Here is a 56007-nt window from a genome sequence, read left to right as displayed (position 1 = left end):
CGAAGACACCTTCGTCGGCCACTTCCTGCGGCGTCAGCTGCGGACAATAGTCCGCGGGCACCGCCGCGGCGTCGACCACATCGAAATCCGTACCCCAGTGATGGCGCGAGGCGCCCGGCAGTGCCGACCAGCGCAATATAGCGAATGCGATCTGTTCCGGCGACAACCGCGCCAGATCCAGCGGGGCGCCGGCGCTGTCGAGCACCGGGCGCAGGCCCGCGGCCTTGCGGTTCCAGATGACCCGCTGGCGCTCGAAGCTGCGGAAGCCGGACACCAGGCGCGGGTCGAAGCCGGCGTCGCGCGCGTCGGCACAGAGACGCTCGAAGGCGACCAGCGCCTCCGGGTGCAGCAGCTGCCCCGAGCGCGGCTCGACAACGACGTGCTCATCGGTGAGACCGAACAGCATGCGCTCCAGCGGCGCGGCCAATGTTGTGCTCATGACGCTCTCACCAACAGGAAAAAAGTACAAAGCAGACTAAAGTGAAGGAACCAAAAAACTCTACTCTATCAAAAAAGGTCGAGTGACAAGGAGGCCCCGAAATCATCGAAAACCTTCCAATACCGAACTCGATACGCCACCTCTCTTTAGCACCATTGCTGATGAAAGTTTGGCCCTTTATTGTTTTATGCTATGTTCAATCGCGCGGTCAACGGATTGAGCCGCAACGATTTAGAGCTCAACCAAGTTAGAGCAAGTTAGGGACAACCACATGCACCCGAGTCAATCAGAGCTGTTACAACTGAAAAACCTGGGCCTCGCCTCTGTCAACATACTGCACTCCATCGGTATCCGCTCCTGTGAGGACCTGCGCCGGGTCGGCCCGGTGGGAGCCTTTATCAGCATTCGCAGCCGCGGCATCAACGCCTCCAGAGTAATGCTCTACGCCCTGCAGGGCGCGCTGCTCGACGTGCACTGGAACGACCTGGATCCCGACCTGAAACAGCGCCTGGCCAGCGAGGCCGACCGCCTGCTCGCCGCGCAGAGTTCCGAGTGAGCCCCCTCGTCTGTCGGCCGCGCCGCGGATCTTGAAAGCGGCGCCGCCGCCCCTATCTAAACTTCCTCTTAAGAAATTCAACTTGGAGAACACCGATGTTGCGCATTGGTCTCTTTCTGCTGACCAACCTGGCCGTTCTGGTCCTGGTTGGCATTATTTTCAACCTCTTGGGGATCGAGGGCATCCTCCAGGCCAACGGTGTCGACCTGAACCTGGGCGGCCTGCTGACGATGTGTGCCATCTTCGGCTTCGGCGGTGCCTTTATCTCGCTGCTGATGTCCAAGACCATCGCCCGCATCAGCACCCGCACCCAGGTCATCGACCAGCCCCGCACCGCCGACGAGCAGTGGCTGGTGGAAACGGTGCGCGAGCTGTCGCAAAAGGCCGGTATCGGCATGCCGGACGTGGGTATATTCCCGATGCCCCAGGCCAACGCCTTCGCCACCGGCTGGAACCGCAACAGCGCCCTGGTGGCCGTCAGCTCGGGCCTGCTGGAGCGCTTCAACCGCGACGAGGTGCGCGCCGTGATCGGCCACGAAATAGGCCACGTCGCCAACGGCGACATGGTCACCCTGACGCTGATACAGGGGGTTGTGAACACCTTCGTGATGTTCTTCGCCCGCCTGGTCGGCTTCTTCGTCGACCGGGTGCTGCTGAGAAACGAGCAGGGCCTGGGGATCGGCTACTATGTGACCTCGATCATCATGGATATCATCTTCGGTATCTTCGCGATGATGGTGGTGGCCTGGTTCAGCCGCCGGCGCGAGTTCCGCGCGGATGCGGCCGGTGCCAGCCTGGCCAGCCCCCAGTCGATGATCGCCGCCCTGCAGCGCATCAAGGCGGAGTCCGAAGCCGGCCACGAAGCGGCCCTGCCCAGCAACATGAAGGCCTTCGGCATCTTCGGCAACATGGGCGCGCTGATGGCCAGCCACCCGCCGCTGGAAGACCGCATCCTGGCGCTGCAGAGCCCCCGCTAACGGGAGGCCCAGGGCGCTTTCAGTCCGCGGCTGTTAACCCGGCGACTCTGCCGGGTTAACATGCCCAAATCACTTCGAAACTGCATACCGCCGACCATGAACAAGCTCAAGACCTTGCTGCTGGCCGCGCCACTGCTGTTGCTCTCCGGCTTCGCCCCGGCGACGCCCCAGATTCCAACCTTCTCCACCGACGACGAAATCAACACCATGCAGGTGTTCAACTTCGCCAGTCCCTCGGTGGTCTATGTCACCAACGAAACCCTGGTGCGCGACCGCTGGACCCTGCGCCTGCACACGGTGCCCAAGGGCGCCGGCAGCGGCTTTATCTGGGATGACCGGGGTCATGTGGTGACCAACTTCCATGTGATCGAGGGCGCGCGCAAGGTCACCATCACCCTGCAGGACCGCAGCGAGTGGCCCGCGGAGCTGGTGGGCTCGGCGCCGGAGAAGGATCTGGCGGTACTGAAGATAGACGCGCCGCGAGAGCTGCTGAAACCGCTGGTGGTCGGCACCTCGAAGAACCTCGCCGTGGGGCGCAAGGTACTCGCCATCGGCAACCCCTTCGGCCTCGACACGACCCTGACCACCGGCGTCGTCAGCGCTCTGGGACGGGAGATACAGGCGGCCAATAACCGCACCATCCGCAATGTGATCCAGACGGATGCGGCCATCAACCCGGGCAACTCCGGCGGCCCGCTGCTGGACTCCAGCGGCCGCCTGATCGGCGTCAACACCGCCATCTACAGCCCCAGCGGCGCCAGCGTCGGTATCGGCTTCGCGATCCCGGTGGACACGGTCAAGAAGATAGTGCCGGAGCTGATCGCCCACGGCCGCCTGGTGCGCCCGGTGCTGGGCATAGAATCGGCACCGGACCAGTGGGCCAGTCGCTACGGCTTCGAGGGCGTGGCCGTGCTGCGCACCGCGCCGGGCATGCCCGCCGAGGAGGCCGGCCTGCGCGGCATCTACCGCACCCGCGGCGGCGGCTGGCAGCTGGGCGATGTGATCGTGGAAGTGGACCGGCAGCCGGTGCGCAGCTACGACGACCTGCTGAACGTACTGGAAAACCACCGCGCCGGCGACGAGGTCAGCCTCGGCTTTGTGCGCGACGGGCAAAAGTACGAGACATCCGTTACACTCGCCGCCCCTGAATAAATGGCCGGCGATGGGTGGAGAGCCCCGAGCAGTATGCAGAAATATTTTCTTTGCCGTTACGATGAATTGACCGAGGGGCAGTCCAAGGGCTTCTCCGTTGGCGACACCGCAGCCGGAACCGACAATGTGTTCGCGGTGATGAAAGACGGCGAGGTCTACGCCTACAAGAACAGCTGCCCACACCGCGGCATCAACCTCGACTGGCAGGAAGACCAGTTCCTCGACCCGGACGGCGCGCTGATTCAGTGCGCCTCCCACGGCGCCCTGTTCCTGATAGAAACCGGCGAGTGTATCGCCGGCCCCTGCGCCGGCGATTCGCTGACGCCGGTTCCGATCGAGCACACCCGGGAGGGGCTCTACGTACTGCTCGCGGACTAATTCCTCAGGCCCATGTAGGGGCGAACCCTGTGTTCGCCCTGTCCCGGGCGACGCCCGGGCCCAGCAGTGATCCCGTGGCGGCCCTGCTGCCCCTACGAGCCCCGTTTGACAAAGGGGACAGCCTCCGCGAGCGCAATCTCCCCGGCGCCGATACGCGCCCGGTAAGCGAGCACTTCCACTCCCGCCTCAACCGCCGCATCCAGGGCCGCCGCGTAATCGGGATCTATTTCCCGCGCCGCCTCCACCGTCTCGATTCCAGTGTGCTGCACACAGTAGAAAAGCACCGCGCGCACGCCGTTTTGCGCCAGCTTCTGCAGTTCGCGCAGATGCTTGGCGCCGCGGCTACTGACCGCATCCGGAAAGAGGCCGCGGCTTCCCTCGGCCAGGGTCACGTTCTTGACCTCCACATAGCAGTCGCCGGCGGAACCGGACAGCAGCAGGTCGATACGGCTCTTCTCGTCGCCGTAGCGCACCTCGCGGCGCAGTGTCTCGTAGCCCTGCAGCTCCGCAACCACACCGCCGGCGATCGCCTCCTCAACCAGCGCGTTGGCGCGGCCGGTATTCACCCCGGCCAGGGCGCCCTCCGGCGTGGTGGTGACCTCCAGGGTGTGGCGGTACTTGCGCTTGGGATTGCCGGAATCGGAATACCAGCAGGGCGTGTTTTCGCTCCAGCAGTTTTTCATCGAGCCGGTATTCGGGCAGTGGATGGTGATCACCTCGCCGGACGACATCTCTATATCGGCGAGGAAACGCTTGTAGCGGCGCAGCAGAGTGGCCCGCTGCAACGGGGGATCGAGCTTCACGGTACGACCTAAACTGACTATTTGAACGCCACAACATAGCAAACAACATTTTGTGGCGCGAACCGGAGAGATTTGATAGCTTCTTCGCCCTCGGCCGCCGGGGCCCCGATCATCTGGGGTTGGGGCGGTGAGGAAGGAATAGCCTGCTATCGCACTCCCATTGTGCGGGTCAAAAATGCATCGCTCCGGTTAAAACCGGACTAGGCTAGATTGAATTTGGTGGTATCGCCCCCATAAACGGGGGCCCGTATAGAAAGAGAGGCAACGACTATGCCCAAAACTGCTGCGAGCACCGAATCTCTGCACGGCTTTGAGCCCTACAAGGAGAAAAAGGGCGAAGAGTACATGAATGAGAAGCAGCAGGAGCATTTCCGCAACTTGCTGTTGGCCTGGAAGGCCGAACTGATGGCGGAAGTGGACCGCACCGTTTCCCATATGAAAGACGAGGCCGCCAACTTCCCGGACCCGGCCGACCGCGCCAGCCAGGAGGAGGAATTCAGCCTGGAACTGCGCACCCGCGACCGCGAGCGCAAGCTGATCAAGAAGATCGACGCCACCTTGGAGCTGATCGACCAGGACGACTACGGCTACTGCGAGGCCTGCGGCGTGGAAATCGGCATCCGCCGCCTGGAAGCGCGCCCCACCGCAACCCTGTGCGTGGACTGCAAGACCCTGGCGGAGATCAAGGAAAAGCAGATTTCCGGGTGAAGCCGCGCGCTTAGCGAGCACCGCTCGCTGCGCGGGTTCACGCCCGGCCAGGGACGGCCGGGCCGGGCGATGCCCCAGGGACGGTTTCTCGCGACTCACTTTCCCAGGGGCGGCGCATGCTCACCGCCAGCAAAGCCACCACTGTGCTATCCAAGAACCCGCCGTTGAACACCCACAGATACATCGGCCGCTTCGCCCCCTCCCCCACAGGCCCGCTGCACTTCGGCTCCCTGGTCTGCGCTCTGGGCAGTTATCTGGACGCCACAGCCCACGGGGGACACTGGCTGGTGCGCATGGAGGATCTGGACCCGCCGCGGGAGGAGCCCGGCGCCGCCGAGCGCATTCTGAAATCCCTGGAGGCCCACGGCCTGCACTGGCACGGCCCGCTCGAGTGGCAGAGCCGCCGCCACGCCCTCTACGAGGACACCCTCGCCGATCTGGCGGCGCGGCAACTCATCTACCCCTGCCACTGCTCCCGCAGCCAGATACGCCGCAACGGCGGCCACGACAATGCCGCCTGCCACGCACGCGGCGAGAGCCAGGGCCCCAGCGCCCTGCGCCTGAAGTGCGCCGGCGGCGAGGAACACTTCACCGACCTGTGGCGCGGCGAACAGTGCCAACAGATCCGCGAAGACACCATCCTCAAGCGCCGCGACGGCCTCTACGCCTACCAACTCGCGGTGGTCGTGGACGATATCGACCAGGGCATCACCCACATAGTGCGCGGCGCCGACCTGCTCGATACCAGCGGCGCGCAGCTGCGGCTGTTCCGCCTGCTCGGCGCAACGCCGCCCCGGTTTGGCCACCTGCCGCTGGTGATGGGCCCCGGCGGCCACCAGAAGCTCAGCAAACAGAACCACGCCCCGGCCATAGACGATCGCAGAGCGCCGGAAAACCTGTGCACGGCACTGCGCTTTCTCGGCTTTCACCCGCCCGCGGAACTGGCGCGGGAGGCACCGGAACATATCCTCAAATGGGCCGCGGCGCGCTGGCAGCGCCACCAGGTGGATCTGCGGAACAGGCAGCTGGGATGACGCCACAGCGGCTGCGCCGAACAGGCCGCGCGGCGCCAGCTACTGAATTTCCCTGTTGATCCCGGCATACTTGGCGCCTGCAACAAAGAGCGCGTCGAATATTCACAGTGACAAAGCCGATGTTTTCACCCGAATCCCGAGCCCCGCATCCCGAGTCCCGGCTTCCATGAGCAACCGCACCCTGTTAATCCTGCTGGTACTGGTGGGCTACGTCTTCTCGCCGACCATCTTCACCTGGATGATCAACCCCGCGGGCGCCTGGTACCGGCCGTTTATTCTCTGGTTCGTCCTGATACTGCTGGCGGTGTTTGTGCAGATGAGGCGCAAGTCCGATGAGCTTTGAGATAGCGCACATCGCCCTGATCGGCGTGGCCTATATCGCCGCGCTTTTTTTCGTCGCCTTCGCCACCTCCAAGGGCTGGCTGCCGGCGCGCTGGGTGCGCCACCCGGTGATCTATGTACTGTCACTCGGCGTCTCGCTGTCCGCCTGGACCTTCTACGGCATCGTCGATCTGGCCTGGCAGTACGGCTACGGCGTGCTCGCCTACTACCTCGGCACCGGCGCCATGTTCCTGTTCGCGCCGGTGGCACTGGAACCGCTGGCGCGGCTGGCACAGCGCTACCAGCTGACGTCACCGGCGGATCTGCTGGTGTTCCGCTACCACAGCCGCGAGGCCGGCACCCTCGCCACCCTGTTTATGCTGTTGGCGCTGCTGCCGCTGATCGCGCTGCAGATACAGGCGGTTTCGGAGACGCTGGCGCTGCTGTCCCGGGACAGCGTCGCCGCTCTGGCGCTGGCGGAGAGCGGCGTCACCAGCAAGAACCTGATCGCCTTCCTCTACTGCGTGCTGCTCGCGGTCTTCACCAGCATGTACGGCGCCACCCGCGAACGCCGCGCCGGCCTCGCCAGCGCCATGGCGCTGGAGTCGGTGGTCAAACTGATCGCGCTGCTGGCCGTGGGCGCCTACGCGATTTACGGCGTCTTCGGCGGCTTCACCGGCCTGGACGAATGGCTGGCGCAGAACAGCGACATGCAGCAACTGCTGTACACGCCGATCAAGCAGGGCTCGTCGCACACACTGCTGCTGGTGTTTATCGCCACCGCCGTGGCCATGCCGCACATCTTCTATTTGAGTGTCGCCGAGCGCCCGGCGGAGCGCACACTGCGTATCGCCAGTTGGGGCTTCCCGCTGTTCCTGCTGCTGATGGCGCTGCCGATCTTCCCGATCATGTGGGCCGGTTTCGCACTGGACGTGGCGGAACCGGTGCAGTACTTCTCGCTGGCGGTGCCGCGGGCCAGCGGTTCGGCCCTGCTGACTGCGCTGGCATTTATCGGTGGCCTGTCCGCAGCCACCGGCGCGCTGGTGATGATGACCCTGGCGCTGTCCACTATGGTCATGAACCACTGGCTGCTGCCCGGTACCCGCTGGCACTCGGAAGACAATATGTACCGCCAGTTGGTGTGGCTGCGCCGCGCGCTGGTGGCGGCGCTGTTTCTGGCCGGTTTCGCGTTCTACCTGCTATTGAACAACCGCCTGTCCCTGTCCGACCTGGCGCTGCTGGCCTTTATCGCGTCGCTGCAGTTCCTGCCCGGCATCTTCGCCGTGATCCACTGGCCGCGCGGCAACCGCCGCGGCTTTATCGGCGGCCTGCTGGCGGGCATGCTGGTGTGGGCCTGCGGCCTGCTGCTACCGGCGGTGTTCGGCCTCAGCGGCGTCCCCCTGCCCGGCACCGATATACAGGTGCCGCTCGGTATGAGCATCTGGACTCAGATCACCACCCTGTCCCTGGCGGTGAACGTGCTGCTGTTTATCGGCCTGTCGGTGTTCACCCAAAGCAGCAGCCTGGAGCAGTATGCAGCCGACCTCTGCAGCGACGACACCCTGAGCCAGGCCCTGCGCCTGGAGCTGGACGTGGAGTCAGCGGCGGACTTCCGTCTGCGCCTGGCCGAAAGCCTCGGCGCCGCGACCGCCACCCACGAGGTCAACCGCGCCCTGCGCCAGTTGGGCCTGCCGGACGACGAGCGGCGCCCCTACGCGCTGCGCCAGCTGCGCAACAAGCTGGAAGCCAACCTGTCCGGACTCTTGGGGCGGGTACTGGCGGGCCAGATCATCGACCGCCACTTCCCGTTCAAGGACAGCGACCAACCGGCCAACAAAGACATCCACCTGATAGAGACGCGCCTGTCCCGCTACAAGAACCAGCTCACCGGCCTGGCGGCGGAGCTGAACAACCTGCGCCTCTACCACCGGCAGATGCTCGAGGAGCTGCCGCTGGCCGCCTGCTCCCTGGGGCGCGACGGCGAGATACTGCTGTGGAACTACGCCATGCACGACCTGACCGGCATCGCCGCCGGCGAGGTGATCGGCTCCAAGCTGGAATACCTGCCGGAGCCCTGGCGCACCCTGCTGATCGAGTTCGCCGATTCCGCCGACGACAGCCGCTTCAAGCAGCAGGTCAGCCTCGGCGGCAACAGCCACTGGCTCAATCTGCACAAGACGCGCCTGCGGAGCAGCCGCGGCGAGCGGGCGCGCAACCCGCGCGGCGACGCGCAGATGCTGCTGCTGGAAGACATCACCGAGACCCAGGTACTGGAGCAGGAACTGATCCACAGCGAGCGCCTGGCCTCGGTCGGCCGCCTGGCCGCCGGGGTCGCCCACGAGGTGGGCAATCCGGTCACCGGCATCGCCTGCCTGGCACAGAACCTGCACTTCGAGTCCGACAGCCCCGAGGTGCGCGACACCGCCGACCAGATCCTCAGCCAGACCCAGCGCATCAGCCGCATAGTCCACTCGCTGGTGAACTTCTCCCACAGCGGCAGTCACGACGGTGACAGCGAGCGCGCGCCGGTGGACCTCCACGCCTGTGTGCAGGAGGCAGTGCAGCTGCTGTCGCTGCAGCGGGACAAGACCCAGGTCACCTTCGACAACGCGGTGCCGGAGGACCTGATAGCCCCGGGCGACAACCAGCGCCTGATCCAGGTGTTCATCAATCTGCTCAGCAACGCCCGCGACGCCAGCCCCGACGGCGGTCATATCCAGATAGACGGCTATATCGACAAGGGCTGTGCCTGCGTCTCGGTCACCGACGACGGCCCGGGCATATCCCCGCAACACCGCGATCGCATCCTCGAACCCTTCTTCACCACCAAGGAGCCCGGCGAGGGCACCGGCCTCGGCCTGGCGATGGTGTACAGCATCGTCGAGGAGCACGACGGACAGCTGGAGCTGGTGAGTCCCGCCAATCCGGAGACTGGGCGGGGGGCACGGTTTATCGTGCAGCTGCCACTCGGCGTGGCGGGCGATGAGTGATGAAAAATGCGTGACTGATTGTTCACCACCCGTCTATGGGTTGCATCGAAACGCCCAGCGGGTAAAACTAGGGTCCTCCTGAGCGTTTTGTAACCAGGCGTAACACATGAGCCACATCCTGATCGTCGAAGACGAAGCCATCATTCGCACTGCACTGCGCAAACTGCTGGAGCGGCACAAGTACAAGGTCAGCGAGGCGGGCTCGGTGCGCGAGGCGACCACCAAGTACCGCCTCAGCGATGTGGACCTGATCATCTCCGACCTGCGCCTGCCCGGCGCCCCGGGTACCGACCTGCTGAAGCTGGCCGGCGACGTGCCGGTGCTGATCATGACCAGCTACGCCAGCCTCAGATCCGCGGTGGACTCGATGCGCATGGGCGCCGCCGACTATATCGCCAAGCCCTTCGACCACGACGAGATGATCGCCACGGTGCGCCGCGTGATCGGCAAGGCGGAGCAGAGCCGCGCCCGGGCACCGGCGGGCAAGGAGCCCGGCCGCGCCATCGCCGGCATGATCGGCGACAGCCCGGTCATGCGCGAGCTCTACAGCCGTATCCACAAGGTCGCCCCCACCGATGCCACGGTACTGGTACACGGCGAGACGGGTACCGGCAAGGAGCTGGTGGCGCGCGCCATCCACGAGGAGAGTCGCCGCGCCGGCAAACCGCTGATCTCGGTCAACTGCGCGGCGATTCCGGAAACCCTGATCGAGGCCGAACTCTTCGGTCACGAAAAGGGCGCCTTCACCGGCGCCCAGACCGCCCGCGAGGGCCTGGTGGCCGCCGCCGACGGCGGCACCCTCTTCCTGGACGAAATCGGCGAGCTGCCGCTGGAGGCCCAGGCGCGCCTGCTGCGGGTATTGCAGGAGGGCGAGGTGCGCCCGATCGGCGCGGTGGAATCCCGCAAGGTGGACGTGCGCCTGGTGGCGGCCACCCACCGCAACCTGCGCCAGCTGGCCGCCGAGCGCAAGTTCCGCGAGGACCTCTACTACCGCATCAACGTCGTGCAGATGACCCTGGCGCCACTGCGTGAGCGCGGCAAGGATGTGCTGGCGATCGCCGAGCACCTGCTGGAGAAGTTCTGCGCCAAGGTGGACCGCCCGACCCTGAAGCTGTCGCCGGAGGCGATCCAGGCGGTGACCACCTATACCTGGCCGGGCAATGTGCGCGAGCTGGAAAACGCGATTCAGCGCGCGGTGATCCTGACCGACGACAAGAGCGCGGAAATCGACCACAGCACCCTGGATATCGATCTGGATCTGGTGCCGATAGAGGAGGCGGACCCGGAGCGGCGCCCGCGCAGCCTGCACACGGACCCGCGCGAGGATCTGTCCCTGGAGGACTACTTCGCCCGCTTCGTGATCGAGCACCAGGACACCATGAGCGAAACAGAGCTGGCGAAGAAGCTGGGTGTGAGCCGCAAATGCCTGTGGGAGCGCCGCCAGAAACTGGGTATTCCGCGCAAGAAGACCCGCCGCGCGGCCAGCGCCGAGGCCTGATCCCCCGCGCCCTCCCCACCCGACCCCGACCGGGGCGAACCCCGTACTCGCCCCCCGGTTGCCCCCTCGAGCCCACTCGGCGGCGGCACCCCCGCGGCCCGATTGTTACCCGGCAGCCCAACCTTGGTAACAACTGAAAGTGTTACCCCAGTCTCACCGGCAGTAACAACTGCCGCGACATCCGTAACGCAAAATCCCTCCCCCGCGGCGTGCAAATTTTTGTAAATTTTCTAAGTTATTGATTTTTAAGGATTTTCTAAAGTTGGCACGCTAAATGCTTTCTATCTAGTACAAACAAGAAGAACAGCCAAGAATAAAAATAAATGACTGTTTAAGCCCTAATAACAACTCACAATAAGCGGGCGGCACACAATAACAATAACGGGGCGGTCGACAATAAAAGCAAACAGGGACCAAAACCGAAAAAATAACAACAAAAAGAACAATAACAATAAACAATAAAAATAAAGCAGAAGACAACAAAAATAACGACAAGCGCGTTACAAACTGACTGATTGTACCTGGGAGAGGGTGTTTGCTAGACAGCAAATTGATAGCGCAAGGAAGCCGCTGCCTTCATACTCAATAAGAATAATTCCCATCTTTCCTTTCTTTTCCCCTCGCGCACAGGGTTTCCGGCCACCGCCGGCCCCGGCGTTGCGGGCGCTCGCCTGCGCCTGTGGTAGAATGCGCCCCGCACCAGTCCCTGCCGACACTCACTGAACAGCAACCGCGGCGGGACCTTCCCAAGCCAATCCGTTGGCAGCAGTCAAGACAGACAGCCGTATGTTCAACACCCTGATCAGTAGTATCAAACGCTGGCGCAAGCCGGCCAATCCGGGCCCCAGGGTCATAGCCCGCAACGACCACAATATCTCCCGCCGCGATATCAGCCGCGCCGCGCTGACGGTGATGAAGCGCCTGCAGGAGGCCGGATTCCAGGCCTATATCGTCGGCGGCGGTGTGCGCGACCTGCTGCTGGGCGGCCACCCGAAGGACTTCGATGTGGCCACAGACGCCACCCCGGAACAGGCCAAACAGCTGTTCCGCGGCTCGCGTATCGTCGGCCGCCGCTTCCGCATACTGCACGCGCGCATCGGCCGCGAGGTCATCGAGGTCACCACCTTCCGCGGCCACCACAGCGAGGGCGAGGAGCACGAGGCGCAGCAGTCCGAACACGGCATGCTGCTGCGCGACAACGTCTACGGCGACCTGGAGAGCGACGCAATGCGCCGCGACTTCACCGTCAACGCCCTCTATTACACCACCGACGGCTTCGCGATCCACGACTACACCGGCGGCATGCGCGATATCGAACAGCGCCTGATCCGCATGATCGGCGATCCGGCCACCCGCTACAAAGAGGATCCGGTCAGGATGCTGCGCGCGGCGCGCTTCGCCGCCAAGCTGGACTTCACCATCGAGGACAAGACCGCCGCACCGCTGCAGGAACTGGCGCCGCTGCTGCGCAATATCGCCCCCGCGCGCCTGTTCGACGAAGTGCTCAAGCTGCTGATGAACGGGCATGGCGAACGCACCTTCGAGCTGCTGCGCCAGTACCAACTCTGGCACCACCTGTTCCCCGACAACGCCGCCCTGCTCGAAAACCCGGAAGCCCTGGCGCTGACCCGCCTGGCACTGCGCAATACCGACCAGCGTATCCGCGCCGATATGCGCGTAACACCGGCCTTCCTCTACGCCGCCCTGCTTTGGCCGGCGGTCAACGCCGAGCAGCAGCGCCTGGTCGAACGGGGTACGCCGCCGGTGCCGGCGCTGGCCCAGGCGGCGCAGAAAATCACCAGCTCGCAGCTGGCGCACACGGCGATCCCGAAGCGCTTCTCGATACCGATGCGCGAAATCTGGGATCTGCAGCTGCGCCTGCCGCAGCGCAGTGGCAGCCGCGCCCAGCGCCTGATGGAACACCCGCGCTTCCGCGCCGCCTACGATTTCCTGCTGCTGCGCGAAGAGAGCGGCGAAATCCAGGCGGGCCTCGGCCAGTGGTGGACCGAGTATCAGCAGGCGGACGAAGAGACGCGCCTGCAGATGGTGCGCAAACTACAGAACAGCGGCGGCGGCCGCCGCGGCCGCGGATCCCGCGGGGGCCGCCGCCGGCGTCCGAGAGCGGCGGAATAAATGGCGAAGGCGTATATCGGCCTCGGCAGCAACCTCGCCGAACCGCAGCGGCAGCTGCGCAGTGCCCTGGCATCGATGGCGGAAATTCCGCAGACACGCCTGCTGCGCTGCTCCAGCTTCTATCGCAGTGCACCGGTGGGACCGGGCGAGCAGCCGGACTACATCAACGCGGTGGCAGAGCTGGAGACCGGGCTGGCGCCGCTGCAACTGCTCGATCGGCTGCAATCGATCGAAAATGCCCACGGCCGCGAGCGCTCTGTACGCTGGGGAGCCCGCACCCTCGATTTGGATATACTGCTGTTCGATCAGATGCGGATAGACGAGCCGCGCCTGCAGGTGCCGCATCCGCGCATGGCCGAGCGCAATTTCGTGCTGCTGCCGCTGGCGGAACTGGAACCCGAGCTGTGCCTGCCCGGAGGGGAGCCGATTCGGGCACTGCTGCGGCGCTGCCCCGAGAACCGCCTGGAAAAAATCTGAAACGACAAAACGAAAAAAACGATGCGAAGGCTCTGCCGCTAGCAGGGCCGCCCGCAGGCCCCGGCGAAGTATCGGTCCGGGGGCCCCAAATACTTGAAGGAGCAAGTTCAGTGGTAATCGATACCGGCGAAACCCATCTCCGTGAACCGGATCTCTCCGGCGCGACCCTGCCGAGATTCATCGCCGTGGAAGGCAATATCGGCGTGGGCAAGACCACCCTGGCGAAAAAACTCGCCGCCACCTTCAACTACGACACCCTGCTGGAACAACCGGAAGAAAACCCCTTTCTGGAGCGCTTTTACCAGGACCCGAAAAGCGCCGCACTGCCGACTCAGCTGCACTTTTTACTGCAGCGCTCGCAGCAGATACAGGCGCTGCGCCAGGACGATCTGTTCAAGCCGGTGCGCGTGTCCGACTTTCTGATCGAAAAAGACCAGCTGTTTGCCGAGGTCACCCTGGACGCCGACGAACTGGCCCTGTATCAGCAGGTCTACCAGCACCTGACCCTGCAGGCCCCCAAACCCGATCTGGTCATCTACCTGCAGGCGCCGCTGAATGTGCTGCAGGAGCGTATCCGCACCCGGGGCATCGCCGCCGAACGGGCCATCAGCAACGAATACCTGGCGACCCTGAACGATGCCTACACCAACTTTTTCCACTACTACGACGAGGCTCCGCTGCTGATCGTCAACAGCGAGGATATCGACATCGTCGATCGACCGCAGGACTACCGCCAGCTGGTGGAGTATATGCTCACCATCAACAGCGGCCGCCACTACTACAACCCGGGGAACTGAACTCATGCCTTATGCACCCACCGAACTGGAAAAGCCGGTCACCGTCCAGACACTGCGCAAAATGAAGGAGGAGGGGGAAAAGTTTATTACCGTCGCCCTCTACGATGCGCCCATGGCAGCCATGGCGCAGAGAACCGGTGTCGAGGCGGTGCTGGTGGGCGACTCCCTGGGCATGACGGTACTGGGCTACGACAGCACCATTCCCGTCACCATGGAGCAGATGATCTACCACGTGGAAGCGGTGGCGCGGGGCAACAAGAAATCCCTGATCATGGGCGACATGCCGTTTATGACCTACGCGACGCCCGAGCAGGCGCTGGCCAACGCCACCCGCATCATGCAGGCGGGCGCGCATATGGTGAAAATCGAGGGCGGCGCCTGGCTCGCGGAGACGGTGAAAATGCTCACCGACCGCGGCATTCCGGTGTGCGCGCACCTGGGCCTGACGCCGCAATCGGTGCACAAGCTGGGTGGCTTCCGCGTCCAGGGCCGCGACGAGAGCCAGGCGGGGCAGATTCTCGACGACGCCGCAATTCTGGATGAGGCCGGCGCGGACCTGTTGGTCCTCGAGTGTGTGCCCAGCGCCCTGGCCAGGCGCATCACCGACTCCGTCTCCATGCCGACCATCGGCATCGGCGCCGGGCGCGATACCGACGCCCAGGTGCTGGTGATCAACGATATCCTCGGCCTCACCGAACAGCCGCCCAAGTTCTCGAAAAACTTTCTGCAGGAGGCGGGCAATATTCCCGGCGCGCTGCGCAAATACGCCGAGGACGTCAAGAACGGCGTTTTCCCCGGCACCGAACACACCTTCGACTAAGCCCGCATAGATCCATGACTTTCGATCAGCTGCTGCAGAAATGGCGCGCGCACGGGGGCGCAACCAGGGTGCCCGGGGGCTGGTCCCAGGGGCGCGCCACATTCGGCGGCCTGGTGGCCGCCATGCTCTACGAACAAATGGCCACACGGGTCGCCCCGGGCGCGACCCTGCGCTCACTGACCATTTCCTTCGTCGCCCCGGTGGCGGCGGAAACTATCGATGTCTCCGCGACTGTATTGCGCGCGGGGCGCTCGGTCACTCAGGTGGAAGGGCATATCCGCCAGGCGGGCTCGGTAGTGCTCGCCGGCCTCGCCAGCTTCGGTCGCGCCCGGCGGTCAAGCATCCGCGTCACCGCGGGAGCCGCGCCGGCGCTCAAGGGCCCGGACGAAAGCGAAGCGCTGCCCTATATTCCCGGCGTGGTGCCGGAATTCACGCGCAAATTCGCTTACCGCATCGCGCGGGGCCAGCTGCCGTTCAGCGGCAGCAGCGACACGCAACTGGGCGGCTGGGTGCGCTTCGAAGATGGCAGCGACGGCCCCGTGACCATCGGCCACCTGCTGGCGCTGATCGACGCCTGGCCGCCGGCGCTGCTGCCGATGCTGAAACAGCCGGCGCCGGCCAGTTCGCTGACCTGGACGGTGGAGTTTATCGAGCCGCTGCCGGCGCTCAGTGGCAGCGACTGGTGGCAGTACCTGGCCGAGGTGGAACACGCGGAAGATGGGTACGGAGTGGTACAGGCGCGACTGTGGGACAGAGAGGGCCATCTGGCCGCCACCAGCCGGCAGACGGTCACCGTGTTTGACGGCTCCGGATAAACGATACTCGGTGTCAGCGCTGTTTGCCGACCACATGGCTCAACAGCAGCAGCACACCCGCCACCAGGGCGATAGAAGCGCCCTCGTAGAGCTGCTGCAGCGCCGGGTAGTCGCCCAGCACATATTCCAGAAACTGGATCGCCATCACCATGATGATGACGCCGCTGAGCTGCATCTTCATCTCCCCCAGGTCTTTCGCCACCGGCAGTGACAGGCCGCCGATAAAGAGCTGGTAGATACTGACCGCAAACAGGTACAGGACGATCGAAATCAGGAAGGCGTCGACCACCCGGATCAGGTAGACCTCGATATCGTGGCTCTCACCCCGGCTGCTCAGGATCAGTTCGATAGCGTGAACGGCCTTGATGCCGCCCCAGAGCATGGCAAAGAAAGACACGATCAGCAGTACCACCGTCGCAGCCGTCATCAGGTGGCGGGTCGCCTCAATCCATGACTTCAGTTGTCGCAATTGTCTACTCTCGGCCGGCTATCGCTGTTGTCTCTGTATAGCACAGAGCCCGCGAATGCAACGGCGGGGCGAGGGGCTCCGGTCAGGCGGGCTGCGCCGCCGGGGCAGGATAAGGCCTGGCGAAGGTAAAGGCCTCCGCGCTGGGCCCGCGCGTGCGCAGGGTCTGCAGCGCCCGCTTGGCATCGTCGCTGGACGGCAGCACACCGGCGGGGATCCACCACAGCGCCAGCGCCGGGCCGGACAGCTTGTCGAACCAGCGCTTCTTGTTTTTCAGTACCTCCAGGTGCTCGCCGGAATACACATAATCTTTCAGCGCCTGCAGCGAGTCCCACACCGACATATTGACGATAATGCGCTCGTCCTCGAACAGCTGCAGCGACGTCGCATCCCCCTCCTCCGTCTGCAGGCGCCACACGAAACCCGGGCTGCGATCCGCGAGCGCGTTGATCCTGTCCAGTTGATCCACGAACCCCTGCATGACGGGGCTGTCCATCGGGCCCTTGGCCAGCGCTATATTGACCTGCGCCAGGTGGTATTCACGCGACATATCCGTGTCCTCAAAGCCAGTTTTTCCAGCGGAAAATTACAATCTGCAACACCACTGCAACCGACAGCAGCGCACAAAAAATCACAAACGCCATGGGCTCGTCCGCGCCGGGAATGCCGCCCACATTGATCCCCAGCAGCCCGGTCAGAAAACCCAGCGGAAGGAAGATGGCGGCGACCACAGACAACACATACATGCGGCTGTTGAGCTGTTCCGAATTGCGGCTGAGCAGCTCCTCCTGGGTGACCGCCGCGCGCTCGCGCACCGCGTCTATGTCTTCGATATGGCGCTGCAGGCGGTCGCTGACTTCGCGCAGACGGATGCGGCTCGCTTCGTCGAACCAGGGGACCTTCTCCGCCAGCATACGTGACAGCGCCTCGCGCTCCGGTGCCAGATAGCGGCGCAATGTGATGGTCTGCTTGCGCAGCTGCGCCAGCTCCGAGCGCAGCGCACCACCGCCGGCCTCGAGCAGGCGATCCTCGAGTTCATCAATCTTGTCCTCGAACGACTCCACCGTATCACCCATGCGCCACACGAGCAGGTCCGTCAGCGCCACCACCAGCGCCGCGGCCCCGGCCGGCCCACGGCCGGCGCGCAGGGTCTGCAACAGGTCATCGACCGACAGCAGGCGCCGCCTGCGGGTGCTGATCACGCGGTTTTCCTCGACCCACAGGCGGATGGAAACCATGTCTTCCGGCTGCGACTCCGGGTTCAGGTTGACACCGCGCAGCGCGATCAGCAGGCCGTCGCCGATCGAGGTGGTGCGCGGGCGCGTCTCCTCCGTCAGCAGGGCCTCCGCCACCAGCGGATCCAGGCCGCTACCGCCGCGCAGCCACGCCTGAGCCCCGGCGTCGGTATAGTCGAAGTGCAGCCACAGCAGCCCCCGCTCCGGCCGCCAGTCCCGCGCCTGTTGCCAGGAAAGGTCCCTGCCGCCGCCGCGGCGATCCAGCAGGAAAGCGTGAATCAGCCCCGGGGCCCGCGCGCGCCCGTCTGCGGATATTTCCATTGCCGCTCCCCGCTGCTTCACCGGTGCAGAAACAGCGCCGCTTCGGCCCGCTCGCCCGGCCCCAGTTTCCAGCTGTTGGCAAAGGCGTTGCCGTGTTCGATACAGACATACTCCCGGTAGTGCTCGCCGACATCCGCCAGTGTCGCCGCCAGTTCGGCGCCGGGATTCCAGGCGATGACGCTGTGGCAGTTGTCGCTGCTGGCGCTGATCGGGTTGCGGGTCTGGATCCGCTGGTGCGCGGGAGCGTTTTCAAAGACCCTGTCCACCTCGACGGGGAAAGTCAGCGGCCCCTGCTGGCGGAAGCGCGCCAGGCCGCGGGTCTTGTCCAGGTATTCGGTATTCTCCAGTCCGTGCACTTCGATCTCGCGCACATTGGCCACCGGGAAATAGGTGTGCCAGGCCCAGCTGTATTCCTCCGCCTCCGCAGCCAGGTTTTGCAGCCGCAGCCGCAACTGCAGCTCGCGCCCCAAGCGCATGGTGACTTCACAACTGAAGGGTGCGCGGAAGTACTCGTCGCCGCCGTGCCGGTAAGTGAACACCAGCTCCACGGCACCTTCCGACAGGGTCTTGACGCCGCCCTGCTGCCAGGGGCGGTTACGCACCAGGCCGTGTTTGGGCTTGTCCGGGTCGCGGCGGTGGACGCCGAACCAGGGCAGGCACAGCGGAATACCGCCGCGCACCGATTTGCCCGGTTCGAATTGGGCTCTGGGGCTGAGCCACAACAGCGGTTCGCGGTCGACCGCCTGGAATTCCAGCAACTGGGCGCCCTGGGTTGCGATCACCGCGCGGCACAGGGGCGTCTGCACCAGCAACAGCTCCAGGCCCGGCTTGCCGTAGAGGGCTCCGCTGTCGGTGCAACGGATAAAATCGGTTTGTGTCTGCTCACTCACGATTGGCTCAATCCCTTTCCTTGAAGTGTTTATTCGCCGGCCTTGCTCAAATGCGCCAGGTCGCCGGCATTTCGCTCCCAGTTCTGGCCGTCGAATGGCACCACGACGACGCCTTGCGGCGCACTGTCCAGGCAGCGCAGGTTGATACTGAAACCGTCGGGATTCGAGCGCGGCACATAGAAGGATTTCACCCCGCAGCGGCTGCAGAAATAGTGCCTGGCAGTACCGGTGTTGAAACGGTAGCAACTGAGTTCACTCTCGCCCTGCAGCAGCTCGAAATCCGCAGCCGGCACTATCAGGTGCTGGAAAGCGACCATCTGGCACATGGAGCAGTTGCAGACGTGGGCCACAATGGGCTCACCGGCGCCGCGCCTGAGCGTAGCGCGAAAGCGCACGGCGCCGCAGTGACAGCCGCCCTGCACTTCGGTGGAGACTTTACTCATTGGTGTTTTTTCCCGAGTCGAACAGGGGGCGGGCGCAGAGCAGAGACATGACCCCGAACGCGAGCAGCAGGTGGAACCAGTTTATCCGCGCCAGCCCCAACAGGCGCGTGGCACCGGTGCCTATCGCCAGGCCGGCCACCATGACCAGTACGGCGCCGGCAGCCAGCAGCAGCGCCAATGGGCGCGACAGAGCGCGCGCCGAAACCAGTTCCAGAAGCGCCACCAGCAGCCACAGCAAGAGCCCCAGCATGGAGTAGAGGCCGCTGACGGCCTGCGGAGAGAGCAGCGTTTCCGCCGCGCCCAGTGCCGAACCGATCACCAGCGCCACGGTGACATAGGCCGGCGCGCGGCCGGACGGCGGGCGCAGCCGCGCCCACAACAAACCGAGGCCGATCAACAGAAAGCTGGTATAACCGGACAGCCGCGACAGTGCGCGGTGCAGCTCGGTGATCCCCGGGTCTATGCCGTAGCGGTAGGCCCCGAACGCCGCCGCCAGAGCCAGGCACAGGAGGCCGGCGACGACCAGCAGGGCCGGAGACTGAAAGCGGCCGCGGGCGAGTATCCAATACTGGTTGGCCACCAGCGTGGCGGCCAGCGCGAGCAGGATTTCCGCGAGCCAGAAGTTGTGCAAGGTGGTGCCCTCTTTATTCTTTCAGTGGATTCTAACGGGCCGGGGAGTGGGTGGCGAGTGGTCGCCGCCCGGCGTTATTCCGGGCACAGTCCGCGCACCACCGGCCATAAAAAAACCCGGCGGATGCCGGGTTTTCTTACGCTCGAGGGACTCAGGCTTCGCCGGAGCCCTGGTTGGCCTCGGCGGCTTCCTCCGCCTGGTCGGCCTTGGCCTCCTTGATGGAGAGCTTGATGCGGCCGCGCTGGTCCACGTCCAGTACCTTGACGAACACCTTCTGGCCCTCGCTCAGGTAGTCGGTGACCGCGTTGACGCGCTCCTCGGCGATCTGGGAGATATGCACCAGACCGTCCTTGCCCGGCAGGAAGTTCACGAAAGCGCCGAAGTCGACGATGCGCACTACGGTGCCCTCGTAGATGGCGCCTATCTCGGCTTCTGCGGTGATCTCCTCGATGCGGGTGACCGCCGCTTCCAGGCTCTCCCCGTCCTCGCCGAACACCTTGATGGTGCCGTCGTCCTCGATATCGATGGACGCGCCGGTCTCCTCGGTGATGGAGCGGATGGTGGCGCCGCCCTTGCCGATCACGTCGCGGATCTTGTCCGGGTGGATCTTCAGGGTCGCGTAGCGCGGCGCGTTCTCGTTCACGGTGGAGCGGGACTCGCCGATCACCTTGTTCATCTCCGCGAGGATATGCAGGCGCGCCTGCAGGGCCTGCTCCAGCGCAGTCTCCATGATCTCCTCGGTGATGCCCTCGATCTTGATGTCCATCTGCAGCGCGGTGACGCCGGAGGCGGTGCCGGCCACTTTGAAGTCCATATCGCCGAGGTGGTCCTCGTCACCGAGAATATCGGTCAGAACCGCGTAGCCGTCCTCTTCCTTCACCAGGCCCATGGCGATACCGGCCACCGGCGCCTTCAGCGGCACGCCGGCGTCCATCAGCGCCAGGGAGGAACCGCACACGGAAGCCATGGAGCTGGAGCCGTTGGATTCAGTGATCTCGGATACGACGCGCACGGTGTACGGGAAGCTGTCCGCTTCCGGCAGGACCGCGGCAATACCGCGGCGCGCCAGGCGGCCGTGGCCGATTTCGCGGCGGCCGGTGGCGCCCACGCGACCCGCCTCACCCACTGAGTAGGGCGGGAAGTTGTAGTGCAGCATGAAGTAGTCTTTGCGCTCGCCTTCCAGCGCGTCGATGATCTGCGCATCGCCGGTGGAGCCGAGGGTCGCCACTACCAGGGCCTGGGTCTCGCCGCGGGTGAACAGGGCGGAACCGTGGGCCTTCGGCAGCACGCCGACTTCGACGCTGATCGGGCGCACTGTCTTGTTGTCGCGACCGTCGATGCGGGGCTCGCCGCGCACCACGGCGCCGCGCACAATTTTCTTCTCCAGCTTGCCGAAGTAGCTCTTCACTTCATCTTCGGACACTTCTTCGCTGGCGAGGGCCTCGACCGCGGCGCTGCGCAGTTCGCCCAGGCGGGTGACGCGCTGCTGCTTGTCGGTGATCTTGTAGGCCTCGCGCACCTGTTCGCCAAACTGGCTCTCCAGGGCGGCCTTGAGTTCCTCGTTCACCGGCGCCGGCTGCCAGTCCCACTCGGGCTTGCCGGCTTCGGCCTTCAGCTCTTCGCAGACTTTGATGACCGCCTGCATTTCCTGGTGCGCGAACAGCACCGCGCCCAGCATGATGTCTTCCGGCAGTTCCTGGGCCTCGGACTCCACCATCAGCACGGCATCTTTGGTGCCGGCAACGACCATGTCCAGCTCGGAGGTCTTCAGGGCCTTGTAGCCCGGGTTCAGCAGGTAGCCGTCCTTCTGGGTGTAGCCCACACGCGCGGCGCCGATGGGGCCGCCGAACGGGATACCGGACACGGACAGGGCCGCGGAGGTACCGATCATGGCGGCGATATCCGGGTCCATATCCTTCTCGGCGGACAGCACGGTGATCATCACCTGCACTTCGTTCATAAAGCCGTTCGGGAACAGCGGGCGGATCGGGCGGTCGATCAGGCGGGAGGTCAGGGTTTCTTTCTCGGACGGGCGGCCTTCACGCTTGAAGAAGCCACCGGGAATCTTGCCGGCCGCATAGGCCTTTTCCTGGTAGTGTACGGACAGCGGGAAGAAGCCCTGATCCGGCTTGGCTTCTTTGGCGCCGACTACGGTACACAGAACCACGGTCTCGCCCATGGTTACCAGCGCCGCACCGGTGGCCTGGCGCGCTACGCGGCCGGTCTCGATGGTGACCTGGTGTTGTCCGTACTGGAAGGTTTTGCTTACTGGATTCACTAGTATTTTCCTATTTCCTATCGGTTACTGGCCCATTCCAGCAACCCCTACAGTTTTCGCAAATTGCGCGAAAATTCTTACTGGACACTCGTCCGCTACAGCTTGGATGATATCCATTCTGCATCATTCGCCTACAAGCAGGCTCCTACAGGAAATTTCGTAGGAGCCTGCTTGCAGGCGAAATTCTAGCGGGCCTGAGACCCGTGTGAGGAGTCGGAGCCCTTCAGTGTTTGATTGGCTCCGTGCTCCCAGAAAAAAGAATGCCCGCCAGTGGCGGGCATTCCAGGGGCTTAGCGACGCAGACCGAGCTTGGCGATCAGCTGTGCGTAGCGGTTCAGGTCCTTGCGCTTCAGGTAGTCCAGCAGCTTGCGGCGCTGGTTTACCATGCGGATCAGGCCACGGCGGGAGTGGTGATCCTGCTTGTGCGCAGAGAAATGACCCTGCAGCTTGTTGATGTTGGCGGTCAGCAGGGCCACCTGGACTTCCGGGGAACCGGTATCGCCTTCGGATTGGCCGTGCTCTTTCAGGATGGCTGCTTTTTCAGTGGCAGTCAGTGCCATAACGAATTACCTCGTCGTAATATGCTTTGAAGATTCGGCTGGCCCGTGCATATTTACAGACCAGCTAACGGTTTACGGCGGAAAGCCGTTCTTGCAGGAGTGGCCGGCGGTCGCGATCGGATTCCAGAGTAGTCGGAAAGACTGATCGCGGCCACCGGCCGCTCCTACGAGATACTCACCAGGCGGCGGGGGGCGACCCGGCCGTCGTCGGTAATTTCTCCCACGCCCAGAAAATCGCCATTTTCCAGGAAGAGGCGCACCATATCACCTTCTTCACCGATGCGATAGACCTGCAGATCCATCACCGGCTGCCCCTGTCGCAGATAGTAACCGGAGTCGTCCGGCAGTATCAGTTTGGGCAGGGATGCGGCGGGGGCGTCCACCGGCAGCAGGTGGTGGTCGAGCGTCTCCGCCCTGCCCTCGCCGCGCTCCTCGGCCAGCTCATCCAGGGTGATGGCGTCCGCCTCGTCGAAGGGACCGGCGGCGCTGCGGTGCAACTGCTCCACATAGGCGCCGACGCCCAGGGCCTTTCCGAGATCCTCCGCCAGGCTGCGCACATAGGTGCCCTTGGAGCAGTGGATCTCCACCTCGGCGCGCGGCTGACTGCCTCCACTGAAGCTCAGCAGCTCGTATTCGTAGATCTCGACTTCGCGCGCCTCGCGCTCCACCTCCACACCCTGGCGCGCCAGCTTGTACAGCGGCTGGCCCTTGTGTTTCAGCGCCGAATACATGGACGGCACCTGCCGGATGCGGCCGCGGAATTGCCCCAGGGCCTTCAGCACCGCCTTTTCGGTCAGGCCGGAGGCATCGCGGGTCTCTATCACGTCGCCGTCGGCGTCGCCGCTGGCGGTGGTCATGCCGAAGCAGAAGGTGCTGCGGTAGCGTTTGTCGGCGTCGAGCAGATACTGGGAAAACTTGGTCGCCTCGCCGAAGCAGATCGGCAGCACGCCGGTGGCGAGCGGGTCCAGCGCGCCGGTGTGGCCGGCGCGATTGGCGAAAAACAGTCGCTTGGCTTTCTGCAGGGCGTCGTTGGCGGTGATGCCGGCGGGCTTGTTCAGCAACAGCACACCGTGGACCTGCCGGCCCCACTTAGGTCTGCGGCCCATAGATCAGCTTTCTTCTTCGTCGTCTTGGTGCTTGCGATCCGCCTTGACCGCCTTGTCGATCAGCGCGGACAGCTGCTGGCCGCGCACCGAGGTCTCGTCGTAGCGGAACTGCAGGCGCGGCACGGTGCGCATCTGGATGGCGCGCGCCAGCTGACTGCGCAGGAAACCGGCGGCCTTATTGAGCACCTCCATGGAGGTGTCGATCTTGTTGCGGTCGTCCTCGCCGACGAAAGTGACATAGACCTTGGCCACGGCCAGGTCGCGGCTTACTTCCACGTCGTTGACGTTGACCATACCGAGGCGCGGGTCGCGCACTTCCATCTGGATCAGCTGCGCCAGCTCGCGGCGCATGGCGTCGGCGACGCGGTCGGCGCGGTGGAATTCTCTTGCCATTGGGTACCTATTTGGAATGGCGGCTGTTTCGATGGGCACGTCGCTTCGCGCCTTTGCCCATCCTACACAACTGGACCCCGGCCTGCGCCGGGGTGACGATCCGATAATATCTCCGCAAGATCAGAGCTCGCGGGCTACCTTAACGATATCGTAGACCTCGATCTGGTCGCCGGGCTTAACGTCGTTGTAGTCCTTGACGCCGATACCACACTCCATACCGTTGCGCACTTCCTGCACGTCGTCCTTGAAGCGGCGCAGGGACTCCAGTTCGCCCTGATAGATCACCACATTGTCGCGCAGCACTCGGATCGGCTTGTTGCGGTAGACGGTGCCCTCGGTGACCATACAGCCGGCAATGGCGCCGAACTTTGGCGAGCGGAACACGTCGCGCACCTCGGCGATACCGATGATCTCCTCGCGCTCCTCCGGCTCGAGCATGCCCGACAGGGCCTGCTTCACTTCGTCGAGCAGGTTGTAGATCACGCTGTAGTAGCGGATCTCGACGCCCTCGGTCTCCGCCAGACGGCGCGCGGCGACGTCGGCACGGGTGTTGAAACCGATCACGATGGCGCCGGAGGTCAGGGCCAGGTTGATATCGTTTTCGGCGATACCGCCCACACCGCTGGACACCACATTGACGGACACCTCCTCGTTGCCGATATCCGCCAGCGCGCCCTGGATGGCCTCCAGGGAGCCGCGCACGTCGGCCTTGATCACCACCGGCAGTACCTTCTTCTCGCCGGCCTCCATGTCCGCGAACATGTTTTCCAGCTTGGCGGCCTGCTGGCGCTGCATACGCTCGCGGCGCTCCTTCTCGGCGCGCTGCTCGGCCACTTCGCGGGCCTTGCGCTCGTCCGCCACCACCAGGAACTCGTCGCCGGCATTGGGCGTGGTGTCCAGGCCCAGCAGCTCCACCGGAGTGGAGGGGCCGGCCTCTTTGACCTGTTTGCCCAGTTCGTTGGTCATGGCGCGCACGCGGCCATAGCTCTGGCCCGCCAGCACGATATCGCCGCGCTTCAGTTCGCCGTTCTGCACCAGCAGGGTGGCGACCACACCGCGGCCCTTCTCCAGGCGGGACTCGATCACCACACCGGTGGCCGGCACGCCGACCTTGGCCTTCAGTTCCAGCATCTCCGCCTGCAGGGAGACGGCTTCCAGCAACTCGTCGATACCCTGACCGGTGTGTGCGGACACCTGGATAAACTGGGTATCGCCGCCCCAGTCTTCCGGGATCACGTCTTTCGCGGCCAGTTCGTTCTTGACCCGCTCCGGGTCCGCCGCTTCCTTGTCGCACTTGTTGATGGCGACCACCAGCGGCACGCCGGCGGCGCGGGCGTGATTGATGGCCTCTTCGGTCTGCGGCATAACGCCGTCGTCAGCGGCCACCACCAGGATCACCACATCGGTGGCCTGGGCGCCGCGGGCGCGCATGGCGGTAAAGGCGGCGTGCCCCGGCGTGTCCAGGAAGGCGATCTCGCCCTGGCTGGTCTTCACGCGGTAGGCGCCGATATGCTGGGTGATGCCGCCGGCCTCGCCGGAGGCGACCTTGGTCTTGCGGATATAGTCCAGCAGCGAGGTCTTGCCGTGGTCCACGTGACCCATCACCGTTACCACCGGCGCGCGGGGCACCTCTTTGCCCTCGGCCGCCTGGACCTCGGCCACCAGGCTCTCCTCCAGTTCGCTCTCGGAGCGGAATACCACCTTGTGGCCCATCTCCTCGACGATCAGCTGCGCCGTGTCGCGGTCCAGGCTCTGGTTGATGGTGACCATCTCGCCCATTTTCATCAGGCGCTTGATCAGTTCACCGGCCTTGATGTTCATCTGCTTGGCCAGCTCGCCGACCGTAATGGTTTCACCCAACTGTACTTCGTACACCTGCTTTCCTGTCGGCTTCTTGAAGCCGTGTGTAGGTTTGATCTTCAGCGTCGGACGGGACAGAGAGCGGGTGCTGCGCCGCTCTTCTTCATCGCTCTCAAAGACTTCCAGCGCCTGCTCGTACAGGGCTGTCTTGCTGGACTTCTTCGGGCCGGACTTGGCGCCGCGGCGGCCGCGGCGCTTGCGCGGCTCATCATCGCCCTTGTCTTCGACGGTTTCCAGCTTGCGGCGCAGGGCGGGCTTGACCGCCTCACCCTTGGCCTTTTCCTGTTTTTCCTGTTTCTCTTTTTCCGCGCGCGCCCGCTCTGCCTCGAGGCGGGCCTTCTTCTCCTCCAGCTCCTTCGCCTCCTGGGCGGCCTGTTGCCTGCGGCGCTCCATGGCGGCGATACGCATCGCCTCTATGTCGTCCACATAGCTGGAGCGAACCGGTACCGCAGGCGCGGGTTTCTCTGCCTCTTTTTCGACCTCTTTGTCGGCCTCCTGCGGCTGGTTGGCGGCCTCCTCGGCAGCGGACTCCGCAGCTGCCGCTGCCGCCGCGGCCTCGGCTTCCGCTGCAGCGGCGGCTTCGGCCTCGGCGCGGGCGCGCTCCGCCTCGGCCTGCTCCGCGCGGGCCTTCTCCAGCGCGGCCTGCTCCGCCAGGGCCTTGTCCAGCTCGGCCTTGGACACCTGCTTCGCCGCCTCGGCTTCCAGCTCTTCCTGCGGGCGCTTCACGTAAGTACGCTTCTTGCGCACTTCCACATTCACGGTTTTGCGGCCTGTGCCAGAGCCGGTCTTCAGCGTGGTGGTGGTCTTGCGCTTCAGAGTGATCTTACGCGGTGCAGAGGCCTGATCTCCGTGACTGCTTTTCAGGAAATTGAGCAGGACCTGTTTTTCCTCATCCGACACCACCGCATCCGCAGTCGTGTGGGGCAAACCCGCTTCCTTCATCTGCTTGAGCAGACGATCCTCGGTGGCACCAACCGATTTGGCGAGTTCGCTAACTGTTACTTCGGCCATTCTCTCTCCTAAAAGTCACTTGGTCGGAGGTTTACTATTCGTGTTGCATAACTGCTTAAACTTCTTCGCCGCTGTCGTCGGCAAACCAGGGCTCGCGCGCTTTCATGATCAGCGCTGCGGCGCGCTCCTGGTCGAGGCCCTCGATATCCAGCAGGTCGTCCACCGCCTGCTCCGCCAGGTCCTCCATGGTGGCAATGCCGCGGCTGGCCAGCAAGTAGGCCAGGTGGCGGTCCATACCTTCCATATTCAACAGATCTTCCTGCGGCTCGGAAGCGTCCAACTGCTCCTCGGAGGCCAGCGCCTGGGTCAGCAGGGCGTCCTTGGCGCGGGCGCGCAGTTCCTCGGCGATCTCCTCGTCGAAGCCCTCGATGGCGAGCATCTCTTCGATGGGCACATAGGCCACCTCTTCCAGGGTGGTGAAGCCCTCTTCCACCAGCACGCCGGCGACGTCTTCGTCGATATCCAGGCGCTGCATAAAGGTTTCCATGATGCCGCTGGACTCGGCCTCCTGCTTGGCCTGCCACTCCTCGACGCTCATCACATTGATCTGCCACTGGGTCAGTTCCGACGCCAGGCGCACGTTCTGGCCGCTGCGGCCGATGGCCATGGCCAGATTCTCCTCGGCCACCGCCACGTCCATGGAACCGGCATCCTCGTCCACGACGATGGATTCGATCTCCGCCGGCGCCATGGCGTTGATGACGAACTGGGCCGGGTTCTCATCCCACAGCACAATATCCACGCGCTCACCGGACAGCTCGTTGGACACCGCCTGCACGCGCGCGCCGCGCATGCCGACACAGGCGCCGACCGGGTCGATGCGGCCATCGTTGGTGGTCACGGCGATCTTGGCGCGCAGGCCCGGGTCGCGGGCGGCGCCCTTGATCTCGATCACCTGCTCGGCAATCTCCGGCACCTCGATGCGGAACAGCTCGATGATCATCTCCGGGCAGGAGCGGCTCAGCATCAGCTGCGGGCCGCGCGCCTCCGGCTGGATTTCCTTGAGGATGGCGCGCACCCGGTCGCCGAGGCGGAATATCTCACGGCCCACCAGCTGGTCGCGGGGCAGGCGCGCCTCGGCGTTGTTGCCCAGGTCAACGGCAATAAAGTCGCGGGTCACCTTCTTCACGGTGCCGCTGACCAGTTCGCCGACGCGATCGCGGTACTCTTCCACCACCTTCGCGCGCTCGGCCTCGCGCACCTTCTGCACGATAACCTGTTTGGCGGTCTGCGCGGCGATACGGCCGAACTCGACATTTTCCACCTGCTCGCGGTAGATATCGCCGGCCTTCAGCTCGGGATCTTTCTCGTGCGCCTCTTCCAGCGTGAACTGGGTGCCCAGCTCGGCCAGGGTATCGTCGTCCACGACTTCCCAGCTGCGAAAAGTCTCATAGTCACCCGTGCGGCGATCGATGACGACTTCGATGGTGGAATCCTCGTCATAGCGCTTCTTGGTGGCCGTTGCCAGTGCCGCCTCGATGGCCTGGAAAATAATTTCCCGGTCAACGCCCTTCTCGTTGGATACCGCCTCGGCTACCAGCAAGATCTCTTTGTTCATGCAGCTGTGCCTCTTAAAAAGCTTCGCCTGCAAGCAGGCTCCTACATTGCTTCATATGCGCCTGGCAGCTTTCTTGCTCCGGCCGCGCCGCGTATACGCGACGCCTCCGGCCCTGCAAAATCTGCACTCCCGCCATCCGTAGCGGTCACAACAGGCTCTTACTTAAACTGGGGAATTACGTTTGCCTTCTCGATACTGTCGATCGGCAACAGATATTCGTTTTCACTGTCCACGCGCAGCACCACCTCGTCGCCCTCGACACCGGCCAGCAGGCCGCGCCACTTGCGCTGGCCGTCCAGCGGCATGCGCAGGCGCACCTCTATCTGGGCGCCGACGAAACGCCGGTACTGGTCCAGCTTATACAGCGGGCGGTCGAGACCGGGGGAGGACACTTCCAGGGTGTACTTGCCGCTGATGGGATCTTCCACGTCCAGCACCGCGCTCGCCTGGCGACTGACCTTTTCGCAGTCCTCCACGGTGATGCCGTCTTCGGAATCGATATAGATGCGCAGCAGAGCATTGCGGCCGTGGGTCTGGTATTCGATACCCCAGAGTTCACAGCCCAGGGATGCCACCACCGGCGCCAGAAGTTCTTCCAGCTGTTCGCGCTTGCTCGCCATTCAGTCTCCACATCAATCGGCTGGGCTGCCGATTCGCACAGCCATCGGCCGCCCCGGATGAAGTGCGGGAGCGCACTCCACAAACAAAAAATGGGCCTGCGGCCCACTTCGAGTAGCTATCTGCACATTTCCTGCAGATACGAAAAAGCCCCTGACAGGGGCTTTGACCGCACATCCACGCAGCCAGTATGCGCGGACGCAAATTTGGTAGCGGGGGCAGGATTTGAACCTACGACCTTCGGGTTATGAGCCCGACGAGCTACCAGGCTGCTCCACCCCGCAACAACTCTGAGAAACGAAGCCTGGTTGTTCTTCGCTTCCCTGCGGTGGGTTGCCCCAACCGCTCAAGAGGCTGCGCATTCTAGGGGCGTCGCCGCGGGGAGTCAAGCCACATTTGGCATTTATTTTCACATTCCCCGAGATCGCCGCCGCGCGCCTCGCTGAACATTATAGGAGGAGGCTGAGGATAGGAGGAAGCTGAGGCGGTCGCCGGGCAAATCTCCGGACCGGCGTCTCACTCCAGGGCTGAGAGAATGCAATTGATACCAATTCTCATTTGAATTAACATCGCCAGCCATTCGAGATCACCGGCCTCCAACCCCCGAAGGGTCCCCGCCCTGCACAGAGTCCGCCGGTACAACAGCAAAAGTATCAGGAGTACCCGCATGCACTGCACCAAAACCGCCCTGGCGCTGGCCGTGGCCCTCGCCTCCAGCGCCGCTCTGGCCGACGACCGGCGTATCGAGGAGGAGATAGTCGTCACCGCCAGCCGCACCGAGAAGCCGCTCTCCAGTATTCCCAACACCGTCACCCTGATCGACGAGGCCGAGCTGGCCCAGCAGCTGAGTGTCAGCAGCGACCTGTCCACCCTGCTCGGCAACCTGATCCCGAGCTTCTCCCCCAGCCGCCAGAAGCTGACCAACGCCGGCGAGAGCCTGCGCGGGCGCAAGCCGCTGTATATGATCGACGGCGTGCCCCAGTCCAACCCGCTGCGCGACGGCGGCCGCGACGGCCACACCATAGACCCGCTGGTGCTGGAGCGGGTGGAAGTGATCCACGGCGCCAACGCCATCCACGGCATGGGCGCGTCCGGCGGCATCATCAACCTGGTGACCAGAGCGCCGGGCGAGGGACTGCAGCAGAGCCTGCGGGTCGGCTCCGACTTCCAGCCCGAGGATGCCGGCGAGAGCCTCGGCTACAACGGCAGCTACAGCCTGTCCGGCCAGTTCGACGCCGTCGACCTGATCGGCAGCCTCAGCTACCGCCAGAGCGGTCTCGGCTACGACGCCGACGGCGAGGTGATCGGCTTCGACAACACCCAGGGCGACACCATGGACAGCGACGCGCTGAACGCCTTTATCAAGGTGGGCCGCAGCTGGGACGCGCAGCGGCTGCAGCTGACCGTCAACCGCTATGAAATCGAGGGCAGCAACGACTGGGTCTCCGTCGACGGCGACTGGGATATGGGCGTCCCCACCACCGCCGAGAAGGGCGCGATTCCCGGCGATGCGCCGTCCAACGCCGTCACCACCGTCAACCTGCAGTACAGCAACGAGGCGTTCCTCGGCCAGAAACTGCGCCTGCAGGCCTTCCGGCAGGACTTCGCCGGCACCTACGGCGGCGGAACCTACGGCACCTTCCAGGACCCGGCCTACGGCGAGGAGATTTTCGACCAGTCGCAGAACAACTCGGAAAAGCGCGGCATAAAGGCCACCCTGATTGCGGATCAGATCGCCGGTGCGCCCCTGAACCTGGTGTACGGCCTCGACCTGTTCGAGGATGAGACCTGGCAGGCGCTGATACAGACCGGGCGCAAATGGGTACCGGAGACCCGCTACGAAAACATCGCGCCCTATGTGCAGGCGGAGTTCACCGGCGTGGAGCAGCTGGTTGTCAGCGCCGGCCTGCGCCGCGAGATCTCCGAGCTGATCGTGGACGATTTCACCACCCTGGCCTCTTACGGCAGCCAGTTTGTCGCGGGCGGCAAGCCGGAATTCAGCGAGACCCTGGCCAATATAGGCGCGACCTACCAGATAGACGACGCCTGGCGGGTGTTCGCCAACTACGCCGAGGGCTACTCGATGCCGGACGTGGGGCGCGTGCTGCGCGGGATCAACCAACCGGGGCAGACTGTGGAGAGCTTCCTCGACCTGCAGCCGATAGTCACCGAGAACGAAGAGCTGGGTATCGAGTACAGCGGAGAGACAATCGCCGCGCAGCTGGCCTACTACCGCTCCGACTCCGATTTCGGCCAGCGCCTGCAGGCCGACGCCGACGGCATCTACAGCGTCAAGCGCGAGAAAACCGAGATCGACGGCCTCGAGTTCCGCGGCCAGTGGTTCGCCACCGATATGGACACCCTGGAGCTGCGCTACGCGCGGACCGACGGCCGCTACGATTCCGACGCCGACGGCCGCGTGGACAGCGACCTGGACGGAAGAAACATAGCCCCGGACCGCATCAACCTGAGCTGGGCGCGCAGCTGGAGCGACAGCCTGAGCACCCGCCTGCAGGCCAACCTGCTGCTGGATCGCGACTTCGAAGACAGCGCGGGCGAAACCTATTCAGAATTCGACGGCTATACCACCATCGATGCCAGTGCGAATCTGAAGGCCCTGGGCGGCGACCTGACGCTGGGCCTGCAGAATCTGACCGATGAAGATTACTTCACCTACTACTCGCAGACGGCGGGCAACGACGGGCGCAACTTCAAGGGCCTGGGCCGCAGCCTGAGCCTGTCTTACTCGCGGCTGTTCTGACGTGCCCATCGGGTTTCCCGGCAACAACTATGCGGAAAACACTTTTCATCCTGCACAAATACGCGGGCCTGTCCCTCGGCCTGCTGCTGGCGCTGATCGGCGTCAGCGGCAGCCTGCTGGTATTCGACCACGCGCTGGATGAAAAGCTCGCGCCGCACACCGTCGACTTCACCCCCACCGATAAGCCCGCCACCTACACGGAAATCCTCGCCGCCGCGCAGGCGGCAGTACCGGGCAACCCGGAGCCCACCCGCCTGATGACACCACGCCAGCCCGGTAGCCCGTTTGTGGTGCGTTTCCCGACACCGCAGGGTGCGCCGGGCCCGATAGAAGTCAGCGTCTCCCCGAGCGACGCCCGCGTGCTGGCCGTGCGCGGCTGGGGCGAGTACACCATGAGCTGGATCTACCGGCTGCACTACACGCTGCTGGCCGGCAAGACGGGCAAGACCATCGTCGGCTTTATGGGTATCGCGCTGCTGTTCTTCTGTATCAGCGGCCTGCTGCTCTGGTGGCCGCGCCCGTCGCGCAACGGGCGGCGCTGGAAGCGCGCCTTCACCATCAGGCGCGACGGCAACCGCTTCCGCTTCTATTTCGACCTGCACCGGGTACTCGGCGTTTATCTGCTGCCGGTACTCATGGTGAGCGCCTTCTCCGGCGTCAGCATCGTGTTTCCGCAACAGGTGGAAACACTGGTGGGCCGGGTGATGCCGCTGGAGCCGCGCGGTTCCTGGGGCCAGTCGCAGATCACCGGTGCGCCGCCGCTGGATGCGGACGCCGCCGTCGCGATCGGCAGGGAACTATTTCCGCGGGGGGAGCTGAAGCGCATCTACCTGCCACAGGATGCCGGCGACAGCTACGGGCTGACTTTCCGCCAGCAGGGGGAGCCCTGGAGCAACCACGGCGCCAGCTTCGTGCGCCTGGACCAGTACAGCGGCGAAATACTGATGGTGCACGACGCAACCGAAATCGCGGCCGGCAACCAATTCCTCACCTGGCAGTTTCCGCTGCACAACGGCGACGCGCTGGGCCTGGCGGGCCGCTGGCTGGTGCTGATCGCGGGCCTGATGCCGGGGCTGCTGTTCGTCACCGGCGGCTATCTCTGGTGGAAGAAGCGCAGGCTGGCAGACAGAGCGGAGCGCGGCGGCCGGGCGGCCGCGGCGGTCTAGCCCGGAGTGAAAAAGGCCGGGATGGCCTTTTTCAACAAACTTCTAGAGGCCCGCCAGGCTGCCGGCCTTGAACTGGGCGTAATAGTGCCCGCCCTCGCGCAGCTGCAGGCGCTCACAGGACAGCCGCGAGATATCCGCCCTGAGCGTCTGCCCGCCGGCGGCCAGTTGCAGGCGCACGCGCCCGTCGTCCAGGTGCAGGCAGGCCTGCAGCCGCACCGGCAGGCAGTTGAGAATGCTGGACAGCCCCGGTCTGTCCACGCTGAGACTGATATCGCCGGAGTCCAGCAGAAAAGCGGCGGCCTGGCCGGGCCGGTAGCGGCCGGCGACGCGGTCCGCGTACAGGGTGGTCTCGCCGAGGCGCAGCCTGAGCACACCGTCCTCGCCAGACAGCACCCGCGCCTCGATGCGGTTGTAATAAGCCTGCGCCCCCCCGCCGTCGGGCTGCAGGCGGCGCGCTATATCCGCCAGCGCCAGCGGGCCCGCGAGCCGGCCGCGCGCCATCCACAGGCAGCGTTCGGCCAAGAGCTGGATTTCATTGAAGTTGTGACTGGTCCAGATGACGAGCGCCGGGTGGCGCTGCCAGAAAGCGCGCAGACACGGCAAGAGTCTGCGTATCACCTGCAGCTGGTCCACCGCGGCCAGCGGCTCGTCGTACAGCTGCACCGCGGCGTTGTTGAACAGCTGGCGCAGCAGCGCCACCCGCTGCGCCTCGCCGCCGGACAGCAGCTCCACCGGCTGCTGCAGCAGCGGCGTTATGCCGAAGGTCTCGATCAGCTCGCGGCGCTCGTCCGGGGCCAGGGGCCTGCGGCTGTAGCGCTGCGCCAGCGCCAGGTTGTCGGCCACCGTCTGGCCGGCGAACAGGCGGCTGTCCTGGTAGCCGAGGGAGAGATCGCGCCTGTGGGTCGCCAGTGCGCGCGCGCCCTCCTGCCAGCTGGCGCCGGCGAAGCCGACCCGGCCGCTGCAGCTGCGCAGCCCCGCCAGCGCCGCCAGCAGCGTGCTCTTGCCGCCGCCGGAGGGCCCGGCGAGGCCGAAGATCCCCCGCGCCGGCAGCGCCAGCTGCCAGGGCGCGTCCGGGTTCAGCGCCGTGACCAGCCCCTGCACCGCGAGCCCGTCTTCGCCGCCGGCCGCCGCGCGCCGCGCGAATGGCAGTGACCAGTCCATCACAGCGGTACCCTCAATACCTGCGCGCGGCCACCGGCCGGGGCGGCGGCGCGCCCCAGCCAGCGCGCCAGCAGCAGCAGCGAGGTGGTGACGACCAGCAGCAGCACGGCCAGGCGGTGCGCCGCGCCGTATTCCATCGCCTCCACATGCTGGTAGAGGGCGATGGAGACCACCTGGGTCTCTCCGGGAATGGCGCCGCCGATCATCAGCACCACGCCGAACTCACCGAGGGTATGGGCGAAAGTCAGCGCGCAGGCGCTGATGATCGCGCCGCGGCTGGCCGGCAGCAGCACCCGCAGCAGCGCGGCCCGGGGCGGCATGCCGAGCGCCGCCGCGGCCTGGACCAGGCGCTGGCCGTTCTGACTGAAGGAGGCCAGCAGCGGCTGCACCATAAACGGCAGGGAATAGAATATCGACGCCACCACCAGACCGGTGAAGGAAAAGACCAGCGGCTCGCCCCAGATACCCGCCAGCCACTGGCCGGGCAGGTAATTGGGGGAAAACAGCAGCAGCAGGTAAAACCCGAGCACCGTGGGCGGCAGCACCAGCGGCAGCGTGATCAGCACCTCCAGCGCGTGGCCCCAGCGGTTCTGCCACTGGCTGAGTTTCCACGCCAGCGGCACGCCGATGGCGAGCAGCAGCAGCGTGGTCACCGCGGCGAGCTTCAGCGTCAGCCACAGTGCGCCCAGGTCGGCGGCACCGATACTCACAGCGCCCCCTCCCCGGCCACGCCGTAGCCCAGCGCCTGCAGGCGGCCGCGCACCGGTGCGGACAGCAGGTAGTCCGCCAGCGCCTGCGCCGCCCGCCGGTTGCGACTCTGCTTCAGCACGACCAGCTGCTGCTCGATGGGCCGGTACAGCGCCTGCGGCGGCAGCCAGAAGTTTTCGCGGCCGGCCGCCAGCATCTGGCTGGCGGCCACGAAGCCCAGCCCGGCACTGCCGGAATCCAGCAGCAGATAGGCCTGGGCGGCATTGTGCGCGCGCGCCAGCTGCGGCTGCTTGCCGTCCCAGAGTTCCAGCGCCTGCAGCAGCTGCCGCGCCGCGGCGCCGAAGGGCGCCACCTTCGCATCGGCCAGGACGATGGTGTCGGGCCATGTCCGCAGCAGCTCGAGCGGGTCTTGCGTCGCCGCCGGCGGGAGCCACAGCGCCAGCAGCCCCAGCGCATAGGTGCGGCGGCTGCCTGGCTGGATCCTGTGCTGGCGCTCCAGGCGCTCGGGCCGCTCGCGGTCGGCGGACAGGAACAGGTCGAAAGGCGCACCGTGCAGCGTCTGCTGGTACAGGGTGCCGGAACTGCCGCTGCTCAGCGCCACGCGGCAGCGGGAAGACGCCTCAAAGTCCGGCAGCAGCTGTTCCAGCGCCGGGCGGAAGCTGGCCGCCACCGCGACCCGCAGCTGGCAGTCCGCGGCGTGGGCCGGCGGCACCAGCAGCAGGCACAGCAGCGCGAGTGCGCGTCTCAGGCCCATTTCTCCAGCGCCTCTGTGTCGCTGTCGCGGGCCTGTACCCAGCGCTCTTCGCTGCGGCCGTCGGCGGTTTTGACGGTCTCGCGCTTCCAGAAGGGCGCCTCGGTCTTGAGGCGGTCCATGATGTATTGGCAGGCCGCGAATGCCGCCTGGCGGTGGGGGCTGGTCACGCCGACGAACACGATTTCGTCGTTGACCGCCATGGGCCCGACGCGGTGTATCAGCGTGGCGCGCCCGAGCGGCCAGCGCTGCCGCGCGTCTGCGAGGATGCGCCGCAGACTCTTCTCGGTCATGCCCGGGTAGTGCTCCAGCGCCAGCGCGCCGACGCGGCTGCCGTCGTTGAAATCCCGCACCGAGCCCACGAACAGGGCGCAGGCACCGTCGGCGCCGTTGCCCCGCTGCAGGGCCGCATACTCGGCGGCGACATCGAAGGGCGCGCTGCAGATCTCGATCCGGTCCATATCAGCCACCGGTCACCGGGGGGAAGAAAGCCACCTCATCGCCGGCGGCGACCGGGGAGGCGCCGTCGGCGATTTCCTGGTTGACCGCCATGCGGATATTGGCGTCCTCCAGGTCCGCGCGCCACTCGGGGTTGCGCGCGCACAGGGCCTCGCGCAGCGCGGCGACGCTGCCGGAGAAATCCTCCAGGCGCAGTTCGCCGGTACCGAGTCGCTGGCGCAGGCCGGCAAAAAAAAGCACCTTGATCACTTTATCTCTCCTCTTCCATCGAGCCGGGGCCGGCCCGCCAGTGGCCGCGCTTGCCGCCGCGCTTTTCCGCCAGCCGGGTCGGGCCTATCACCATCGCCGGGTCCACGGCTTTGCACATGTCGTAAATGGTCAGCGCGGCCACCGAGGCGGCGGTCAGCGCCTCCATCTCGACGCCGGTGCGCCCGGCGAGGCGGCAGAAGGCGCCGATCTGCACGCTGCAGTGCTCCGGCTGCAGCTCGAAGTCGATCGCCACCTTGGTCAGCGCCAGTGGGTGGCACAGGGGAATCAGCTCCGCGGTCTTCTTGGCCGCCTGGATACCGGCGATGCGCGCCACCGCCAGCACGTCCCCCTTCTTATGCGCGCCCTCCTGCAGCAGGGCGAAGGCCTCGGCGCTCATGGTGATGCGGCTCTCGGCCAGGGCACTGCGGTCGCTGACGTCCTTTTCCGTCACGTCCACCATGCTCGCCTCGCCGCGCCGGTTCAGATGGGTCAACTCGCTCATCGCTCACCCCCGCGTCGGGCACGGCTGCGGCTGGAAACGCAGGTGCGGCACGAAGTTACAGGGCTTGTGGCGCGCGTCCAGCTGCTCCAGCAGTATGCCCTCCCAGGCGGTGCGGCAGGCGCCGGTGGAGCCGGGCATGCAGCAGATCAGGGTGCGGTTGGCGAGCCCGGCCAGCGCCCGGGACTGGACGGTGGAGGTGCCGATATCGGCCATGGAGACCTGCCGGAAAAGTTCGCCAAAGCCGTCCACCGTCTTGTCGAACAGCGGCTGCAGCGCCTCCGGGGTCGAATCGCGCTCGGTGAAGCCGGTACCGCCGGTCACCAGCACCACCTGCACCTGCGGGTCGGCGATCCAGGCCGATACGACCGCGCGCAGGCGGTAGATATCGTCCGGCACCAGGCTGCGCTCCACCAGGCGGTGCCCGGCCGCCTGCAGCGCCTCCGCCAGGTATTGGCCGGAGGTATCCGTCTTTTCGTTGCGCGTATCCGATACGGTCAGCACGGCGATATTGAGTGGGACTAGTTCGGTCGAAGCGTGTCCGGACATGATCAGGTCTCTCTGCAAAGGGAATTGCTCATTGGGGTGTTGGCCGCGCACAGGGCCCGGTATTCCGCCGGCGTGTTGACGTTGCGGTGCCAGTCGCCGGCGCCGGCGCCGCTGCGGCGGATCGAGCGCGCGCCCAGGTGGCGCAGCAGGGCGCCGACGGCATTGGGCCGCGCGCCGGCGACCGCCTGTTGCAGGTAGGCGCGGCAGTCGCCGCAAAACGGCAGCCACAGCGGAAAAAAACATTCATCGAAGTAGCAGGCGCGGCCGCCGCGCTCGCCGCTGTGCAGCAGTTCCGCCAGCGCATCGCGCTCGAGCAGCGGCATATCCACCGGGATGACCAGCGCCGCGCTGGCGCCCGTCGCGGCGGCGACCGCGTGCAGGCCGCCGAGCGGCCCCCTGCCGGGCACCAGGTCGGGGATGCCGCCGGGCCTGGCGCCGCTCACCACGACCTGGGCCAGCGGCAGCTGGCCCAGCAGCGCGCGGGCGTGTTCGAGGAAGGTGCCGCGCCCCGCGAGGGGCAGCAGCGCCTTGTCCCGCCCCATGCGACTGGAGCGGCCGCCGGCCAGCACCACGCCTATCGTCTGTGACACCCGCGCCATATCAGCCGCCCAGCATCGCCAGGTTGCGGGTGGCGCCGGTGAAGCCCCGCTGCAGTTCGTGGCTCGCCGCCTTGCCGCCGATCAACGCGCGGATATGCGCCGCCAGCGCTTCGTGATCGGCGGCGGCGATAACCTCGCGCAGGTCGAAGCCCTGTTCGGCGAAGAGGCACAGGTGCAGCTTGCCCTGCGCCGATATGCGCAGGCGGTTGCAGCTGGCGCAGAAGTCCCGGCTGTAGGGGGTGATCAGGCCGATGCGGCCGGCGTAATCCGGGTGGAAGTACTCGCGCGCGGGGCCGGCGTCGCGGGTGCGGATCACCTGCTGCCAGCCGTCGCGCACCAGCATGGATTCGATATCCGCGCCGGCGACGTGGTTGCTGGCAAAGAAATCCCGGTTGTCGCCGGTGCGCATCAGTTCGATAAAGCGCAGGGTCACCGGGGTGTGGCGAATCCAGTCGAGGAAGTTGTCGAGTTCGGCCAGGTTGTGCTGGCGCAGCAGCACGGCGTTGATCTTGGTTTCTATGCCCAGCTCGAGGGCGCGCTCGACACCGGTCAGCGCCTGCGCCAGGCGGTCGTGACCGGTGATTTTTCTGAACTGCGCCGGGTCCAGGCTGTCGACGCTGACATTGACCTGGTCGAGCCCGGCCCGGTGCCAGTCATCGATCTGGGCCGGCAGCCGGTAGCCGTTGGTGGTGATCGCGATGCGGCGGATGGCGTCGCAGTCGCGCACGGCGCCGATCATCTGCGTCAGGTCCCGGCGCAGTGAGGGCTCTCCGCCGGTCAGACGCACCTTTTCGGTGCCCAGGGCGGCGAAGGCGCGCACCACGGTGGACACTTCCGCGACCGACAGCGGGTTTTCACCCTCCAGGGAGCGGCCGCAGCCGATGCCGTCGGGCAGGCAGTAGTTGCAGCGGAAGTTGCAGATGTCCGTCACGGACAGGCGCAGGTAGTAGAACCTGCGGCCGTAGCTGTCTTGTAACATTAAACGCCTTTCCAAGTTCGGGAGGCCGCCCGGTTTCCCGTCCGGCCCTGGTGGCCCCTGTGGCCACGGTCCCGGCGTCGTGCGGCGCTGGCCGTTTAGACGCGGGGACTCGGTGTTTAAACTGTTGTCAGTGTATCAGGGAGTCATTTTTCTGCTTGGGGCAAAGGTGGTACTCCCTTTGCGGACACAGCCGACCCACAGGGGGTGGGCTGCAAGAAAAATACCAATACACGGCGAACGGCCCGGTGTGGGCCTCTGCGTTGAAGGCCGGGCGCCACCGGGTGGCGGATGGTGACCCAGCTGGCAGGTGTGTGGGCGATCCCGATGTCGGCAGCCTGTTGCGGGACACGCTGTGAATACATCCCTGTACGCTCGGCGCCGGCATCCATGCCTCCGACGGTCCCGCAACAGGCCGCCGACACCGGGATCTTCTCGTTGCGCTGCTTCGCTCAAAGAAACAGCATTGCGACACGAGGCCGGGCCCCGTGCGGGCGCACTATCAGAAAGTGGCCGTCAGCATCAGCCACAGCTTGTCGGTATCGACACTGTATTCATCGGCGCTGTAGGTCGCGTATTTGACCACCGCCGACAGCTGCTCGTTGAACTTGCGCGCGTAACTGATATCCCACTCGTCGCCGTAATCCAGTGAGGATTCGCTGGCGCTGAAGCGGTGGTAGGTGAGCCCGAGGTTGCCCCCGGCAAGCTTCACGGCACCGCCCAGGTAGAGGTCCTCGAGACCGTCGGCGGGGGTGGCGAGAAACTTGTCCGCGAAGCCCTGGAACTTGTGCAGCGTCGCGAGCGGCGTCATAAAGCCGACGCCGTCGTCGGCGCCCAGCACTTCGTAGCCGAGCTTCGCGTTCACCGGCCCGACGGCGGTCGCCAGCTCGCCGAGGTAGTAGGCGGCGCTGTAATCGAGGGCGCTGTCACCGGTGTCGGTCTGGTTCGCATAGCTCAGCTGTGCCTTGACCGGGCCGAAGCTGCCCTTGTAGTCCACGCCGATGGTGCGGTTGGAGGCGTTCGCCGCATTGTCGAAATCCAGTTCGTACACGAACGCCGTCAGCCTGTGCCCCTCGGCGAGTGGGTAGGTGGCGTGCAGCAGCTGGATATCGCCCTCCAGATCGGACGCGGGGCTCTCCTCGCCGAAGATGCGGTTGACGTTGTAGACATAGCTGTAGTCCAGCTGCAAACCGTCCGCCGCACCGTACTGGTAGCGGAGCCCGTCGTAAGTCTGCTCGTTCTGCCGCCAACCCACGCCGCCGACGAAGCGCTGGCCGTCGAGGTTGATGCGCTGGCGGCCGGCGGTCACGGTCGAGCTGCCGCGCTGGTATTGCAGCAGCGCCTGATTGACTTCCGTGCCGGTCGGATCCGCGACCACCGGGTAGTCCAGGTTGCCATTGGTGGTGGAGTTGTAATCGTCGTCTCCGACCGCCGACACATCGTCCATTTCCAGCAGGGTGCTGAAACCGCGATAGCCGGCGCTTTTCCAGTTCAGGCGCGTCCTCAGCGTCGAGGCGACGGCGTCTTCGTCCAGATTCTGCTGATCGACCGCCTCGATCCGGTAGCGCAGGCTCAGCGTCGCCTCGCCGGACTTGAACGCCTCGGCGAGAGAGGCCGGTTCTGCGTCCGCGGCCACCGCGGTCAGAGCCGCGCTGCTGCATACGCCAAGGAGGAAAACCCCGAGGGTTTTAGGGAGTCTCTGAGTGGTCATTCGCTGTTCCTCTGCGAGTTGGTAACTGGATTGGGGCCAAACTACACCGCTTTCACCACTGTGGAAATCGAGCCGGCGCCGGCGCGCGCGCCACCGCGTACCACCGATAAAACCGCGGGCGTACCGACAAATTGGTATTTCAACCGGCGCGCAAGCCGGTGGACCGCTCGTTCTCGTTTTCCTCGTGCAGGAAATTGTGTTGGCGCGCGAACTGCAACCGCTGCAGGTAGCGCTCTCTCTGAATGGCCAGGTACATGACCACCATGCAAAAAGCGAGCACACCGTAGAGCAGCATAAAGGCAGCGCTGTGTATACCCAATAAATCCTGGGCGATACCAAACATGACCGGCAGCGTGAAACCGCCGAGGGCGCCGATGGTGGCCACGGCGCCGCCGGCGCTGCCCATATGGTCCGGATAGTTATCGTGCAGGGCCTTGTACACGGACGCGCGCCCAAACCCCTGGGCGATACCGATCACCAGCAGCAGCAGCGTGAACAGCTCTATCCCCACCTCGATATTCAGCTGCACGTCCCGGCTCACGCCGTGAATCGTCATACTGGTGGGCGGGTAGCTCAGAAAGAAAAGACACACGAGACAGGTCCAGAAAACGCTCCAGTTCACCGTGCGCGCGCCGTAGCGGTCCGCAAACCAGCCGCCGAGGGCGCGCACCGAGCTCGACAGGGCCACGAAGGCCAGCGTGAGCGCCATTGCCTGGGGCGTCGTGACGCCGTACACGGAGAGGTAGTAGTGCGGCAGCCACAGCAGCAAGGCGAGGAAGCTGCCAAACACGAAATAGTAATAGAGCCCGTAGCGCCAGACCCGGATCTCCAGCAGTGGCTGCAGGTGTGCGCGCAGATCGCCTCTGTGGCGGCTCTGCATATAGCGGGTCTCCGGCGGGGCCAGCAGCGCGAACAGCACCATGACCGCAAACAGCCCGGCGCCGTAGGCCGGCCCAATCCAGTCCCGGCCGAGCCAGTTCTCGATCGCCGGCGCCAGCGCCAGCGTGATGGCCGCACCGACGTTGCCGGCGCCGAAGATCCCCAGCGCCGTCCCCTGCCGCCGCTTCTCGAACCACGGGCTTATGTAGCGGATACCGAGCACAAAGGAGACGCCGGAGATCCCCAGCCACAGCCCCGCCAGCAGATGGCCGCCGTAGGAATCGATTTCCGGCAGCAGCAGGAGCACGGGCAACAGCAGGCCCATCTGCCACAGGATCAGTTTCTTTACCGAATAGTGTTCCGCCAGCAGTCCCGCCGGGAAACGCAGCAGGGCACCGCTGAGAATCGGCGCCGCCAGCAGTATCCCGTACTCGGTTGCCGACAGCGCATACTGGGCCCGCAGCTGGACGCCGAGCACCGCGTAGAGGGTCCACACGGAAAAATTGGCGGCGAACATCGCCGTCGCGAGGACGAGCGCGCGGCCGGCGAGTTGCTGAGCGTACTGCATGGGCGGCTTCCTGTGTTTTTACGTCTGTTCGTCAACCCGGCCATTATTAACCGGACTGCGGCGGCCCCGCACTTCCCGGGCGGCGCCTACCCCAAAGAATTTCCGCCAGCGGCAGGCGCACCGGCGCACTACCCCCTCGGTGGTAGTCCGCCGGAAAAACAGCGCCCTGCAGCGAAAAAACCGCTTCTCCCAAAGGGGTATTTGCGCCCCCGGCTACCCCCTTTGCGCGCTTTCTCCGCGGCGCAGCTTCCATACCATCGGGCGTAACCATTCCAACCCAGATTCCTGCCCAGCCGGAGATAAAAGCATGAGTCAATCCAGCGGCCTCAACCTGTTCGATTGGGGCGATCCGAAAATCAAGACGCTACACATCACCTGGTTCGCGTTCTTTCTGAGCTTTGTTGTGTGGTTTTCCCACGCGCCGCTGATGGTCTTTATCAAGGAGGCCTTCGATCTCAGCAGCCAGCAGGTGAAGGCGCTGCTGATCCTGAATGTGGCCCTGACGATCCCGGCGCGCATCATCGTCGGTATGCTGGTCGACAAGCTGGGGCCGAGACTGGTCTACAGCGGCCTGCTGCTGATCTCCTCGTTGATCTGCATCGGCTTTGCCACCGCGGACAGCTACCAGGCGCTGGCCCTGTTCCGCTTTCTGCTCGGATTTGTCGGCGCCGGCTTCGTGATCGGCATCCGCATGGTCGGCGAGTGGTTCCCGGCCAAGCAGGTCGGGCTCGCCGAGGGTATCTACGGCGGCTGGGGCAACTTCGGCTCCGCCGCGGGCGCGATGACGCTGCCCACCATCGCGCTGCTGTTCGGCGGCGAGGACGGCTGGCGCTATGCCCTGGGCCTGACCGGGGTTATCGCCGGCGTCTACGGCCTGATCTACTACCGCGTCGCGCGCAATACGCCCAAGGGTTCCACCTACTTCAAACCGAAGAAGAGCGGCGGCCTCGAGGTCACCAGCATGCGCGATCTCTACTTCTACCTTGCAATGAATGTGCCCATGTACCTGGCACTGGCGGCGCTGGCCTACAAACTGTCTCCGGCCGGTGTCGCGCTGCTGAGCCAGTCCGCGACCCACGCGATGTGGATACTCCTGGCCGTACTGTTTGCCGCGCAGACGAAAATGATCTGGCGGGTCAACCGGGAACACCTGAAAGAAGGGGTGCCGGAACTGGAGAAATACAACTTCAAGCAGGTTGCCATCCTCGACGTGGCCTACTTCGTCACCTTCGGCTCGGAGCTGGCGGTCGTCTCCATGCTGCCGCTGTTCTTCCTCGAAACCTTCGAGGGCCTGAGCCCGGTCGCCGCCGGCCTGCTCGCTTCCGGCTTCGCCTTTATGAACCTGGTCGCGCGCCCCACCGGCGGTTTCTTCAGCGACAGACTCGGCCGCCGCCGCAGCCTGATGCTCTTCGTCGGCGGACTGGCCATCGGCTACCTGGTACTCAGCCAGATCAACAGCGGCTGGTGGATACCCGCCGCGGTACTCGCGACCATGGCCTGCTCTTTCTTCGTGCAGGCGGGTGAAGGCGCGGTATTCGCGATGGTGCCGCTGGTAAAACGCCGTATGACCGGGCAGATTGCCGGTATGGCGGGGGCCTATGGCAACGTCGGTGCGGTCACCTTCCTCACCGCGCTGTCCTATGTCAGCTACAGCCAGTTCTTCCTGATCATTGCCGGTTGCGCCGCGGTAATATTCTTTGCCTGTGCCCTCCTCGATGAGCCCAAAGGCAATATTGCCGAAGTGCTGCCGGACGGCACAGTGCAGTTGATCAGCGTGGAGTGATAAACCGGGGCGCAACGGATAGCGGATTGCCGGCCTCGCGCCGGCTTTCCCATTTCCGCGACACACCCCTATCGCCGAGGAAACCACCATGAGCGCATCCAGCCCGGCAATTTCCAGTGAGGCGCAGCGCCTCTCGCTCTCCGCCGGCCTGTGCAGCAGCGCGGGCGTCAAGGCGCAAAACGAGGATGCGGCGATATACCACTGGCCGGACAGCGACCACCTGCAGCAGTATCTGGGGGCGGTGGCGGCGGTGGCCGACGGGGTCAGCTCCGCCGAGGCGGGCGCACTCGCCAGCCGCATGGCGACGGAGCAGTTCGTGTGCGACTATTTCAGGGCCCCGGATACCTGGTCGGCGGCACACGCGGGACAGAAAATTCTCGCCTCGATCAACAGCAAGCTGTACCGCAGGAGCCACGAATACCCGCAGCAGGAAAAAGGCTTTCTGTGCACCTTCTCGGCCGCGGTGTTCAAGTCGCGCATCGCGCACTACTTCCACATCGGCGACAGCCGCATCTACCACCTGCGCGGCGGCGAGCTCCGCTGTATCACCCGCGACCACACCATCACCCTTTCCCACCGCCAGCGCATGCTGTCCCGCGCGCTGGGTATGGATACCGGTCTGCAGGTCGATTACGGCCAGATTGACCTGGCGCCGCAGGATCAGCTGCTGATCACCAGCGACGGCGTGCACGATTTCCTCGACCCCGATTTTATCCGCGAGGTATTGGAGGACCCGTCGCGCGGCGAACAGGAAAAGGCCGAGACGCTGGTGCGGGCCGCGGAGGAAAACGGCAGCGACGACAACCTGTCGGCGCTGGTGGTGCGGGTCTGCGGCCTGCCGGATGCGACGCTCGACGATTACAGCCGGCAGCTGACACGCCTGCCCTTTCCCCCGCCCCTGGAGCCCGGCATGCTGCTCGACGGTTTCCGGATAGAGCGGGAGATCTTTTCCTCCCAGCGCAGCCAGCTCTACCTGGTCACGGACGAGCACAGCGGCGAGCGGCTGGTTATGAAAACCCCGTCGGTCAATTACGAGGACGATATCCACTATATCGACCGCTTTATCCAGGAGGAGTGGATAGGTCTGCGTATCCACAGCGATCACGTGGTGCGCCTGCAGCGCCAAAACCGGCCCAGGAGCGCGCTCTACTACCTGATGGAATTTGTGGATGGCTGCACGCTGGAGCGCTGGATGGCGGACAACCGCTTTCCCAGACCCGCCGAGGCCTACCGCATCCTCAAGCAGGTGGCGGCGGGCCTGAAGGCCTTTCACGACCAGGAGACAGTGCACCAGGACCTGAAGCCGGCCAACATCATGATCGACGGCGAGGGCCAGGTAAAAATTGTCGATTTCGGCTCCGTCTACGTGGCCGGCAGCGCGGAGATCTTCCGCCCGCTGGAACACCCGGGTGCGCTGGGCACCGCGTCCTATTCCGATCCCCACTACATTCTCGGCCGCAATACCGGCATACAGGGCGATATCTACGCGCTGGCCACCATCGCCTATGAGATGTTTACCGGCGAACTGCCCTACGGGGAAGAGATCGACGACTGCCGCTGTGCGGCCGACTACGAGCGGCTGCGCTACCGCCCCGCGCGACTGTTCAACCCGGTGGTACCCACCTGGTTTGACCGTACCCTGGAGCGGGGCTGCAGCATCGATCTGCAGGACCGCTACCAGACCCTCGACGCCTTTATCACCGACCTCGGCAGCCCCAACCCGGACTATCTCCGCGACGACCCCGCCGATCAGCAGAGCCACAACGCGCCGCTGTTCTGGAAACTGCTCTGCGGCCTCTGGGCCGCGACCCTGCTGGCGGTTTTCGCGCTCTTCTCGTCGGGCTGAACGGGTCCGCCGCACAGCCCCAAAACACAACATCTGGTGATCGATAAAAAAACAAGCACAACATAAAGTGATCCAGATCAATAGCCGCCCCGATTCCGACAGTAGGCTTACGCCATCCATTCACTGCTGAAACGGCGGCCTTGCCGCCGGAGATTTACGCCCGCGCCACAGAGGGCGCGGCTTGCGGCAGCCCCCTACTGGACCACAGAGAGGAAACCCCATGACGCCAACCGCCGACACAGCACCGCCAATTTCCGCGGAGACCCAGGCGCAACCCCGCGGCGCCAGACCGCGCTGCCTGGTGCGCAAGCGCGACGGCCGCATCCTGGCCTTCGACCGCCGCCATATCCACAGCGCCATACTGCTGGCCGGGCGCGCCAGCGGTGCCTTCGGTGAAGAGGAGGCGGAGCGCCTCACCGCCCAGGTCGAGAAGGTCATCCGGCACCGGGCGGAGGCGCCGGAGGACCGCGACGCGGAAACGCCGGTGGATATCGAGGAAATCCAGAACGTCGTGGAACAGGTGCTGATCAGCAATGATCACCTGGACACCGCGCGGGGCTATATCGCCTACCGGCAGCAGCACCGCCAGCTGCGCGAAGATCGCCGCACGCTGGTCGACGTGGGCTCGTCCATCGACGAGTACCTGCAGCGGGAGGACTGGCGCGTGGCCGCCAATGCCAACCAGGGCTTCTCCCTCGGCGGCCTGATTCTGAACAGCGCCGGCAAGATGATCGCCAACTACTGGCTGAACCACGTCTACAGCCCGGAGATCGGCGCCGCCCACCGCGACGGCGACCTGCATATCCACGACCTGGATATGCTGGCCGGCTACTGCGCCGGCTGGTCGCTGCGCACGCTGCTGAACGAGGGGCTGAACGGCGTGCCCGGCAAGGTGGAGTCGGCGCCGCCGGCGCACCTGTCCAGCGCCGTCGGGCAGATAGTCAACTTCCTCGGCACGCTGCAGAACGAATGGGCCGGCGCCCAGGCGTTCAGCTCCTTCGACACCTACCTGGCGCCGTTCGTGCGCAAGGACAAGCTCGGCTACCGCGAGGTGCGCCAGTGCATCCAGGAGCTGATCTTCAACCTGAATGTGCCGTCGCGCTGGGGCACCCAGACGCCGTTTACCAACCTGACCTTCGACTGGGTCTGCCCGCAGGATCTGCGCGAACAGGTGCCGGTGATCGCCGGCGAGGAGATGCCGTTCACCTACGGTGAACTGCAGCGGGAGATGGACCTGATCAACCGCGCCTATATAGAGGTGATGAGCGAGGGCGACGCGCGCGGCCGCGTGTTCACCTTCCCGATCCCCACCTACAACATCGCACCGGACTTCCCCTGGCACAGCGAGAATGCGGAGCGGCTGTTCGCGATGACCGCCCGCTACGGCCTGCCCTATTTCCAGAACTTCATCAATTCGGACCTGAGCCCGAATATGGTGCGCTCCATGTGCTGCCGCCTGCAGCTGGACCTGCGCGAACTGCTGAAGCGCGGCAACGGCCTGTTCGGCTCCGCCGAGCAGACCGGCTCCCTCGGTGTTGTGACCATCAACTGCGCGCGCCTCGGCTACCTGTACCGCGGCGACGAAAAGGCCCTGCTGGAGCGCCTCGACCGCCTGCTGGAACTCGCGCGCGACTCGCTGGAGGTCAAGCGCAAGGTTATCCAGCGGCATATGGACACCGGGCTCTTCCCCTATACCAAGCGCTACCTGGGCACGCTGCGCAATCACTTCTCCACCATCGGCGTCAACGGCATCAACGAGATGATCCGCAACTTCACCGGCGACCGGGAAGATATCACCAGTGAAAGCGGCCAGCAGATGGCCGAGCGGCTGCTGCAGCATATCCGCGCGCGCATGACCGAGTTCCAGGAAGAGACCGGCCACCTCTACAACCTCGAGGCGACACCGGCCGAGGGCACCACCTACCGCTTCGCCCGCGAGGACCGCAAGCGCTTCCCTGACATACTGCAGGCGGGCAGCATTGATGCCCCCTACTACACCAATTCGTCACAGCTGCCGGTCGGCTTTACCGACGACCCGTTCGAGGCGCTGTCGCGGCAGGAATCGCTGCAGTCCCTGTACACCGGCGGCACTGTGCTGCACCTGTACCTGGGCGAACAGCTGCCCGACGCGGATTCCTGCCGCCAGCTGGTGCGCCGCGCGCTGGAAAACTTCCGCCTGCCCTATATCACCGTCACCCCGACCTTCTCGATCTGCCCGACACACGGCTACCTGAGCGGGGAACACCAGTTCTGCCCCCGTTGCGACGAGGAACTGATCGCGCGCAAGCGCGCCTGTAGCGAAAGAAACAGCAAAGAAGCAAACATGGAAAACCACCAACAGGAGAACAGCCATGCAAACTGAAACCGCAGTACTGAAAGACGAGGAACGCACCCGCTGCGAAGTCTGGAGCCGCGTGATGGGCTACCACCGCCCGGTGACCTTCTGGAATCCCGGCAAGCAATCGGAGCACCGCGATCGAACTTTCTTTGTCGCCGAGCAATCCGCCGCAAAACAGCGCTAACCCGGCCGCGGGGGGGGGGGGGGGGGGGGGGTAGGGCGCTTTTTTTGTGACAAAAAAAACCCCCCAACACCCCCCCCCCCCCCCCCCCTCCCCCCCCCCCCTCCCCCCCCCCCCCGCCACAACCCGTACAACACCCGATTAATCATGGATAAGACTCTGCGCGTCGGCGGCTTTACGCCATTTACCGCCATCGACTACCCCGGCGCCCTGTCGGCGGTCGTATTCTGCCAGGGTTGCCCCTGGCGCTGCCGCTACTGCCACAACGGCGGACTGCTGCCGGCACAGGCCGAATCCAAATACGACTGGCAGCAGCTGCTGCAGCACCTGCACACACGCCGCGGGCTGCTCGACGCCGTGGTGTTCTCCGGCGGCGAGCCCACCGCGCAGCGCGCGCTGGAAGGCGCAGTCTGTGATGTAAAGACAATGGGATTCAAAGTCGGCCTGCACACCGCCGGCATCTATCCGCGGCGGCTAGCGCGGCTGCTACCGCAACTGGACTGGGTCGGGCTGGATATCAAGGCGCTGCCGCAAAACTACGATGCGATCACCCGCGTAACCGGCAGCGGCGCCGCGCCCTGGCAGAGTGCCGCACTACTGGCCGAGGCCGGCATCCCCCTGCAGGTGCGCCTGACCCGCCACCCGCAGCTGACCGGCGACGGCGAGCTGGCGGCAATACGCGAGAAACTGGCTGCGCTCGGCATTCCCGAGCTGATTGTGCAAAAGTGCAATACGCAAAATGCACTGGATCCCGGGCTGCGGTAGCCTCGCCGCCAGCCCCGGCCATTCCTAACCTACAAGACACAGATACTTGCCAATTCTAGCGCAAATTTCATTGCACAAGCGAAACAGCCGATTCAAAAAAAGGGAAACCTGCAAAAACAGCATGCAACCCGTTCTGAGCTATACCACACTATGTTATAAAGGTGTATCTTTTGAATTAGTCACCAGCATTCCAAAAGGAAAAATTTAGTGATACTTAAAAGTCGTGATTTAGAAATCATCAAAGATGATCCATATCGAAACGACCCATTAAATCGCAAGGAAAGTGGAGAGGCATTGACTGAATTTGTTTTGTCTGTAAATGATTCTGTCGTTGTTTGTGTCGATGCGCCTTGGGGGCAAGGGAAAACTACCTTTCTTAGAATGTGGGAACAAGACTTAAAAAATAACGATGTTCCAACAATTTATTTTAATGCTTGGGAAAGCGACTTCTCTGATGATGCGCTTGTATGCCTTATAGGAGAGATTAGTGCATCGATAAAGGAATTATCTAAAACTGGTGACGAATCAAAGGCGCGAGAGTATCTTGGAAAGACCAAAGCCATAGGCGTTGCTCTTGTTAAAAAATCCATTCCTGTTGCAGCCAAGGTCGCAACAGCTGGCGCACTTGATCTTGACAAGATAACCGAACAGGCCCTTGCAGGGCTAGCTGAGTCGATTGCAAAAGAACAACTCGAAAAGTATGAGAACTCTAAGAAGTCGATAAAGTCATTTAGAGAGGCCATATCTAACTTGGCCACCAGCATTACTGATTCGGACAATCCAAAACCACTGATTTTCATCATTGACGAGCTTGACCGATGCAGACCAAATTACGCAATTGAAATATTAGAAAAAGCGAAGCATTTCTTTAATGTTGACAATATCGTGTTTGTACTTGGTGCAGACAAAAAGCAATTAGGGTCATCTATTAAGGCTATTTATGGTGAAGGTCTAAATGTGAATGGCTATTTGCGAAGGTTTATGGACTTTGACTATGTTTTGCCTCCGCCTGACAAGGGGCATTTTGTTAAATATTTGTTCCAAAAATATTCATTTGATGATTACTTTTCTAAAAAGAATTCAAGGGGAACCCAATATGAAGGAGAGCAATCTTTAACCATGCTCTCTGAGCTCTTTGAGCTTTATGGGCTAACGTTGCGGGAGCAGGAACACTGCTGCTCGCTACTTAGCCTATCAATAAGAACAACTCCGGAAAACTATAAGCTATACCCGTTATTTCTTTGCTTCCTAATTGTTCTGAAAGTCAAAGACCCCGATCTATACAAGGAATTAATCACAGATGAGATCGACGTTTTTGGCTTACTGGAGAGGTTTCAGGAAGTCCCTGGTGCTACTGAATTTTTGTTAACAAATTATGGTACTGCACTAGAGGCATATATTGTCACATGCAAATCATACCAACATAGCTACGATGAAATAACCGACAAATATACAGAAATTAAAAATTCGGACTCCTCTAGCGAGGAAGAGAAGCTTCGCGCCCAAAGAATATTGGAAATTATACGTGATTTTGACTGGAATGGTGGAATTGGTTCTTTGGGCTATCTTCTCAACAAAGTTGAAATTGCTTCTCGTTTTAAAGCGTGACCTGCCAACAAGCACGTCAATTCTGACCCTGACAAACTTGTGCGAGCATTAAATGTAACCAAACATGAAGCGAGAGCCTTCGCCAAAGACCTGCAGCGAAGGCTTTCCTGTTGGCTCGCCACCGGCTCCTCGCTTCAGCCCGACGCGCCGCTGCCACTGCGGGCAATCAGTTCCAGGCCAGGGCGACCGCACCAGTAGCCGTCGACGCCGGGTGGCAACAGTTCCGTATCCGATTCGCCGCGGCGGGCGCGGTCGAAGGCGTCGATAATCTGCTCCATCTGCTGCCACTGCGGCGACAGGCGCAGGATATCGACGCCGAGCTCACACAGCTGCGGATAGTGGCGCAGCAGGTTGGTGGGCTCGCCGGACAGCGTCTGGATGCCGTTGATCACGAACAGCGCTTCGCCCTCCTGGGATGCCAGCGGCAGGCCGTGCGGGTATTCGATACAGCGGTAATCGCAGCTGTCCTTGTCGAGGCCGAGGTGGCGGGCGGTGAAGCAGCGCGCGGAGTAGGCCAGCGGCATATGGCCGTAGGCAAACACTTCGACTTCGGGCTTCTTGTCGCAGGCGGCGAGCACTTCGCCCAGTTGCCGCCCACTCATTTCCACCGGCGCCGTCCAGCGCGTCATACCTAACGACATCAGCTGCGCCAGCGTGTGCTGGTTGTAGATATTGACCGCCGGGCCGCAGGTAAACGGCAGGCCGGCGTCTGACAATAACTGTACCGCCGACAGATCGTTGGCCTCGACCAGCAGCTGGCCGTTGTCACAGATCTTCCTGACCCAGTTAAAGTCGGCATTCGACTCCAGCAACGTCAGCGTCGACAGGACTATCTGCTTGTCGGAAACCTCGGCCAGTTGCCGCGCCAGTTCCAGCCAGTCGGCCGCGCGCAACTGGTGGCGCTTGCCGCACACCACTTCGCCCAGGTAGATAATATCCAGCGGTGTGGACAGCATTCGTTCGTAGAATTGATGGATATCGTTGCGCGGCCAATAGTATTGCGCCGGTCCCAGAGCGAGCTGCATCTCGTGTCCTCTACTGCCAGGGGCGGTCGTAGGCGCCCAGAGTGGTTTGCTTGCCTTCGGAGTTCTTCGCCAGTGTGTCGCGCCAGCTGTCCTTTACCGAGAAATCTTCACCGCACCGCAGCACCTCGTCGATCGCCTCGCGCCAGGTGCGCACTATCTGTGCCACATAGGCGGGGCTGCGCTGGCGGCCCTCCAGCTTGATGGCCTGGATACCGGCCGCCTTGAGTTCCGGCAGCAGCGCCATGCTGTTCAGGCTGGTCGGCTCCTCGAGCGCGTGCTGACGCTTGCCGTCGACGACGAAGCGGCCCTTGCACAGGGTCGGGTAGCCGGCGTTTTCATCTTCGGCGAAGCGATCGATCAGCACGCCGTTCAGGCGCGTCTCCAGGCCGTTCGCCGCGTTGCGCCACTCCACCGCCCTGGCCGGGGAACAGACGCCGTTTTGGTTCGGCGACTCGCCGGTGACATAGGAACTCAGGTGGCAGCGCCCCTCGGCCATAATGCACAGGCTGCCGAAACCGAACACCTCCAGCTCCACCTTGCTCGCGGCCGCCAGTTGCTGCACCTGCTTCAGTGACAGCACCCGCGGCAGTACCGCGCGGCGGATACCGAATTGCCGGCGATAGAACTCCAGCGCCGGTGCGCTGGTGGCCGAGGCCTGCACCGACAGGTGCAGGGCCAGTTCTGGATGCTTCTCCCGCGCGTAACCCATCAGGCCGATATCCGCCAGGATCACCGCGTCGGCGTTGAGGCCGGCGGCGCGGTCCACCGCCGCCTGCCAGCGCGAGAAGCTGTCCGGCTTGGCATAGGTATTGATCGCGACGAACAGCTTGCGGCCGCGGTTGCGTATCCGCTCCAGCGCGCGCAGTGCATTCTTGTCGTTGAAGTTCAGGCCGCCGAAGTTGCGCGCGTTGGTCTCGTCGTTAAAGCCGATATAGACCGCGTCCGCACCGTTTTCGACTGCGGCCTCCAGTGCCGGGAGGCTGCCGGCCGGGCATACGAGTTCCATAGTTACTCCTAAACAGTTACTCGGTATCAGTTGGCAACCACTGTCGCCAGTTCGGCGGCGATCACTTCCAGGCCGCGCTGGGCCCATTGCGGTATGCGACTGCGATCGAGCGCATCCAGGCAGTTCTTCACCGTCAGGCCTATCTCCGTCTGCCCGCCGAGAGATAAGCGGCGCTGGAAGAACAAGGTGTCCGGGTCCTCGCGACCGCTGGCGATGGCGAGGAAGTCGGCGCTGTTAGCGGAGATGGTCGAGTCCGCCGGCACGCCCGCCGGCGCGCGCACAAACTGCTCGCCGCGCTTGCTGACGCGCAGGCGGAAGCCCAGGTCGGTGACGCTGACTTCGAGAATCCGCTCGTCGAGGAAGTCGAAGAGCCCGTCTTCCAGCTCTTCAGCCAGTTGTGTATTCAGTAACTTGATCAACGCGACTTCGCCCGGCCAGCGCGGCAACAGCGGCACAAGTTTGCAGCCGAAGCGATACCCCAAACGCGAAATCGATTTTCTGACCGCTAGCATTTTCCCTCCATGCCGGCCGGTTGAACGCTGGCAGCTCCGCCCTTCGTTGGAAACCGTTCTCTGCCAGTGGATTACTCTGAAACAGCCGCCCGTCAGCGGGTCAGCTGGTGGGTGATGGCTCTTCTGATCGGCCAAAAATTATTGCTGACCCGCAGCACGGCCTTGCGCAGCAGTTTTGCCGGGCGGCGCTCGTCGGTAAACAGGCCGACGACGCGGTTGGTGCCCTCGTAGATGGGCAGGGACTCCAGCCGGTGTTTCAGCTGGAAGCGCGACAGGGCCCGGCGCAGCCGGGCGCCGTCGCCGAGGTCGTTCAGCCCGCCGAGTTGCGCCGCCAGCGTAGCGGCGCTGGCGATGCCCAGATTGAAGCCATGCGCGGTCACCGGGTGCATGCCGACGGCGGCGTCGCCGATCAGCGCAAACCGCTCCGTGTAAAAGCGCCGCGCGTAGACCGCCACCAGCGGGTAGCAGTGGCGCCGCCCCTCGGCGGTCACCGTCCCCAGCACGCCGTTGCTGGCGCGCGCCACATGCTCGGCGAAGTCCCGCTCGGAGAGCGCCATCACCGCCTCGGCCCTGTCTCCGGGCACGGTCACCACCGCCGACGACAGCCGCGGCGGCGCCAGCGGCAGCAGCGCCAGGGTCGCGCCATAGCCGAAGCACTCGCGCGCGACGCCGCCGTGGGGCAGCTCGGTGGCCACGCGCCCGACGATGGCGGCGCGGCCGAAGTCGCGCATGTCGGCGCCGATACCGGCCATGCGGCGCAGTTCGGAGAAGCGGCTGTCCGCGGCCAGCAGCAGCGGCGCCCGCAGGCTTTCACCGCCGGACAGCGACAGCCGGCGCAGGCCGCCCTCCAGTGCCAGACCGCTCGCGCTCACGCCGGTGGCTATGTCGATATTCCGCTGCGCGGACGCGACCTGGTAGAGCGCGCGGCGAATTGCCGCGTTGGGGACTATATAGCCGAGCGGGCCGCGAGCGCGGTCGTCGAACTGCAGGCAGTAGGGCGACACGCCGTCGGTGACCTGTGCGGATTCCAGCGGCCCTATCTCGTCGTCTTGCAGGCGCTGCCAGGCGCCGAGGCTTTTCAACAGGCGCACGGATTTGTGGGTCAGCGCGATTTCGCGCCCGTCGTCCGCGGGCGCCGCGAGGCTGTCTTCGGACTGGCGCTCGAGCAGCCTTACGCGGAAACCCCGCTCGGCGAGAAAGACCGCGCAGGCGAGGCCCGCCGGCCCCGCGCCGACAATCGCGATATCGGCAAATGACACTTGCTACCCCCTGAGCCGTAAGCCCGCCGGTCTATGCGGAGAGATTCGTATGCCGGCGCTCCGCCCCGGCGAGCAGGTCGAGGCCGCGGATATCGGCATCGGCGACCAGGGCCTGCAGATAGCGGTCGGTCTCGCGGCGGCGGCGCGCCTCCCGCAGATAGTCCTCGATGGTCTCGCGCACGAAGTCGAACTCCAGCGGGCGCCCCGGTTCACACTGTTCGACGTAGATCAGGTGCACGCCGTAGGGCGTTTCCACCGGCTCGGGTACCAGCCCGACGCCCTGTGCAAATACCGCAGCCTCGAAGGGCGCCACGGTATCGCCGCGCCCGATCTGCCCGAGGCTGCCGCCGGAATCTTTGGAGGAGCAGTCGGATACGGACTTGGCGAGTTGGGCAAATGTCAGCAGCGGGTCGCCGGACTCGCGCACCTGATCCAGCAGCTGCGCCGCTTTTTCCCTGGCGTTTTCCAGCGCCGGCAGGTCGTCCGCGGCGGCGGCCAGCAGGATATGGCGCACTTCCGCCAGGGGTTCCGATACGAACTTTTGCGGGTGATTCAGGAAATACTCGCGGCATTCATCGCTGGAGGGCGGGGAGAGCTCCAGTTCCCGCTCCAGCAGTTGTGTCACCGCCGTATCGAACGCCTCTCCGTTGAGTTCCACATCCGCCGCGCACAGTCCGAGGGCGTGGGCGCGCTCGCGCAGCAGGTGCCCGAGCACCAGCGAGCGGCTGGCGGCAAAAATGGCCTCGCGCGGTGTCTGCGCCGGGTGGTACTGCATCTCCTTGTAGATATCGTCGCGGGGAATTTCCCAGCCGTTTACGACCACGGCTTCGGCCAGTTCAAACTCCGCGCCGGAGGCGTCGGTTGCCAGCAATGCACTCATATTCAACTCCGAAACGCACTGCCCGCCCACGAGGCGGGCATATTGATAAAACCGCTGTTCGCTACAAGCGAGGGCGGTGGCGGCACATCCTTGTGCCGCTTAATAGCTCACCGGGCAACCCGCGCCCGCACAACTTGGTAGTTGCGGCGGAAGTACTGCACCGGCACGCTCCAGACATGCACCAGGCGGCTGAACGGGAACAGCAGGAACAGGGTCATGCCGAGGAAGATATGCAGCTTGAAGATGATGTGCACATCCGCGATGGCGCTCGCCGCGGCCGCGCCGTCCAGGGTCACGATGGACTGCGCCCAGGTCATCAGCTTGAGCATCTCGGAGCCGTCCATATGGCCGCTGGACACGACGATGCTCACCAGGCCGAGTATCAGCTGCGCGTACAGCATCAGCAGAATGGTCAGATCCATGCGCGAGGTGGTGGCGCGGATGCGCGGGTTGGTCAGGCGGCGCTTGATCAGAATGGTCAGGCCGATAAAACAGATGAT

Annotated in this window: 54 protein-coding genes, 1 tRNA gene and 1 riboswitch (2 of these 56 running past the window's edge); of the genes, 22 read left to right on the top strand and 33 right to left on the bottom strand. The window is 64.3% G+C overall.

Going from position 1 to position 56007, the window contains the following annotated elements:
- Positions 1-439 carry the 5' portion of a M15 family metallopeptidase gene (locus tag ACXAF3_RS06530; RefSeq protein ID WP_475111486.1) on the bottom strand. It extends 281 nt beyond the left edge of the window, so 439 of the gene's 720 nt are visible here — the first part of the coding sequence; the start codon lies at positions 437-439; its stop codon lies beyond the left edge, outside the window.
- 271 nt (positions 440-710) lie between these two features.
- Between ACXAF3_RS06530 and ACXAF3_RS06525 the strand changes: the two genes are divergently transcribed.
- The 4 genes from ACXAF3_RS06525 (at position 711) to ACXAF3_RS06510 (ending at position 3502) form a co-directional block, all read left to right on the top strand.
- Positions 711-995 carry a TfoX/Sxy family protein gene (locus tag ACXAF3_RS06525; RefSeq protein ID WP_475111485.1) on the top strand — a complete coding sequence of 95 codons (285 nt, stop codon included), beginning with the start codon at positions 711-713 and terminating at the stop codon, positions 993-995.
- Between the two features lie 95 nt (positions 996-1090).
- The gene (htpX, locus tag ACXAF3_RS06520) at positions 1091-1972 is read left to right on the top strand and encodes a protease HtpX (protein ID WP_475111484.1); all 882 of its coding nucleotides are present in this window, start codon (positions 1091-1093) and stop codon (positions 1970-1972) included.
- A gap of 96 nt (positions 1973-2068) precedes the next feature.
- Complete coding sequence (locus ACXAF3_RS06515) at positions 2069-3124, top strand: S1C family serine protease (protein WP_475111483.1); 1056 nt, start codon at positions 2069-2071, stop codon at positions 3122-3124.
- 33 nt (positions 3125-3157) lie between these two features.
- Complete coding sequence (locus ACXAF3_RS06510) at positions 3158-3502, top strand: Rieske (2Fe-2S) protein (RefSeq protein WP_475111482.1); 345 nt, start codon at positions 3158-3160, stop codon at positions 3500-3502.
- Between the two features lie 92 nt (positions 3503-3594).
- Here ACXAF3_RS06510 and sfsA read toward each other — a convergent pair whose 3' ends face one another.
- Positions 3595-4305, bottom strand: a complete 711-nt coding sequence (gene sfsA, locus ACXAF3_RS06505) for a DNA/RNA nuclease SfsA (protein WP_475111481.1) — start codon at positions 4303-4305, stop codon at positions 3595-3597.
- Between the two features lie 270 nt (positions 4306-4575).
- Here sfsA and dksA point away from each other — a divergent pair, with 270 nt between their 5' ends.
- From dksA to ACXAF3_RS06455, 10 genes are all read left to right on the top strand, one after another.
- Positions 4576-5013 (top strand): RNA polymerase-binding protein DksA, encoded by a 438-nt coding sequence (gene dksA / locus ACXAF3_RS06500; protein WP_323845259.1) that lies wholly within the window; start codon positions 4576-4578, stop codon positions 5011-5013.
- 116 nt (positions 5014-5129) lie between these two features.
- Complete coding sequence (gene gluQRS, locus ACXAF3_RS06495) at positions 5130-6047, top strand: tRNA glutamyl-Q(34) synthetase GluQRS (RefSeq protein ID WP_475111480.1); 918 nt, start codon at positions 5130-5132, stop codon at positions 6045-6047.
- Between the two features lie 166 nt (positions 6048-6213).
- Positions 6214-6390: a hypothetical protein gene (locus ACXAF3_RS06490; RefSeq protein WP_323845261.1), complete on the top strand. Its 177-nt coding sequence runs from the start codon at positions 6214-6216 to the stop codon at positions 6388-6390.
- Positions 6380-9358 carry an ATP-binding protein gene (locus tag ACXAF3_RS06485; protein WP_475111479.1) on the top strand — a complete coding sequence of 993 codons (2979 nt, stop codon included), beginning with the start codon at positions 6380-6382 and terminating at the stop codon, positions 9356-9358. Before ACXAF3_RS06490 ends, ACXAF3_RS06485 begins: the two co-directional genes overlap by 11 nt.
- 106 nt (positions 9359-9464) lie before the next feature.
- Entirely contained in the window at positions 9465-10856 is a 1392-nt protein-coding gene (locus ACXAF3_RS06480) for a sigma-54-dependent transcriptional regulator (RefSeq protein ID WP_475111478.1), read from the top strand.
- Between the two features lie 786 nt (positions 10857-11642).
- The gene (pcnB, locus tag ACXAF3_RS06475; RefSeq protein WP_475111477.1) at positions 11643-12989 is read left to right on the top strand and encodes a polynucleotide adenylyltransferase PcnB; all 1347 of its coding nucleotides are present in this window, start codon (positions 11643-11645) and stop codon (positions 12987-12989) included.
- Positions 12990-13466: a 2-amino-4-hydroxy-6-hydroxymethyldihydropteridine diphosphokinase gene (gene folK / locus ACXAF3_RS06470; RefSeq protein ID WP_475111476.1), complete on the top strand. Its 477-nt coding sequence runs from the start codon at positions 12990-12992 to the stop codon at positions 13464-13466.
- A gap of 110 nt (positions 13467-13576) precedes the next feature.
- Positions 13577-14263: a deoxynucleoside kinase gene (locus ACXAF3_RS06465; protein WP_475111475.1), complete on the top strand. Its 687-nt coding sequence runs from the start codon at positions 13577-13579 to the stop codon at positions 14261-14263.
- Between the two features lie 4 nt (positions 14264-14267).
- On the top strand, positions 14268-15083 hold the full coding sequence (gene panB / locus ACXAF3_RS06460) for a 3-methyl-2-oxobutanoate hydroxymethyltransferase (protein ID WP_475111474.1): 816 nt from the start codon (positions 14268-14270) through the stop codon (positions 15081-15083).
- Between the two features lie 14 nt (positions 15084-15097).
- Positions 15098-15898 carry an acyl-CoA thioesterase gene (locus ACXAF3_RS06455; protein ID WP_475111473.1) on the top strand — a complete coding sequence of 267 codons (801 nt, stop codon included), beginning with the start codon at positions 15098-15100 and terminating at the stop codon, positions 15896-15898.
- 13 nt (positions 15899-15911) lie between these two features.
- On the opposite strand, the gene ACXAF3_RS06450 is transcribed toward ACXAF3_RS06455, so the two are convergent.
- The 14 genes from ACXAF3_RS06450 to ACXAF3_RS06385 all read right to left on the bottom strand — a co-directional run bounded on the left by ACXAF3_RS06450 (position 15912) and on the right by ACXAF3_RS06385 (position 29552).
- Positions 15912-16367, bottom strand: coding sequence for a YqhA family protein (locus ACXAF3_RS06450; protein WP_475111472.1), 456 nt, complete (start codon positions 16365-16367; stop codon positions 15912-15914).
- Positions 16368-16449: 82 nt separating this feature from the next.
- Positions 16450-16914, bottom strand: a complete 465-nt coding sequence (locus ACXAF3_RS06445) for a DUF3291 domain-containing protein (protein ID WP_475111471.1) — start codon at positions 16912-16914, stop codon at positions 16450-16452.
- Positions 16915-16924: 10 nt separating this feature from the next.
- Entirely contained in the window at positions 16925-17920 is a 996-nt protein-coding gene (gene zntB, locus ACXAF3_RS06440; protein ID WP_475111470.1) for a zinc transporter ZntB, read from the bottom strand.
- A gap of 17 nt (positions 17921-17937) precedes the next feature.
- Positions 17938-18810 carry a D-hexose-6-phosphate mutarotase gene (locus tag ACXAF3_RS06435; protein WP_475111469.1) on the bottom strand — a complete coding sequence of 291 codons (873 nt, stop codon included), beginning with the start codon at positions 18808-18810 and terminating at the stop codon, positions 17938-17940.
- A gap of 29 nt (positions 18811-18839) precedes the next feature.
- Positions 18840-19253: a GFA family protein gene (locus ACXAF3_RS06430; RefSeq protein ID WP_475111468.1), complete on the bottom strand. Its 414-nt coding sequence runs from the start codon at positions 19251-19253 to the stop codon at positions 18840-18842.
- A complete protein-coding gene (locus tag ACXAF3_RS06425) occupies positions 19246-19884 on the bottom strand; it encodes a hypothetical protein (protein ID WP_475111467.1) in 639 nt (212 codons plus the stop codon). The genes ACXAF3_RS06430 and ACXAF3_RS06425 overlap by 8 nt, the downstream gene beginning before the upstream one ends.
- Before the next feature lie 151 nt (positions 19885-20035).
- On the bottom strand, positions 20036-22162 hold the full coding sequence (gene pnp / locus ACXAF3_RS06420; protein WP_475111466.1) for a polyribonucleotide nucleotidyltransferase: 2127 nt from the start codon (positions 22160-22162) through the stop codon (positions 20036-20038).
- 290 nt (positions 22163-22452) lie between these two features.
- A complete protein-coding gene (rpsO, locus tag ACXAF3_RS06415) occupies positions 22453-22722 on the bottom strand; it encodes a 30S ribosomal protein S15 (protein WP_193161507.1) in 270 nt (89 codons plus the stop codon).
- Positions 22723-22886: 164 nt separating this feature from the next.
- On the bottom strand, positions 22887-23828 hold the full coding sequence (gene truB, locus ACXAF3_RS06410; RefSeq protein ID WP_475111465.1) for a tRNA pseudouridine(55) synthase TruB: 942 nt from the start codon (positions 23826-23828) through the stop codon (positions 22887-22889).
- A gap of 3 nt (positions 23829-23831) precedes the next feature.
- Complete coding sequence (rbfA, locus tag ACXAF3_RS06405; RefSeq protein WP_475111464.1) at positions 23832-24221, bottom strand: 30S ribosome-binding factor RbfA; 390 nt, start codon at positions 24219-24221, stop codon at positions 23832-23834.
- A 120-nt stretch (positions 24222-24341) separates the two neighbouring features.
- Entirely contained in the window at positions 24342-27092 is a 2751-nt protein-coding gene (infB, locus tag ACXAF3_RS06400) for a translation initiation factor IF-2 (RefSeq protein ID WP_475111463.1), read from the bottom strand.
- Positions 27093-27147: 55 nt separating this feature from the next.
- Complete coding sequence (gene nusA, locus ACXAF3_RS06395) at positions 27148-28650, bottom strand: transcription termination factor NusA (protein ID WP_475111462.1); 1503 nt, start codon at positions 28648-28650, stop codon at positions 27148-27150.
- A gap of 158 nt (positions 28651-28808) precedes the next feature.
- Complete coding sequence (gene rimP, locus ACXAF3_RS06390) at positions 28809-29270, bottom strand: ribosome maturation factor RimP (protein WP_475111461.1); 462 nt, start codon at positions 29268-29270, stop codon at positions 28809-28811.
- 205 nt (positions 29271-29475) lie between these two features.
- A tRNA-Met gene (locus ACXAF3_RS06385) sits at positions 29476-29552 on the bottom strand.
- Between the two features lie 383 nt (positions 29553-29935).
- Here ACXAF3_RS06385 and ACXAF3_RS06380 point away from each other — a divergent pair.
- Both ACXAF3_RS06380 and ACXAF3_RS06375 read left to right on the top strand, forming a co-directional pair.
- Entirely contained in the window at positions 29936-32029 is a 2094-nt protein-coding gene (locus ACXAF3_RS06380; RefSeq protein ID WP_475111460.1) for a TonB-dependent receptor, read from the top strand.
- A gap of 29 nt (positions 32030-32058) precedes the next feature.
- Entirely contained in the window at positions 32059-33195 is a 1137-nt protein-coding gene (locus ACXAF3_RS06375; RefSeq protein ID WP_475111459.1) for a PepSY-associated TM helix domain-containing protein, read from the top strand.
- A 42-nt stretch (positions 33196-33237) separates the two neighbouring features.
- Here ACXAF3_RS06375 and ACXAF3_RS06370 read toward each other — a convergent pair whose 3' ends face one another.
- The 11 genes from ACXAF3_RS06370 to ACXAF3_RS06320 form a co-directional block, all read right to left on the bottom strand.
- Positions 33238-34356 (bottom strand): ATP-binding cassette domain-containing protein, encoded by a 1119-nt coding sequence (locus ACXAF3_RS06370; protein WP_475111458.1) that lies wholly within the window; start codon positions 34354-34356, stop codon positions 33238-33240.
- The gene (gene modB / locus ACXAF3_RS06365; protein WP_475111457.1) at positions 34356-35066 is read right to left on the bottom strand and encodes a molybdate ABC transporter permease subunit; all 711 of its coding nucleotides are present in this window, start codon (positions 35064-35066) and stop codon (positions 34356-34358) included. Before modB ends, ACXAF3_RS06370 begins: the two co-directional genes overlap by 1 nt.
- Entirely contained in the window at positions 35063-35818 is a 756-nt protein-coding gene (gene modA / locus ACXAF3_RS06360; protein WP_475111456.1) for a molybdate ABC transporter substrate-binding protein, read from the bottom strand. The genes modB and modA overlap by 4 nt, the downstream gene beginning before the upstream one ends.
- The gene (moaE, locus tag ACXAF3_RS06355) at positions 35809-36276 is read right to left on the bottom strand and encodes a molybdopterin synthase catalytic subunit MoaE (protein ID WP_475111455.1); all 468 of its coding nucleotides are present in this window, start codon (positions 36274-36276) and stop codon (positions 35809-35811) included. Before moaE ends, modA begins: the two co-directional genes overlap by 10 nt.
- 1 nt (position 36277) lies before the next feature.
- Positions 36278-36523 carry a molybdopterin converting factor subunit 1 gene (gene moaD / locus ACXAF3_RS06350; protein ID WP_475111454.1) on the bottom strand — a complete coding sequence of 82 codons (246 nt, stop codon included), beginning with the start codon at positions 36521-36523 and terminating at the stop codon, positions 36278-36280.
- Position 36524: 1 nt separating this feature from the next.
- Positions 36525-37025: a cyclic pyranopterin monophosphate synthase MoaC gene (moaC, locus tag ACXAF3_RS06345; RefSeq protein ID WP_475111453.1), complete on the bottom strand. Its 501-nt coding sequence runs from the start codon at positions 37023-37025 to the stop codon at positions 36525-36527.
- Positions 37026-37028: 3 nt separating this feature from the next.
- Positions 37029-37571 carry a molybdenum cofactor biosynthesis protein B gene (gene moaB / locus ACXAF3_RS06340; RefSeq protein ID WP_475111452.1) on the bottom strand — a complete coding sequence of 181 codons (543 nt, stop codon included), beginning with the start codon at positions 37569-37571 and terminating at the stop codon, positions 37029-37031.
- 2 nt (positions 37572-37573) lie between these two features.
- The gene (mobA, locus tag ACXAF3_RS06335) at positions 37574-38170 is read right to left on the bottom strand and encodes a molybdenum cofactor guanylyltransferase (protein WP_475111451.1); all 597 of its coding nucleotides are present in this window, start codon (positions 38168-38170) and stop codon (positions 37574-37576) included.
- A gap of 1 nt (position 38171) precedes the next feature.
- Entirely contained in the window at positions 38172-39149 is a 978-nt protein-coding gene (gene moaA / locus ACXAF3_RS06330) for a GTP 3',8-cyclase MoaA (protein ID WP_475111450.1), read from the bottom strand.
- A riboswitch (molybdenum cofactor riboswitch) is annotated at positions 39138-39276 on the bottom strand. Its footprint overlaps the gene before it by 12 nt.
- Positions 39277-39648: 372 nt before the next feature.
- On the bottom strand, positions 39649-40857 hold the full coding sequence (locus ACXAF3_RS06325; RefSeq protein WP_475111449.1) for a hypothetical protein: 1209 nt from the start codon (positions 40855-40857) through the stop codon (positions 39649-39651).
- Positions 40858-40996: 139 nt separating this feature from the next.
- Positions 40997-42304, bottom strand: a complete 1308-nt coding sequence (locus tag ACXAF3_RS06320) for an MFS transporter (RefSeq protein ID WP_475111448.1) — start codon at positions 42302-42304, stop codon at positions 40997-40999.
- 307 nt (positions 42305-42611) lie between these two features.
- Between ACXAF3_RS06320 and ACXAF3_RS06315 the strand changes: the two genes are divergently transcribed.
- The 6 genes from ACXAF3_RS06315 to ACXAF3_RS06290 all read left to right on the top strand — a co-directional run bounded on the left by ACXAF3_RS06315 (position 42612) and on the right by ACXAF3_RS06290 (position 50825).
- Entirely contained in the window at positions 42612-44087 is a 1476-nt protein-coding gene (locus ACXAF3_RS06315; protein ID WP_475111447.1) for a NarK family nitrate/nitrite MFS transporter, read from the top strand.
- Between the two features lie 88 nt (positions 44088-44175).
- Complete coding sequence (locus ACXAF3_RS06310; protein ID WP_475111446.1) at positions 44176-45933, top strand: bifunctional protein-serine/threonine kinase/phosphatase; 1758 nt, start codon at positions 44176-44178, stop codon at positions 45931-45933.
- A 220-nt stretch (positions 45934-46153) separates the two neighbouring features.
- Positions 46154-48295 carry a ribonucleoside triphosphate reductase gene (locus ACXAF3_RS06305; protein WP_475111445.1) on the top strand — a complete coding sequence of 714 codons (2142 nt, stop codon included), beginning with the start codon at positions 46154-46156 and terminating at the stop codon, positions 48293-48295.
- Positions 48285-48455 (top strand): anaerobic ribonucleoside-triphosphate reductase, encoded by a 171-nt coding sequence (nrdD, locus tag ACXAF3_RS06300; RefSeq protein ID WP_475111444.1) that lies wholly within the window; start codon positions 48285-48287, stop codon positions 48453-48455. Before ACXAF3_RS06305 ends, nrdD begins: the two co-directional genes overlap by 11 nt.
- A gap of 144 nt (positions 48456-48599) precedes the next feature.
- A complete protein-coding gene (locus ACXAF3_RS06295; RefSeq protein WP_475111443.1) occupies positions 48600-49217 on the top strand; it encodes an anaerobic ribonucleoside-triphosphate reductase activating protein in 618 nt (205 codons plus the stop codon).
- Between the two features lie 207 nt (positions 49218-49424).
- Positions 49425-50825, top strand: a complete 1401-nt coding sequence (locus ACXAF3_RS06290; RefSeq protein WP_475111442.1) for a KAP family P-loop NTPase fold protein — start codon at positions 49425-49427, stop codon at positions 50823-50825.
- A 134-nt stretch (positions 50826-50959) separates the two neighbouring features.
- Here the strand turns inward: ACXAF3_RS06290 and ACXAF3_RS06285 are convergent, their stop codons facing one another.
- From ACXAF3_RS06285 to narI, 6 genes are all read right to left on the bottom strand, one after another.
- On the bottom strand, positions 50960-51850 hold the full coding sequence (locus tag ACXAF3_RS06285; protein WP_475111441.1) for a U32 family peptidase: 891 nt from the start codon (positions 51848-51850) through the stop codon (positions 50960-50962).
- Between the two features lie 10 nt (positions 51851-51860).
- Entirely contained in the window at positions 51861-52856 is a 996-nt protein-coding gene (gene ubiU, locus ACXAF3_RS06280) for a ubiquinone anaerobic biosynthesis protein UbiU (RefSeq protein ID WP_475111440.1), read from the bottom strand.
- A gap of 26 nt (positions 52857-52882) precedes the next feature.
- The gene (gene ubiT / locus ACXAF3_RS06275; RefSeq protein WP_475111439.1) at positions 52883-53368 is read right to left on the bottom strand and encodes a ubiquinone anaerobic biosynthesis accessory factor UbiT; all 486 of its coding nucleotides are present in this window, start codon (positions 53366-53368) and stop codon (positions 52883-52885) included.
- Positions 53369-53460: 92 nt separating this feature from the next.
- Positions 53461-54627, bottom strand: coding sequence for a 5-demethoxyubiquinol-8 5-hydroxylase UbiM (ubiM, locus tag ACXAF3_RS06270; RefSeq protein WP_475111438.1), 1167 nt, complete (start codon positions 54625-54627; stop codon positions 53461-53463).
- Positions 54628-54658: 31 nt separating this feature from the next.
- Complete coding sequence (locus ACXAF3_RS06265; protein ID WP_475111437.1) at positions 54659-55507, bottom strand: peptidylprolyl isomerase; 849 nt, start codon at positions 55505-55507, stop codon at positions 54659-54661.
- Positions 55508-55614: 107 nt separating this feature from the next.
- A protein-coding gene (narI, locus tag ACXAF3_RS06260; protein ID WP_475111436.1) for a respiratory nitrate reductase subunit gamma crosses the window boundary here: on the bottom strand, positions 55615-56007 show its 3' portion. Its footprint extends 297 nt past the window's final position; the window shows 393 of its 690 coding nt (coding positions 298-690); its start codon lies off the right edge, out of view — the gene reads right to left on this strand; it ends in the stop codon at positions 55615-55617.

The organism is Microbulbifer sp. ABF4_143, assembly GCF_056160225.1.
This window is presented reverse-complemented; position numbering and strand designations above follow the sequence as displayed.

What these genes read in the sequence shown, in the direction of transcription:
- ACXAF3_RS06525 (WP_475111485.1), top strand. Translation starts at nt 711, where the DNA reads ATGCACCCGAGTCAATCAGAGCTGTTACAACTGAAAAACCTGGGCCTC.
- htpX (WP_475111484.1), top strand. Translation starts at nt 1,091, where the DNA reads ATGTTGCGCATTGGTCTCTTTCTGCTGACCAACCTGGCCGTTCTGGTC.
- ACXAF3_RS06515 (WP_475111483.1), top strand. Translation starts at nt 2,069, where the DNA reads ATGAACAAGCTCAAGACCTTGCTGCTGGCCGCGCCACTGCTGTTGCTC.
- ACXAF3_RS06510 (WP_475111482.1), top strand. Translation starts at nt 3,158, where the DNA reads ATGCAGAAATATTTTCTTTGCCGTTACGATGAATTGACCGAGGGGCAG.
- dksA (WP_323845259.1), top strand. Translation starts at nt 4,576, where the DNA reads ATGCCCAAAACTGCTGCGAGCACCGAATCTCTGCACGGCTTTGAGCCC.
- gluQRS (WP_475111480.1), top strand. Translation starts at nt 5,130, where the DNA reads ATGCTCACCGCCAGCAAAGCCACCACTGTGCTATCCAAGAACCCGCCG.
- ACXAF3_RS06490 (WP_323845261.1), top strand. Translation starts at nt 6,214, where the DNA reads ATGAGCAACCGCACCCTGTTAATCCTGCTGGTACTGGTGGGCTACGTC.
- ACXAF3_RS06485 (WP_475111479.1), top strand. Translation starts at nt 6,380, where the DNA reads ATGAGCTTTGAGATAGCGCACATCGCCCTGATCGGCGTGGCCTATATC.
- ACXAF3_RS06480 (WP_475111478.1), top strand. Translation starts at nt 9,465, where the DNA reads ATGAGCCACATCCTGATCGTCGAAGACGAAGCCATCATTCGCACTGCA.
- pcnB (WP_475111477.1), top strand. Translation starts at nt 11,643, where the DNA reads ATGTTCAACACCCTGATCAGTAGTATCAAACGCTGGCGCAAGCCGGCC.
- folK (WP_475111476.1), top strand. Translation starts at nt 12,990, where the DNA reads ATGGCGAAGGCGTATATCGGCCTCGGCAGCAACCTCGCCGAACCGCAG.
- panB (WP_475111474.1), top strand. Translation starts at nt 14,268, where the DNA reads ATGCCTTATGCACCCACCGAACTGGAAAAGCCGGTCACCGTCCAGACA.
- ACXAF3_RS06455 (WP_475111473.1), top strand. Translation starts at nt 15,098, where the DNA reads ATGACTTTCGATCAGCTGCTGCAGAAATGGCGCGCGCACGGGGGCGCA.
- ACXAF3_RS06445 (WP_475111471.1), bottom strand. Translation starts at nt 16,914, where the DNA reads ATGTCGCGTGAATACCACCTGGCGCAGGTCAATATAGCGCTGGCCAAG.
- zntB (WP_475111470.1), bottom strand. Translation starts at nt 17,920, where the DNA reads ATGGAAATATCCGCAGACGGGCGCGCGCGGGCCCCGGGGCTGATTCAC.
- ACXAF3_RS06430 (WP_475111468.1), bottom strand. Translation starts at nt 19,253, where the DNA reads ATGAGTAAAGTCTCCACCGAAGTGCAGGGCGGCTGTCACTGCGGCGCC.
- rpsO (WP_193161507.1), bottom strand. Translation starts at nt 22,722, where the DNA reads ATGGCACTGACTGCCACTGAAAAAGCAGCCATCCTGAAAGAGCACGGC.
- truB (WP_475111465.1), bottom strand. Translation starts at nt 23,828, where the DNA reads ATGGGCCGCAGACCTAAGTGGGGCCGGCAGGTCCACGGTGTGCTGTTG.
- rbfA (WP_475111464.1), bottom strand. Translation starts at nt 24,221, where the DNA reads ATGGCAAGAGAATTCCACCGCGCCGACCGCGTCGCCGACGCCATGCGC.
- infB (WP_475111463.1), bottom strand. Translation starts at nt 27,092, where the DNA reads ATGGCCGAAGTAACAGTTAGCGAACTCGCCAAATCGGTTGGTGCCACC.
- nusA (WP_475111462.1), bottom strand. Translation starts at nt 28,650, where the DNA reads ATGAACAAAGAGATCTTGCTGGTAGCCGAGGCGGTATCCAACGAGAAG.
- rimP (WP_475111461.1), bottom strand. Translation starts at nt 29,270, where the DNA reads ATGGCGAGCAAGCGCGAACAGCTGGAAGAACTTCTGGCGCCGGTGGTG.
- ACXAF3_RS06380 (WP_475111460.1), top strand. Translation starts at nt 29,936, where the DNA reads ATGCACTGCACCAAAACCGCCCTGGCGCTGGCCGTGGCCCTCGCCTCC.
- ACXAF3_RS06375 (WP_475111459.1), top strand. Translation starts at nt 32,059, where the DNA reads ATGCGGAAAACACTTTTCATCCTGCACAAATACGCGGGCCTGTCCCTC.
- ACXAF3_RS06370 (WP_475111458.1), bottom strand. Translation starts at nt 34,356, where the DNA reads ATGGACTGGTCACTGCCATTCGCGCGGCGCGCGGCGGCCGGCGGCGAA.
- modA (WP_475111456.1), bottom strand. Translation starts at nt 35,818, where the DNA reads ATGGGCCTGAGACGCGCACTCGCGCTGCTGTGCCTGCTGCTGGTGCCG.
- moaE (WP_475111455.1), bottom strand. Translation starts at nt 36,276, where the DNA reads ATGGACCGGATCGAGATCTGCAGCGCGCCCTTCGATGTCGCCGCCGAG.
- moaC (WP_475111453.1), bottom strand. Translation starts at nt 37,025, where the DNA reads ATGAGCGAGTTGACCCATCTGAACCGGCGCGGCGAGGCGAGCATGGTG.
- moaB (WP_475111452.1), bottom strand. Translation starts at nt 37,571, where the DNA reads ATGTCCGGACACGCTTCGACCGAACTAGTCCCACTCAATATCGCCGTG.
- mobA (WP_475111451.1), bottom strand. Translation starts at nt 38,170, where the DNA reads ATGGCGCGGGTGTCACAGACGATAGGCGTGGTGCTGGCCGGCGGCCGC.
- moaA (WP_475111450.1), bottom strand. Translation starts at nt 39,149, where the DNA reads ATGTTACAAGACAGCTACGGCCGCAGGTTCTACTACCTGCGCCTGTCC.
- ACXAF3_RS06325 (WP_475111449.1), bottom strand. Translation starts at nt 40,857, where the DNA reads ATGACCACTCAGAGACTCCCTAAAACCCTCGGGGTTTTCCTCCTTGGC.
- ACXAF3_RS06320 (WP_475111448.1), bottom strand. Translation starts at nt 42,304, where the DNA reads ATGCAGTACGCTCAGCAACTCGCCGGCCGCGCGCTCGTCCTCGCGACG.
- ACXAF3_RS06315 (WP_475111447.1), top strand. Translation starts at nt 42,612, where the DNA reads ATGAGTCAATCCAGCGGCCTCAACCTGTTCGATTGGGGCGATCCGAAA.
- ACXAF3_RS06310 (WP_475111446.1), top strand. Translation starts at nt 44,176, where the DNA reads ATGAGCGCATCCAGCCCGGCAATTTCCAGTGAGGCGCAGCGCCTCTCG.
- ACXAF3_RS06305 (WP_475111445.1), top strand. Translation starts at nt 46,154, where the DNA reads ATGACGCCAACCGCCGACACAGCACCGCCAATTTCCGCGGAGACCCAG.
- nrdD (WP_475111444.1), top strand. Translation starts at nt 48,285, where the DNA reads ATGCAAACTGAAACCGCAGTACTGAAAGACGAGGAACGCACCCGCTGC.
- ACXAF3_RS06295 (WP_475111443.1), top strand. Translation starts at nt 48,600, where the DNA reads ATGGATAAGACTCTGCGCGTCGGCGGCTTTACGCCATTTACCGCCATC.
- ACXAF3_RS06285 (WP_475111441.1), bottom strand. Translation starts at nt 51,850, where the DNA reads ATGCAGCTCGCTCTGGGACCGGCGCAATACTATTGGCCGCGCAACGAT.
- ubiU (WP_475111440.1), bottom strand. Translation starts at nt 52,856, where the DNA reads ATGGAACTCGTATGCCCGGCCGGCAGCCTCCCGGCACTGGAGGCCGCA.
- ubiT (WP_475111439.1), bottom strand. Translation starts at nt 53,368, where the DNA reads ATGCTAGCGGTCAGAAAATCGATTTCGCGTTTGGGGTATCGCTTCGGC.
- ACXAF3_RS06265 (WP_475111437.1), bottom strand. Translation starts at nt 55,507, where the DNA reads ATGAGTGCATTGCTGGCAACCGACGCCTCCGGCGCGGAGTTTGAACTG.